This window comes from Massilia sp. W12, assembly GCF_037300705.1.
In the GTDB taxonomy this organism is placed as follows: Bacteria; Pseudomonadota; Gammaproteobacteria; order Burkholderiales; family Burkholderiaceae_D; genus JACPVY01.
Genome location: NZ_CP147776.1, coordinates 3,858,629 through 3,916,299 on the forward strand (window position 1 = coordinate 3,858,629; position 57,671 = coordinate 3,916,299).

Genomic DNA, 57,671 nt, shown 5'->3' on the forward strand with positions numbered 1-57,671 from the left:
GCCGGCTGCGGCGATTTCCTGGTAAGTCGCACCGTGCAGGCGCATTTCAAATTCATTGCTGCGCCGCCCGGCGTGCACGATATGCGTGTGGCAGTCGATCAAACCGGGCGTGAGCCAGCCGCCCTGTGCGTCGATTTCGCTATGCGCGCGCGCTTGCGCCGGCAATTCCTCTTCTGTCCCCAGCCAGGCGATTTTGCCATCTTGCAGCGCAATTGCGGCCTGCTGCAATTCATCATAGCCGCTGCCTTGCGGCAGCAGGCGCGCCAGGTTTGCATTGCGGATCAAGACATCCCATTCGCTTGCCGGCTGGCTCATGCGCGCTCCCATAATTCAACAATAAACAGACAGGCTTCGCCCATCAGCTGACAGCGCGCATCGTCGCCGGCTTGCAGCATGAGGCTGTCGAATTCGCGCAAACGCTGGCTGCTTTGTCCCCAGGCGCATTGCACTTGCCCGCTTTGCACAAAGATCAGGGTGTCGGGCGCATTGCGGCGCCATTCCATTGCGCCATGCAGTTGCCAGATCTGACAGCTGTGATGTGCGCGCACATCGCGCGTCATGACATTGAAATCGCGCGTTACGCCGTCGGCCAGGGTGGCGTGCACGCTGTCCGCACCATCAAAACTGATTAAACGCTCGCCATCCGGGCGCAAGCAAACCCGGCGCGTACTGAAATGCAAATCGACGCCGGCCCCGGCCACCAGGGCCAGGCTGCGCGCGATGCCGGGGAAGCTGGAAAACGGCCCGTCTTCGGCGATGGTGGCTAAGCTGATGCGCCAGATGAAATCGTCGATGCCGGCGTCTTTCGGATGAATCAGGATTTGCGCCGTGCTGCCGCCGCCGTTTTTCCAGGGCATGTCCTGATAATCGGCGGCCATATAGAGATGGGCCATCTTCACACTCCTTGCCGGCGCAAGGCTTGCAGCTCGCGCATGGTTTCGGCGAAACGCGCCGCAATCGCATCCTGCTCCAAATGGCGGCCATCGCGCACGCGCCAGACCCCGCCGACCATCACATCGCGCACCAGATTGTCATTGCCGCAGAAAATCAGGGTGTTGAGCACGTCTTGCAGCGGGGTGTGGGCCAGATTCGGATGCCGTTCGTCTAACACCAGCAAGTCAGCGCGGCAGCCGGGTGTGAGCTGGCCGACTGCGCGCGCGCTGGCTTGCGCGCCGCCGGCCAGGCTTTGCGCCCACAGATAATCGCCGACATAGCGCTGCGCGCTGCTGGCGGCGATGTTGCGTCCCTGTGCGCGCAGGCGCTGGCCATATTCAAGCCAGCGCAATTCTTCCACCGCGCTTTGCGAGACGTGGCTGTCGCTGCCGATGCCGATGCGGCCGCCCTGGCGCAGATAGTCAGCCAGCGGAAATAAGCCATCGCCCAGATTCGCCTCGGTGCTGGGACAGAGTCCCGCCACCGCGCCGCTGGCGGCGATGGCGCTGGTTTCGTCTGCGCTCAAATGGGTGGCGTGCACCAGCGTCCAGCGCGCATCGAGTCCGACTTCGCGCGTCAAATATTCGACCGGGCGCTGGCCGCAAAAAGCCATGCAGTCATCCACTTCTTTTTGCTGTTCGGCGATATGGATGTGCAGGGGGCGTCCGGGCGGCAGGGCATCGCGCAAGGCGCGGATTTGCGCCACATTCGCCGCGCGCAGGGAGTGCGGGGCGGCGCCGATTTCAAATTGCGCATCGCGCTCAGCTTCCATCGCATGCACGATGCTCAGAATGTCGTCAACCGAGGTTTTAAAACGGCGCTGGTCTGGCCGCAAGGGCAAGTCGCCAAAGCCGGCATGGCTGTACAGCACCGGCAAGAGGGTCAGACCGATGCCGCAATCGCGCGCCGCCTGCAGCACGCGGCGCGCCATTTCGGCCTGATCGGGATACCACTCGCCATCAGCGGCCCGCTGCACGTAGTGAAATTCGCATACCGAGGTGTAGCCGTAGCGCAGACATTCGGCGTACAGCTGGGCCGCAATCGCGCTCACATGCTGCGGCGTGATGTTCAAGGCAAAGCGGTACATCAAATCGCGCCAGCTCCAAAAACTGTCCGGCGTGTCGCCGGCGAATTCGGTCATGCCGGCCATGGCGCGCTGGAAGGCGTGTGAATGCAAATTCACCATGCCGGGCAGCACATGGCGCACTTGCGCCTGTCCCGCTTGCGGGGCCACGCCGGGACTGACTTCGGTCAAGGCGCCCTGCGCATCCCAGCGCAACAGCACGTCTTTGCGCCAGCCTTGCGGCAGCAGCGCGTATTTGGCGAATAACTCTCCCATGCGCCCTCCAGGTTCAAGCATGCGCGCGCGCCCAGTTCAGGGCGCTTTGCAATAATTGTTGTAACAGCGGCTGTAATTGCGCCACGCGCTCAGGGCGCAGGGCGAACGGCGGCTGCTCGTCCATATAAATAATTTGCGCCATTTCCAATTGCAGCGCATGCACGCGTTGCGCCGGCTGGCCATAGTGACGCGTGATATAGCCGCCTTTGAAGCGGCCATTGCTGACCTGGCTGTATTGGCTGGCGGCGGCGGCTTGCTGCACGGCTTGCAACATGCCTTCGGCGCATGCGCTGCCGGCGCCGTTGCCAAAATTCAGATCCGGCAGGCGGCCGGCAAAAAAGCGCGGCACTTCGGAGGCGATGGAGTGCGCATCCCACAACAGGGCGTAACCATGTTTGGCTTGCAGCCGCGCCAATTCTGCTTGCAGGGCGGCATGATAGGGGCGCCAATAACGTTCGCGCCGCGCTTCCACTTCCGCGCTGTCCGGGGCCTGATCAGGCAGGTACAGGGCTTCTTTGTGGAAGGTGTCGAGCGGGCATAAGCCGGTGGTGTCTTGTCCCGGATAGAGATTGCTGTCTTCCGGCGGGCGATTCAGATCAACCACGTAGCGCGACCAGTGCGCTTGCAGGCAGGACACGCCTAGCGCCTGCAAATCGCCATACGCTTGCGGCAAATGCCAGTCGGTGTCGGCCAATTGCAATGCGGCGGGCGTCATGCGCGCCTTGATTGCATCCGGTATGGCTGTGCCGATATGCGGCATCGAGACCAAGAGCGGCAAGTCGCCCTGTTGCAATGTGAAATCTTGCATGTGTGCTCCCGGGGGTAAGGTGGGGCCGGCGGCGCGCGCTGCCGCCGGCGCGATGTGGCTTGCTCAGTTGAGCAATTCCGCCGCCAGTTTTTGCGAACACTGGCTTAACACGCCTTGCAGTACGATGCGTTTGGCTGCTTCGATGTCCGGCGCGAAGAAGCGGTCGGCGTCATAGAACGCCACTTGTTCGCGCAGGGCGCGCAGGGCGACTTCGAGCTGGGCCGAACTTTTCAAGGGGCGATGGAAGTCGATGCCTTGCGCAGCGGCCAGCAATTCAATGCCGACGATGCCGGCGGTATTGTCCGCCATATCCTGCAGGCGGCGGCCGGCAAAGGTCGCCATGCTGACATGATCTTCCTGGTTGGCTGAGGTCGGCAAGCTGTCAACGCTGGCAGGATGGGCCAGCGATTTGTTTTCCGAAGCCAGCGCGGCGGCGGTGACGTGCGCGATCATGAAGCCGGAATTCAAGCCCGGCTCTTTCACCAGGAACGGCGGCAGGCCGGATAAGGTGGCGTCGATCAAGAGCGCGATGCGGCGTTCCGACAGGGCGCCGATTTCTGCAATCGCCAGCGCAATCGTGTCGGCGGCGAAAGCCACCGGTTCAGCGTGGAAATTGCCGCCGGAAATAATGCTGGCTTGTTTTGTCCCGGATTCATCGCTGAAAATCAGCGGGTTGTCTGTCACTGCATTGGCTTCGATCAGGAGTGTGCGCGCGGCGTTTTCCAGCACGTCGTGGCAGGCCCCCATCACTTGCGGCTGACAGCGCAGGCTGTAGGGATCTTGCACGCGGTCATCGCCAACCAGATGCGATTGGCGGATGGCGCTGCCGGCCAGCAAGTCGCGGTACAGGGCGGCGACTGCAATCTGTCCCGGCTGCCCGCGCACCAGATGCACGCGCTCGTCAAACGGCGCGTCGCTGCCTTTCGCGGCATCCACCGCCAGCGCGCCGGTGACTACCGCAGCGTGCCACAGGCGCTCGGCCAGGAACAGTCCGTGCAAGGCCAGCGCGGTGGAAGTTTGCGTGCCATTGATCAGGGCCAGACCTTCTTTGGCCGCCAGCGTGACCGGGGCGATGCCGGCGTTTTGCAATGCTTGTTGCGCCGGCAGCAGCTGGCCATTTACGCGCACGTCGCCCACCCCCAGCATGGCCAGCGTCATATGCGAGAGCGGGGCCAGATCGCCGGAGGCGCCGACCGAGCCTTTGGCCGGAATCGCCGGCATAATGCCGGCGTTCAGCATCGCGATCAAGGTGTCAATCACCAGCGGGCGCACGCCGGAAAAACCGCGCGCCAGGCTGCCGATTTTCATCAACATAATCAAGCGCACCACTTGATCATTCAGCAATTCGCCGGTGCCCACTGAGTGCGACAAGATGAGGTTGCGCTGCAATTCTTCCAGTTTGTCATCTGGAATGCGGGTCTTGGCCAGCAAGCCGAAACCGGTGTTGATGCCGTAGGCGGCATTGCCGCGCTGTACGATTTCCTGCACCGCAGCGGCGGAGGCGGCAATCGCCTGTTGCGCTTGCGGCGCCAGTTGGATGGCGCAAGCTTTTTCCCAGACTTGACGCAGATTGGCCAGGGTCAGTTGGCCGGGATGTAAGGTTAAGCTCATTGTATGTTCCATGTGTTCAGTTCTGTGCATGTAATCATTTGACGCCGGGTATGCAGCGCTCGATTCGCGGCTAAAGCATGCTGCCTGAGCTGCTTATGGAAGCATCGGCAATTGCAGGCCGTTGCGTTTGGCGCAGGCGACTGCGCTGTCATAGCCGGCGTCGGCATGGCGCATCACGCCGGAGCCGCAGTCGTTGACCAGCACGCGGCCTAAGCGGCGCGCGGCGGCTTCGGTGCCGTCGGCCACAATCACCACCCCGGAATGCTGGGAGTAACCCATGCCAACCCCGCCGCCATGGTGCAACGAGACCCAGGAAGCGCCGCCGGCGGTATTCAACAGCGCATTCAACAGCGCCCAGTCGGAAACGGCGTCGCTGCCGTCTTTCATGGCTTCGGTTTCGCGGTTCGGGCTGGCCACCGAGCCGGTGTCCAGATGGTCGCGCCCGATCACAATCGGCGCTTTGAGTTCGCCGTTTTTCACCATCTCATTGAAGGCCAGGCCGGCAATATGACGCTCGCCCAAACCGAGCCAGCAGATGCGCGCCGGCAAGCCCTGGAAGGCGATGCGCTCACGCGCCATGTCCAGCCAGCGATGCACTTGCTTGTGCTGCGGGAACAATTCTTTGATTTTGGCGTCGGTTTTATAGATGTCTTCCGGGTCGCCGGACAGCGCCACCCAGCGGAACGGGCCGCGTCCCTCACAAAATTGGGGACGGATGTACGCCGGCACAAAGCCGGGGAAGCCGAAGGCGTTTTGCACGCCGTGATCAAGCGCCACCTGGCGGATGTTATTGCCATAATCCACCACCGGAATCCCCATTTCTTTGAATTCGAGCATGGCGCGCACATGTTGCGCGCAAGAGGCGGCGGCGGCGGCTTTCAAGGCCGGATGCTGGCTGGAATCACGCTGCGCGGTTTTCCATTGCTCAATTGTCCAGCCGGACGGCAGATAACCGTTGATCAGGTCATGCGCAGAGGTTTGGTCTGTCACCAGATCCGGTTTAATGCCGCCGGCTTTGGCGCGCGCCACCAATTGCGGCAGCAGATCGGCGGCGTTGCCGAGCAGGCCGATGGAAATCGCCTCTTTGCGCGCACAGTGTTCGGCCACCAGTTGCAAGGCGTGGTCGAGATTGTCGGCTTGTTTGTCGAGGTAGCGGGTGCGCAGGCGGAAATCAATCGAGGATTGCTGGCATTCGATATTCAGGGACACAGCGCCGGCCATAGTGGCGGCCAGCGGTTGCGCGCCGCCCATGCCGCCTAAGCCTGCGGTCAAAATCCAGCGTCCGCCCCAGTCGCCGTTGTAGTGCTGGCGGCCGGCTTCGGCGAAGGTTTCAAAGGTGCCTTGCACAATGCCCTGGGTGCCGATGTAAATCCAGGAGCCTGCGGTCATCTGGCCGTACATCATCAAACCTTTGCGGTCGAGTTCATTGAAGTGTTCCCAATTGCCCCACTTCGGCACCAGGTTGGAATTGGCCAGCAAGACGCGCGGCGCATCGGGATGGGTGCGGAATACGCCGACCGGTTTGCCGGATTGAATCAAGAGCGTGTGCTCTTCGTCCAACTCGCGCAGGGTGGCCAGAATCGTGTCAAAGCATTTCCAGTCGCGCGCGGCGCGCCCGATGCCGCCATACACCACTAAATGCTTGGGATTTTCCGCCACTTCGGGGTCAAGATTGTTTTGCAGCATGCGGTAAGCCGCTTCGGTAATCCAGTTTTTGCAATGCAGCTCGCTGCCGCGCGGGGCGCGGATTTCGCGGCTGGCGTCATAACGGGGGTCTTGCGACAAATCAATGGTCATGGCGGCTTCCCTTTAATTGAAGTGGATGATGCGCAGCATGTGAGGATACTGCAACTTGGGGCAAAGTTTAGGTTGTCTAGACAAGTTCGTCAAGCCTTGTTCTGGTCAGATGCAATTTGGGTAAAAAATTTCTTGTGGGAAATTTAAAATATGGAATATAATTGCGGTACCAGATATTTCAGCCACCATATATCAATATTGCATGCTTCAGCGTGCGCAATTGCGGCGGCCCTGGCCCCGGCAGCATACCCCGGTTTACCGGCTGCGAAATGTTTTACTGCGCAACGCAATAAGCTGCGCCACACTTTTTACACAAGGAAAAAAATGATCCGCTCTCTCGTTATCGCTGCAGCTGCATTCTCGCTGGTTGGTTGCGCCTCTATCATGAATGACACCAATCAAGCGATGAAGTTGGAAACCAAGACCAAAGATGGCCAACTGGTAGCCGGCGCCGACTGTACAATTACAAACGACTATGGCAACAATAGCGTCAAGTCCGGCGCCACCATCAGCGTGCGCCGCTCCAGCAAAGATTTGGACATCAGCTGCAAACATCCGCAAAACCCGGACGCCACCGCACGCGCCATTTCGCGCGCAAACGCCGGCCTGGCCGGCAATATCCTGATCGGCGGCGGCATTGGCGCCATTATTGATCACAACAAGGGCACGGCTTACACCTACCCGACCTGGGTGCAATTGATTTTTGGCGAAACTCTGGTGTTTGACCGCAAAGAAGAAAAAGAAGGTCAAGCCGTACCGGCCAGCAAGCCTGAAGAAAAGAAATAATCCCGCACTGCTGTCTTGCGCCGCCGCATTGGCGGCGCGGTTTTCCTCCCCTCCCCATCGATTGCAAGCTTTATCAGCTTGTGACGCCGCATATCTTTTCCTAGACTGAGCCGGCTGCCTGTCTGGCCGCTGATGTTTGCTTTTGCTTTCGTGTTGTGTCTCCCATTCACTTGACCATGAGGCTTACGATGCGCACTTGCTTACGCTTGCTCTTACTCCCCTTATTATTATTTTGCCAATTAAGCTTGGCGCAAACCAAAGAATTGAATGTCGCGCTCTACCCCTGGGTGCCGCGTGTGGCCCAGTTTGAACAGGCGATCAGCAATCATTGGAAAAAGATACACCCCGATGTGAAATTAAATTTCATCAAAGACTTCAGCAAATGGGATGGCGGCTATGGCCCCGATCCTGCCGACGATCTGGATGTGTTTGTGTTTGATGCGATTTATTTTGATCATTATTTGATGAAGAACTATCTGGAGCCGATGGCCCCCTCCTCCGTCGGCAATCCGGATGATTTCATCGATTACGCCAAAACCGGGGTCATGATCGGGGACAAGTATTACGCGGTGCCGCAGCTTGGCTGCGCCAATTTGCTGTTTTACCGCAAGGGCGACGCCGCGCTGGCGGCGGTGAAAACCCTGAGCGAGCTGGATCACTATATGGGCCAGTGCAAGTACGCCAGCCGGATTCCGCCGGGCAAAGACGGTTTATTGATCGACATGGCCGGCAGCACCACCACCGCTCTGCTGTATCTGGACGCGCTGCATCGCGGCAATGGCATTTATCCGCCGCGCACGCCCAAGGATGAATACTATCTTGTGCCGGGCGTGATTGATTTTTTACGCAACTATATTTCCCTGGCCAGCTATGAAAATGCGACCAAGGATGTGAGCGCGGCGTATCAGCGCGCGCGCTGGTTTTCGGATGGCTATGGGCGCGCCCTGATGGCGTATTCGGAAGCGTTGTCGGTGATGAGTGCGCAAACCCGGCGTGAAACGGCGGTCAAATTATTTCCGCTGGCCAATCGCAGCGGTCGCCCGCTGTTTTATTCGGATGTGATCGGGGTCAACCGCAAAACCCATCAGCGCGGGGTGCGCGATCTGGCGGTGCGGCTGGCGGCCTTGATGGCGTCCAGCGAGGTGATGCAGGAAGCTATCGGGCCGGATGCGGAAAACCCGGAGCCGCAGTATCTGCTGGCGGCGCGCCACAGTGTGTTCAAGCAGCTGGGGGCGCAGTTTCCCTTGTACCGCGATTTATATCAATTGGTGCAGGAAAGCAATCCGCAAATGTTCAAACTCGGGCCGGATGCACGCGCCTGGTTGAGCAATTGGAAAAAGCCGATTGTGCAGCAGGTGCGCGCCAATCCGGCTTGCGGTTGCGATCAGCTGGCGGCGACCTATATCAGCACAGCGGAAATGGCGAAAGAAGTCTGCCCCAACACCTGCAACGCGCTGGGCGGCTGGGCTGGCGGCTGGAGCAATCAGTATCCGGCCGCGCCGTTCGGGCGCGCTGTCTGCGCTTGCAAAGCTTGCTCTTTGTAAATCCGATCAAGCCACTGCTGCGCCAGTTGCAGAATTGCTGTGCGGCTTGCCGCACAGCAATTCTGCACTGCATTTTCCTTCATGCCGAGCCTGTCGAAGCCCCTTGCGCAGTCAAAATGCCGCAACGCAACATGCCCGTTTTTGCATCAGCTCTTGTATAATCCAAGGTTTCCCTTCATCAATACTGAGAAAAATCATGGAAGCTGAACGCATCAATTCCCTGTCGGCGCTGCTGGCAGACCTCTCCTCCCGAGAGGACCAACTCCGGGGGTATCTTTGACTACGATCGTAAGTCAGATAAGTTAGAACAAGTCAATCAAGAGTTGGAAGATCCCACCGTGTGGGACAACCCAAAGCATGCGCAAGACCTCGGGCGTGAAAAGAAATCGCTCGAAGCTGTCGTCCTTTCCCTGCAAAAAATCCGCGCCGAATTGAATGATGCGAACGACCTGTTCGCCATGGCGCGCGAAGAAGACGATGTGAGCACGATGGAAGCCATCGAAGCCGATGCCGATGGCATCCGGCAGGAAGTGGAAGCGATGGAATTCCGCCGCATGTTCAATAATCCGATGGACGCAAATAATTGCTTCATCGATATCCAGGCCGGCGCCGGCGGCACCGAAGCGCAAGACTGGGCCTCAATGTTGCTGCGTCAATATCTGCGCTATTGCGAGCGCAAAGGCTTCAAGGTCGAAATTCTGGAACAGTCCGATGGCGACGTGGCCGGCATCAAAACCGCCTCCCTCAAGGTCGAAGGCGATTATGCGTATGGCCATCTGCGCACCGAAACCGGGGTGCACCGCCTGGTGCGCAAGTCGCCATTTGATTCGTCAAATGGCCGCCATACTTCCTTCGCCAGTCTGTTTGTCTATCCGGAAGTGGATGACTCGATTGAAATCGACATCAATCCGGCGGATATCCGCATCGACACCTACCGCGCTTCCGGCGCCGGCGGTCAGCACATCAATAAAACCGACTCCGCAGTGCGGATGACGCATATGCCGTCCGGCATTGTGGTGCAGTGCCAAAACGACCGCAGCCAGCACAGAAACCGCGCCGAAGCGATGGAAATGCTGAAGTCGCGTCTGTACGAAGTCGAATTGCGCAAGCGCTTGAGCGAACAGCAAAAGCTGGAAGACTCCAAGACCGATGTGGGCTGGGGCCACCAAATCCGCTCCTATGTGTTGGATCAGTCGCGCATCAAAGATTTGCGCACCAATCATGAAACAGGCAATACCAAGGCCGTGCTGGATGGCGACCTGGATGATTTCATTGCCGCTTCTCTTAAACAGGGCGTGTAAGCCTGCCCTCGCGGCGGGCTGCGGCCCGCGTCCCGCCGCCCGCCATCTACCGCCAAGACGCCAAACGCCATAGACAGGAAACACCATGAGCAACGAAGCTGAACATAGCCAGGACGAAAACCATATCATCGCCGAGCGCCGCGCTAAACTCGCCGCTCTGCGTGAAAAAGGCGTCGCCTTCCCGAATGATTTCCGGCCCACGCATAAAGCCGCCGCCCTGCACGCCGCGCATGACGCGAGTGAGGCCGAAGCGCTGGAAGCGCAAGCGGTGGAAGTCGCCGTCGGTGGCCGCATGATGCTCAAACGGGTGATGGGCAAGGCTTCGTTCGCTACGGTGCAAGACGCTTCCGGCCATGCCGAAGCGGGTCAGATTCAGCTCTTCATCACGCGTGAAAACGTGGGCGAAGAAGTGTATGACGCCTTCAAACATTATGATCTGGGCGACATCCTGGGCGCGCGCGGCAAGCTGTTTAAAACCAAGACCGGCGAGTTGTCGGTGAAAGTGACAGAACTGCGTCTGGTGACGAAAGCAATCCGCCCGCTGCCGGATAAATTCCACGGCCTGTCCGACCAGGAAACCAAATACCGCCAGCGCTATGTGGATTTGATCATGAACGCCGATACGCGCGCCACCTTTGTCGCGCGCAGCAAGGCCATGGCTTCGATCCGCCGCTTTATGCAAGAGCACGATTTCATGGAAGTCGAAACGCCGATGCTGCATGTGATTCCGGGCGGGGCCGCAGCCAAACCTTTCATCACGCATCACAATGCGCTGGACATGGAAATGTTTTTGCGCATCGCGCCGGAATTGTATTTGAAGCGCCTGGTGGTGGGCGGCTTTGAGCGCGTGTTTGAAGTCAACCGCAACTTCCGCAATGAAGGCGTGTCGCCGCGCCACAATCCTGAATTCACCATGATGGAATTCTATGCGGCGTGGGTGGATTACAAATGGCTGATGGATTTCACCGAACAGGTGATCCGCCAGGCCGCGATTGATGCGCACGGTACGGCTGTGCTGTCGTATGGCGGACGCGAGCTGGATTTGAGCAAGCCCTTCCACCGCCTGACGATTGTGCAAGCGATCAAGCAATACGCGCCGCAATACAGCGATGCGCAATTGCACGACGCCGCCTTCCTGCGTGAAGAATTGCTGAAATTCGATGTCAAAGCGCTCTCCACCTGGGGCCTGGGCGCGCTGCAATTGGCGCTGTTTGAAGAAACTGCTGAAAGCCAGTTGTGGGAACCGACTTACATCATCGACTACCCGGTCGAAGTCTCGCCGCTGGCGCGCGCTTCCGACACGGTGGATGGCATCACCGAGCGTTTCGAGCTGTTCATTGTGGGCCGCGAAATCGCGAATGGTTTCTCGGAATTGAACGACGCCGAAGACCAGGCCGCGCGTTTCCGCGCCCAGGTGGAAGCGAAAGACGCCGGCGATGAAGAAGCCATGTTCTATGACGCAGACTATATCCGCGCCCTGGAATACGGCATGCCGCCGACCGGCGGCTGCGGCATCGGCATCGACCGCCTGATGATGCTGATCACCGATCAGCCGAATATCCGCGACGTGATTTTGTTCCCGCATTTGCGCCGCGAGGAATAAACCGGCGGCAATTGTAATGTTGTATGGCCCGTCCCTTTGGGACGGGCTTTTTTTTGCGTTTGCTTGATTTCCGCTGACATCCGGCTGGCCCGAGTTCGACAGTTCCCGCCATTTTTGCCTCAGTCACTCCCTTTAAAAATCAATGACTTAACTCTTTGAAATCCGCATTTTCTCAGAATTCCTGTAGTGGCGCGTTTTGGATATTAAGATGAATTTTACATAGGCAATCATGATGTATAAAGTAGCGGCATGTACATCAAAGTCACAGCTTCCGGCAAGCGTCGCTATGTTCAGTTGGTCGAAGCGTATCGCGACGAAGAAGGCCGCCCAAAGCAACGCACTGTTGCAACGCTTGGGCATCTTGATACGCTCGACCAAAGCCTGGAGTCTGTCATTGCCGGCTTGATGCGCCTCACTGGCAAGGAGGCTCCAAAAGCGGCGTCGTCTCCCGAAATCAGCTTTGAGTCCAGTCACGCTTACGGCGATCTCTGGACCCTGACGTCGCTTTGGAATGAACTTGGCTTTGATGAACTCAAAAAATTTTCCGCCGCACCCGTCACTCTATCGATGTCGAAGCCTTGCTCAGAATCATGGTTTTCAACCGGCTTTGTGATCCAGAATCCAAATTGGGGACGCTACGCTGGCTGGAAACGGTTGCACTGCCTGGCGTCGCGCTCAAGCAGGCAGATCATCAACATCTGTTGCGCGCAGTGGATGCCTTGCTTGAGCATCGGGAAGAAGTCGATTTGACCATTTCGCATCTGCTGCGTCCCTTAATTGATCAAGAATTGGCAATCGTCTTTTATGATCTGACCTCCATCACCACCGAAGGGGGCGCCAGACAAGAGGAAGAAATACGTCAATTTGGACTATCAAAGGAAGGTGGCATTGCGCGCCAGGTGATGCTGGGAGTAGTGCAGACTGCCGACGGCATTCCGCTCTGGCATGAAGTGTTTGAAGGCAAAACCTAAGAGACTGTTTAATAACTTCCATGCAATAATTTAGCCTAATTCAGTATCGTAAATTACAAAAAAGTGAGGACTCCAGAGCAAAGAAAGCGGCATAAAGCGCCACCAAAGACCGAAAAGAAAGGCTATCCGACAGATCTGAAAGAGCATGAATGGAAGTTGATAGAGTCGTTGCTTCCCAAAACGGCCAAAACAGGGAGACCGCGCAAGGTCAACTTTCGTGAAATCATCAATGTCCTGCGCTATATGGTGCGATCTGGCTGTGAATGGCGCATGTTGCCCAATGACTTTCCCCCGTATCAGACGGTTTCACTGGTTCAGACGCTTTCTGCGCAGCTTCCTTTTTCACACAATTCATGATCTGGCGCTGATGATTGATCGCATGTGCGCACAACGCGAGCCTTTGCCCAGCGCGGGGATTGTTGATAGCCAGTCCGTGAAAGCGCCGGGCGCAAGTGAACGTGGGTATGACGCAAATAAGAAGATAAATGGCCGAAAACGGCATATTGCCGTAGATAGCGATGGCCGTCTGTTGGCGGTCAATTTGACGACTGCAGATATTGCTGACTCAACAGGTGCACAGCTCGTGCTTGATGCTTTTGTAAAGCGCTGGCCATGGGTCAAGCATTTGTTCGGCGATGCTGCGTACGACCGGAAAAAGTTGATGGAGCGCGCAGAATTCCTCAGCTTCGCTGTTGAAATCGTACGTGGCTTGATGGAACAAGTCGGCTTTGAAGTACAACCTCGGCGCTGGGTCGTAGAGCGCACCATCGCGTGGCTGATGCGCTATCGCCGCCTGGCGCGTGACTATGAGCGCCGGATTGATGTTTCTGAAGGGATGATTTACCTCGCCATGGGGTCGACTCTCTTGAGGAGAGTGTTGCCGTAGAGTTATTAAACAGTTTCTTAGTGAATTTCTTGCCGCCGCCTCATTAATTTATCCTTTTCACAAAAATTTCTATTCAGCCCCTACGCAACCGTGAAATCACCCTTTAAAATCAAAGAGTTGCAAAATCGCCGATGTTTTGCAAGAAAATTTAAGAAATCCATATAAATCAATGGGTTACGATTTTTTCCGCGAAATATCAAGCCTTTCTCCATTAAAAAAATGACTTCACCTGGAAATATCGCCAACGTAACTCATTGATTTGCATAGAAATTTTCACGCCGAACAGTCACTCACAAAAATTAATTATTTTCACGGTTTTTCTAGAGGAAAGTGAGTAATTCTTCAATTCAAGAAATGCGACATTGCAACCATTTGGTGAAGCACCGATAAAGACAACATTATCGTCCCGATCATATACCCGGATTACATCATTTCCTGCAAGTAGAAATAGGCCGCTATAGTGTGATGATTTAACACGCCCACCAGAGCTATCAATAAGAATCCCTTTGCGAGTGAAAAATGCTTTTCGGATTAATCCAATTTCTTCCATATAATATTCTGGCAGCTTAATCTTTTCCACATCTCCTTCCTTATCAACAAGATAGAGCATAGATTTTTTCATTGGAGCTGAACTGGTATTATACGATGAGACCGCCAACCAATATTTATTGACGTAGCGATCATAAGTTGGATACTCAACATAATTAGCCGGCATATCCATTTCTTTGCGCCAACCATTTTCATTAACAACAAATGCATTTCCCCGATAGGCTCCAGAAATATTGCTTACGCCAAACTCGATATACGATTTGTGGTAAGGGAGCCTGTAGCCTCTTTTTTCTTTAGGAACTTCAAAAAAATCTACGCATTGATTTTTTTTCCACTCTGATTTAACAATCTCATCTAAACTCAAATCTTGCACATTGATAGCATATAACTTAGAAACCGAGTCCGATTCAATTTTTACATGCCCCGCCAATTCATTGACGCATTGCATATAAGCATTTTCCATCAATGTGTGGACTTCTCTTTTTTCATGATTCCAAATGACAACCTTTTTCTTCCATTTCCACTTTGGCTGTTCTGAGGGAATGATATTATTCAAAATTAGCGTATTATCATCCAACCAGGCGCCCAAAAAAATGTCTGCCGGCTCGCCTAGCTCACCCGGTACTGTCACCGTCGGCATAATATTCTGTTTGAATCTTTTCTCAGCAAACAACTCATTTAGCAAAGATGCAGCATGCGCTTGAACGAGAAAAATAAAAACAAATGTTGACAAAATATATTTCATCACACAACCCCCTTTAACATCATACTGTAATTTCCTCCGGTAATTTGAAACCCTAAACGCTTCAAAAACCTACCCATCTTCGCCAGCTCAAAGGTAAGCGCCCAACGCCCCCACATCCGAATTAAATTTGAGATTGCTTAGCCAGCAGCAATAACTCATCCAAACTGCTGGCTGGCCAAGTGGGCAGTTTGTTGAGCGTATCAAGCAGCCAGGCGTAAGGATCAAGGCCGTTGAGTTTTGCTGTATTGAGTAAAGACATCATGCAGGAGGCGCGATGGCCCACGCGCTCAGTGCCATAAAACAGCCAATTCTTGCGCCCGATCGCCACCAGACGCCGTGCGTTTTCTGCCGCATTATTGTCAATCGGCAAATCGCCGCTGTATGCATAGCGCACCCATGATGCCCAGCGGCTCAGGGTGTGCTTCACGGTCTTTTGCAAACCCGATGACGGCGAGGCGCGGACGCCGATTTCTGTCAGCCAAGCCTCGAACTCCGCCAATAATGGAATGCTCTTTCGTCGTCGCAATTGCGCACGCTCTTCAGTGCTCATGTCTTTTGTTTCGCGCTCAACATCGTACAGCTGCTCAAAGCGGCGCAAAGCTTCGGTGGTAATTGGCGTCGCTTGCGCTGCGTGCAAATCAAAGAATTTGCGCCGCGCATGCGCCATGCTGCCCAATTCCACCACACAACCCAAGTACAGCGCCTCATAACCGGAATACGCATCCGCCATCAGAAGCCGCTCCAGCGGATGATGAATGCTGAAGGCACGGGTTTTTAAAAGGTGGGAAGATGGGGCTGTTGGGCGTTTACCTTCCAACGCCTTCACCGGGAGTAAATTTACATTGCAAGTCATTTCAAATCCCCATCACAAATATTAATTATTTTTACAGTTTCACGTGCTGTAATCCAGTAATTACTTGACTCAACAAATGCCACCGAGCACCCATCTGGAGAAACCTTAAGCACATCTATATTTTTGTCATTATTGTAAATCCGTGTAAGTTCCTTTTCATTAAGCAAAAAAAGTCCACTGAAAAGTACCCCATTCATCCTGGCTCCTGCGCCATTAATCAGAAAGCCCTTCCGTGTAGCCGCAGCCCCATAAGTTACGCCTATATCTTTCATGTAATAATCAGGCAGCTTAATTTTTTCCAACACTCCATTGTTATCGATCAGATAAAGCATCGAAACTTTTTTTTCTGCAGAATTCGAACTAAGGGAAGTTCGCGTTAGCCAATATTTATTCGCATAGCGATCATAAGTTGGCTGCTTCACATAACTTGCAGGCATATCAATTTCTTTCCTCCCCCCATTTTCATTGACAAAAAATGCATTGCCACGATAGGCTCCAGATGCGGACATCACGCCATATTCTATATATGCTCTGTGATAGTCAAGCCCATAGCTCAGCTTATCCATTGGCAGCGGAAAATATTCCATACATTGGTTCTTCTCCCATCCAAGCTGTGGAATTTCCTTCAATTCCAATCCAGGAATACTGATCTCATAAAGCTTTATGTCCGAATTTGACTGTATTTTCACATGTCCAGTCAACTCGTTAACACAAAGCAAATGTGCATCATCCATTAATGTCTGAAGCTCTTTCCTGCTTTGATTCCAAACAACAATCTTTTTCTTCCATTTCCGCTTCCCCCCTTCAGATGGAACAATATTGTTCAGGATCAAAGTATTTTTATCTAACCACGCTCCAAAAAAATTATCTGTAGCTGGTCCTTGTTCGCCAGGCACTTCTATCACCGACAAAATTTTTTGGGAAAATTTTTTCTCTCCAAATATCTCCTGAAACCAGGATGCCGCCTGAGCTTGGAATGTGCATAAAAATACTGTTACTAACAATATCCCTTTCTTCACGTCTCTCCGTTCAAAATCAACCTGTAGTTTCCACCGGTAATTTGAAATCCTAACCTTTTCAAAAACCTATCCATCTTCGCAAGCTCCAGACCGCTACTAATGCCGACATTTAGCTCCACTGCCTGCCGGCTTTCTGCCCATTTGCGAAAAGCAAGCAATAAGCGATTGCGGCCCCGCTCATGCGAGCGGCGCGCTCCACTTCGTAAAATACCAAGGTCGCCACTGGTAAATCACAGAACACATGCGCTTCTAACACCCCGACCAGACCGCCAGCCAAACTGCCGTCTTTACGCTGAGCCACCAGAAATGCGTAATTCCCCTGATTTTTTCTCAAAATGCCGCGCAAGGTTGCCGCCCCCCGTTCCGGCTGATATGGAAAGACTCGTTTATACCGAGCATATCAGGCTTTTAAAGCATCAATCCGGTACTGTTCATTAACCCAGTGTTGCAGTTGGTGCTTGAATTCGCCCATCATATTGTAATTTGCATTAGGACTTGTTGATGTTTTTGCCGCACATCTTATCTCAAACAAGTCATTAAACATTCTTTCTGTGTATTTAATTTCGCCATTTGCATCAAACTCAATGGAATCTCTGAATTTATATGAAGACTCTGTTGACACAACAAATTTTCCTAAAAAACCACCCATCGCAAGGTTATATGCAAGTCGATCTTTTCGAACACTCGCACCTTCTGTCTCATACGTTTTCCGAATTAAATAATTAACCGAATCAATGTCAGCCATTACTTCATCTCGAATATCTAGTCGCCTCACCCCGTATATATAACCATCAAGTTGGAAAATCCCGCCCGGAAATACATTCAAATCTCGCCTCAAATTACCAAGAATGTCTTGTTTCCTCTCCTCAAAAGAAAATTTCACCTGATTTACAGGGTGGGCAATTTCGTGCACAATAGCCACTTCAAGATCGTGCTTAAGATTTTCTTTAAGACTCTCCAGGAAATTCTGGCTTATGTATATTTTTTTATCAATCAATGAATAGTAAACCCCCTTCTCAGTTTTATCCGCCAACGCAAATCCTGAAAATGCTTTTTCCACATTTGCAAAGTTGGCTTTATCAACAGTTGCTTTATCATTCTGTAATAAATTCGACAAAACACTCCCTGCAGATCTAATTAATGGGATATCGGAACTTAAAAACACATTAATTGATCTACCAATTTCTGAATTTACCACGTAAGCCATAGATCCTCCTCAATCGGATTAGTTACTTAAATAAGTAATATTTAAAATACAATTTAAAGCAGCAGAAACCACTATTGCTTTATTACCTTTTGCGAAGTATCCCCCCATATCAGGCAAACTATCGCTCCAAGATAAAACATTCCATCCCAATCGAGATAGATCATCTACAAATACCTTCTTGCTTAAACAGTTTTTCCGACCTTTCTGATTGATTTTTATAGGGCTAATATCAAACTCTATTGCAATTCCTTTCCCGCCTTTGTGGTTTAAAATTAATGGAAGATAATTTACATCTGCACTATCAACTTGTATAAAAACTATAGGATTATTCCCACTTCCTTTTATGGAACGAATGCCAGAAAATTTGAAGTCCTGATATAGATACCCCCCGTTCACATGCTTTCTCGAATGAAACACCCCTAGAAAGGAAGATTCCATGTTTCTATAATCAAACACAAACTCCTCTTCAGCGAGAAATTTATAAATTCTTCGCCAAAATACCATATTCCACCCTTCCCCCCCGTCTTCATATTCTTTACTTTCATCTAAATAACCTTTTCTCTCACATGGCATTCTTATATCAATATTTCGCATCACATTCCATGCATCAGAACACTCCGAAGAAAAAGATTTTTGGGTCATCGCGAGCAAAAAAATCATTATAAAAATCTTTATCGAATTCATGCTCACCATCCCTCTCCTTTGATATTAAATATGCAATTGTTATCAGATTTTACGTGAATCTGCCTAACCCAAAATGGAGGATATTTTTCTGGCAGTTGAATTGAGTCAGGAGTGCGCACCTCTATACCCTCCTTAAAATAATCATTTCTATATTTCAATTTTCCATCTTCATCAAATATTTTCCATGCATAAATTCTTTGATATTCTCCAAACAAATGGAAGTCTGATACAAAACTCCACCCTCGTGTTTTTATTATTTTTTCTGCTTTCGCAAGCGAAATGCATTTTCCTTCTCTCTCAAAACTAAGCATCCACCATGAATATTTCTCTTTCACACCTAAGGTGATTGCTCTGAGAGGGCTCAACAAGTGCTTTTCCTTAGATTGATCCGAATACCACCCCTCCCACCCATCTCCGAAATAGCGCAAAGCTTTGGCTCCATTTTTAATCAATTCTTTCGAGGATTTCGCGTCTCCGAGTACAATGCCAGCCTCTTCTTGAGTAATATAGCCATCATCTCGGCCTAGCAATTTTTGTAAAACATACTCTAAATTTTCAGAGTTTATTTTCTTGCCTTCTTCTGCATACCCAACCCCCCCTGACAGCCATATAAATAAAGCCCAAAAAAATTTATTAATCATATCTCCCCCCCCCGAGCTCTTGTAAAGCCCACCGAATTGAATGATTTATTGCCAGAAAAGACAGAAAGACTAGACTCAGTCCATACCCTTATGCACAAGTTCTGAATTGCTCAGCAGACAATGCAAGGCTTTGAGAATGTGAGTACTGCAAGGGAACAAAATAATTAAATATCTTGCATTATTTTGCTCCTGCAAACCTTATCTCTTGCATATTTAAGCATCCCGCTATCTACCCAAGAAACGCCCCCTTTTTCATCGCAAGTACATGATTTAAAAGCATTAAAAATATGTGCATATGACTACGGATCTAAATACAATACAAATTGCGGTGATTTTTATCTACCAAAAACAACCGACACTTTCCACTTTTTCCTATTTTACATTTTTATCCCATCAAAAGAAATCACGATTGGAGACTCGATGCTTCTCAGGAATTTTAGGTTACGCCCATCTTTCTCATATCTAATCTCTTTCAAACTACTCACTTTTTTCCATTTCTTAATGGATAATTTTTCCTCAAGTAATTCACTGTCTTGCAATTAGCCTTCAGTATTGAATTTGACAACGATCTATTTTACCCATGTGAACTCAATGAGTGAGGCGCATGATTTCTCAAAGGCATATCGAACCTGTCTTTTTTTGTCATTTTTAGGTTTTTTTATAATATATATTCCATTCGGAAAATGTATAAGACTCTCTTGCTCCCATTTTTCAGAAGATTGCGCCTCTGGATTTTGAAGGAACCACGACCTATTAAGACAATCTCGCCTCTCATATTCAGAGTTTTCAAACAAATATATTCGCAACATCTTTACTGGTTTATTGGAATAATTTGGGAAAAATCTATCTGTCTTATTTAAGAAACCATCTCTTGAGTCAAAAAATTCAATCACTTCATAACAAGAGATTTCGCCTCGTAGTTTATACATAATCAATTCTGCACCAAACTTCATTTGTGAGAAGCTCTTCAGCTCAGGGAAGGTATTTTTCACAAAATCAATTTCAACTTCATCGTATGATTTCATGGAAATACTATGTAAAATTCGATGCAAATTACCCCGCTCTATAACTCCACCTACCGGCATTATGCATTTGGATACACTTAATGCGTCACCTTTATTAGCCAAATTTGATTGATTGGCCAAACATACGATGGGCGCCAGTAATGTTGCAGCAAAGAGTACAATTCTTCTCATTGTTATCCCCTGTAATTTATTTTTTGGTTGGTGCATCAACCAAGGTAATGCTGATGAGCTTATAATCATCCGATTCTAGACGAACTGAAATGAGAGCCCCCCCCTTTTTTGATGTGCACCACCCAGGAAATTACACCATCCTCATCCCATACACTTGCCGAAATTTTATCAGCACGATCTTTCAATAAAGAAAATAGTTTATTGTGCTCTCGCAAAGGGAAATGTGGGTCATCTATATACCCACCCCCTTTTTCAACAACTGCGTTTATTTTCAAAATTTTTCTGATATCTTTTATTTCCCTATTTGTTAGATACCCAGCCAAAGACAATTCCTTTATTTCCATTACATGAATTTCCGCGGCTCCATTCTTATAAAATATGGACTGCGTTATTACTCCATTTTTTTCTGATGAAATCCAGTTAGATTGTCCTCCTAGAAACTTACTAATCCATGATTTATTAACTTCAATATCGGCAGTAGGTTCATTTTCCAGAAATTTCAGTAAAAAAGCGCGCCCATCAAAGCTTTCCTTAGCATGTATTTTTTTGATGTTTTTATTATTTTTTACGCTCATTTCATTATTCTTCAATGTTGAAGAATCAATTGTCTCGGACATTGCGCAAAAAGGTAATCCGCAAAACATAATGGTTAAAAAATATAATACATGCATCTCAATAGTTTTTTATGAAAAATAATATTCATTACGACCCCAAAAATAGCTTCAAAAAAATAACCGATAAATCATTTCGCTCAAAAGAATCTGCTTTAGCGCAAGAAAATTTACTAAAAACAAAATAACTAGAATCTTCAACATTGCTCCCCTCCAATCGTAAGTGAATAATTCCCCCCCGTAATCCGAAACCCCAGCTTCTTCAAAAACCTGTCCATCTTCTGCAACTCCACGCCGCTGCTGATGCCGACATTTAATTCCACCGCCTGCTTGCTTTCGGCCCATTTGCGGAAAGCCAACAACAGGCGATAGCCAACGCCGCTCATGCGCGCAGCGCTTTGCACTTCGTATAGCACCAGGGTGGCGACCGGCTGGTCGCTGAAAATATGGGTTTCGATTACGCCGACCAAACCGCCTGCCACGCTGCCGTCTTTGCGTTCGGCGACAAAGAAGCCGTATTGACCTTGATTGTATTGCAGGATCTGCAGCAAGGCCTTTTCCACTTTTTCAGGCTGATACGTGAAATTGCTGAAACGGGTTTGCGCATGCACCTGACGTCCCATCTCGGCCAGTGGTTTGACATCTGCAGCGGTGGCGTAGCGGATTTCCATTGCTCTTATCCAATCAATTGGCCGCTGTCGCAGGCCAGATTTGCACGGCGGCTTTTTCCTGTGGCGCCAAAGCATGCACTTTATCTCCGGCCAAATTGCTGGCGCGCAAATCCGCCAGGCATTCATCCAAGCCGCCAAACGGTGCAATGCTGTCAATGATCCAGACATGCGGGCCGCTGTTCCATTCATGCGGCGCCAGCTTGTTCACGCCGGAGCAGAGGCGCGCATGCACGTCATCGCTAACCTTGGCCCAGGTGAAAAAAGCCCAGGGAATACTTTGCTTTTGGTACAGCTTGCATTGATCCAGCACCAACGGCGGCAATAACAGACTTTGCAAATCGGCAAAGAAACGGAAGCGGCAAGTTTCGTCCAGTCAATACAGCCAACTGGCCGGCCCCAGCAAGGGCAGCTTGCCCAGTAATTCTGCGGTTTCCTGTCACTGTGCCGGCAGACCGTCTGCTGTGTTGTGTGTGTCCATGATTTTCCTTGATATCCAGCTGTCTGCGATGTCCTCAACGCTCACGCGCTGCTTCCGCCACAGTCTTTTGTACCGGCGACAGCAAGTATTGCCATACCGTGCGCTGGCCTTGATTGATTTCCGCCACCACTTGCATGCCCTGGGTGAGTTGCAATACCTGTCCCTGGGGCGCATGCAATTGCTGGGCGTCGAGTTTGATGCGCGCTTTATAGGTGGCGATGCCGGCGGCCATGCTGGCCGGGTCTTGCGGATTGGCGCTGGCGGGCGGCTTCGGGGTTTCGCTGGCGTCAGCGCTGATGTATTCCACCTTGCCCAGCAACATGCCATAACGCTGGAAAGGATAGGCGCTGAGTTTGATTTGGGCGCGCTGGCCCGGCTGCACAAAGCCCACATCTTCATTTTTCAAGGCCACATCCGCATACAACGCTTCGCCCTGCGGCGCCAGGCTCATTAACACTGCGCCCGGCTGCAATACTGCGCCCACCGTGGTGGTGGCCAATTCTTTCACCACGCCGTCTTGCGGCGCGCGCAGCTCCAGCAAGCCCTCTTTGTATGCGCTCTTGTCCAGATTCGGCGCCAGTTGCGCGATTTTATTGCGCACGTCGGCTAATTCGCGTTCCAGATCAGCGCGCGAATTACTGTGCAATTGGGCGATTTTCTTTTGCTGCGCGGCGATGCTGGCTTGCAAGGCGGCCACATTGGCGCGTTGCGCTTCCAGATCTTTGGCTTTTTCCTGCGCTTCGCGCTGCTTTTCAGCCGCCGCCAGGCTGCCCATGAATCCTTCTTTTTCCAGCTTGTCATACGATTCCGCCGCTTTGCGATAGCTGGGCAGGCTTTGTTCGAGTTTTTGCTGCACCTGACGCGCCGCGGCCAGGTCGCTTTCCGCTTTTTGCAATAAAGCCTGCTCTTGCGCTAACGCATCTGAGAAGGCGCGGCGTTGCGCCAGATCCTGACTTTGCACTTGCAGATACAGTTTTTTATCGTCGCCCGGCTGCAGGGTGAAACTTTGATCCGCCAGTTGCGCTTGCAGGCGACGCAATTGCAGGCGTTGCTCATTGAGGACATTGCCCACGCTGTCACGTTCGGCGCGCGCGACAGTCGGATCGAGCCGCGCCAGCACTTGGCCGGCTTTCACCGCCTGACCTTCTTTCACCAGGATTTCCCGCAGTACGCCAGCTTCTGCCGGCTGCACCACCTTGACCAGGGTTTGCGCCGCCAATTTGCCTTCAGCGCTGGCAATGATGTCGAGTTTGCCGAATGCGGCCCAGATGCATAACAGCAGCACCAAGACGGCCAGCGTCCACAGCACGATACGGAAAATTTTTGGCGGCGCTTTGTCTTGCATCAATTGCAGCGGATCATGCCAGCGCGCCGGCGGACGCAGCTGGATCACATTCGAGGCGGCAGGTGCGGCTTGCACTGCTGGCGGCGCAGTTTGCGGAGTGGTTTGGGCTTGGCTCATATCAGGCATTCTGTGCTTGGTTGCTGGCGTTCATCAATTGCTGTGCGCCCTGTTCGCCGATACGGTACAGGGTGTCCACTTTCAAGCCCTTGGGCAAGCCGTGGGTGATGAACAGCATGCTGACCTTGCCGCGCAAGGCGTTGATGGTGTGTGCAAAGTGTTCGGCGGTGGCGGCGTCGAGCGCGCTGGTGGCTTCGTCGAAAATCAAAATTTTGGGGCGTTTGAGCAAGGCGCGCGCAATCGCGATGCGCTGCTTTTGCCCGCCCGACAGACCGGCGCCGCGCTCGCCGATTTCGGTTTGGTAACCTTGCGGCAGGGCTTCGATCACATCATGAATTTCCGCCATTTTGCAGGCGATGGTGATTTGCTCAAAGCTGGCATGCGGGTTGGCCATCAGCAGATTGTCATACACAGTGCCGGAAAACAGCACGGTCTCTTGCGGCACCACGCCAAAGTAGCTGCGCAATTCATTCGCCGACAAATAGCGGATGTCGATGCCATCGAGCATGATGCGACCGCTTTCGGGCTGATAGAACCCTTGCAGTAATTTCGCCAGCGTGCTCTTGCCACAGCCGGACGGCCCCATAATGGCGATCGTCTGTCCCGGCTTGATGCTCAGGCTCAAGTTTTGATACAAGAGCGGCAGTTCGGGGGCGTATTTGAAAGCCAGGTTTTCGACTTGCACCAGGCCTTGCGCTTGGTTATCGCGCGCCGGCAGCAGGGAATACGGCTCTTCCGGCGCATTCATGATGTCGCCCAGGCGTTTGACCGAAAGACTGGCTTGCTGGAATTGCTGCCACAAACCGACTAAGCGCAACATCGGCTGCGCCAGGCGGCCGGAAAACATTTGAAAGGCGACCAGCATACCAATCGTAAATTCTGTGCTGTGCATCACCGTCCAGGCGCCAACCGCCAGAATGAGCAAACTCATCAGCTGTTCCAGCAGATTGGACAGGGTGTTATAGGAATTCGCCAGTTGTTTGGTATCGAAGCTGGCTTGCAGATAGGAGGCCAGATAACTGCCATAGCGGCCATTCAATTGCGCTTCCATTTGCAAAGACTTGACCGTTTCCAGGCCGACCAGATATTCCGTCAGGAATGCCTGATTGCGGGCGCCCAGCTGAAATTGGGTTTGCAATTTTTCTTGAAACAGCGGGGCCACCAACAGCGAGAGCGCGACAATCACGCCCAACACGGCCAGCACAATACAGGTCAGCGTGACGCTGTAATAAAACATGATGGCGACAAAAATCAGTAAAAACGGCAGATCCAGCACCAGCGTAACCGCTGCGCTGGAGATGAATTCGCGTATGGTTTCCACCCCATGCATGCGGGCGGCAATCACCCCGGTGGGGCGTTGTGTGAAATACATGGGCGGCAGGCGGAACAGGCGCTGAAACACCGAAGCCCCCAAGACTGCATCGACACGGTTGCCGGTATGCAGCACCAGATATTGCCGCAACCAACCCAGCACTGCGGAAAACAGCATGAATATCGCCATGCCGACCGCCAGCACCACCAGTGTGCTCTGGGTGCGGTGCACTACCACTTTATCGATAATCGCCTGGGTGAACAGCGGGGTGGCCAAGGCGATTAATTGGATCACGAGTGAGGCCAGCAGCACTTCTTGCCAGATTTTTTTGTGCTTGAGCAATTCCGGCACAAACCAGCGAAAACCAAAGGGGCGCTGCTTGGGCTCGGCGGCGTCAGGGTCTTTGATTGCAGCTTCCTGCGGCGTCACGCTGCAGGCATAGCCGCTATACAGTTGATTGAATTGCGCCAGGCTGAGCGTTTGCGGTTGCTCATCCTGCATGCGCGCCAACAAGACTTGCCCCTGTTCGACCTGCAACACCAAACCGGGATAGTGCGCCTCATCGCCTTGCTGTTCTGCTTTTAACCAAACCAGCAGGGGCAGGCCGCGCCCGCCCAGGTCAGCCGCCGCCAACGCCATGCGTTCACAACTGAAGCCATACTGCTGCAGCGCTTGTTGCAGACTGTCAGCATCATAGGGATCAGGCAACTGCTGTAGCGCCAAGTCAATTGAAAATGGCTTGCGATGCAAGGCGCACAAACCTTGTAAGGCCCAAAAAAATGATTTTTTATCTGTATATATGCTATTCATTGATCGATTGCTCGTAAGTTCATTCTGCGGTGCAATGGCGCCCCCTCCCAGCAGATGCGAACGATATCGCCCAGTGCGCTTCAGGCACCGTCTTGAATTAACTTCTGGCGTTTGATATTGGCAGTAAATGCCATTAGAAATGTATTGCTTGCTGGACAGGGAAAATTATATATATAAATTTAATTTCCTAAAAGAAATTTTCCTGGTTTATACAGATTATTTACTCCTGCAGCCTGATGTACCGGATGCAAAGCCTGCGACCTTGTGATATGCCTGGGAGCCTGTCGGGGTTAGAGAATCGTAGTGAAAGATCAGCAGGGCGAGGATAGATTTTGCCGGCTTTGCAGCGTCAATAGTGTTGCTATTGATCAAAAAGACGGTGAAATATGGCCCGGCCTGCTGGTTTTGCAGTAGATTTTGTCTAAGTCCGACAGGCTCCGCTGGCAATGAAACGCAAGCAACTGTGCAGCCGTATGCAAAGACTTGCCGCCGCACATCCTGTACAATGCCGGCTTTGTACCTTTGCGCAGGCCGCGCGGCCTGCTTTGTTTCCCGGAGAAGCTATGAGTCAAAGCAACAGCCAGAATGCCGTCGAACTGGGCGCCAAGGATTTGCCGGCGTATTGCCCGAATCCCGCCATGCCAATCTGGTCGTCCCACCCACGCGTTTTCCTTGACCTCGCCCATGGCGACGCCAAATGCCCCTACTGCGGCACGGAATACCGCTTGGCTCCGGGTGTGACGCTCAAAGGCCATTGATCCGATGCACGCGATGAACAGCCCGTTTTATGACAGCCCGGCGCAAGCCGAAGCTGCTTTCTACGCCGCAATTGAGCGGCGCGATCTGGATGCCTTGATGCAGGTCTGGGAGGACAGCGACATCATTCTGTGCATCCATCCCGGCGATGGCCGCCTGCTCGGCCGCGCTGAGATCCGCGACTCGTTTGGCGCGATTTTCGCGTATGGCAGAAGACATCTGGTGCCGCGCGAGGCGCATGTGCAAAACCTGGGCGATGTGGTGATCCACAACCTGACCGAGGATTTTTCCGGCGCCACGATTGAAGATGCGGAAATGGCGATGCGCGCCACCAATGTGTACCGCCGCAGCGAACACGGCTGGCGTATGGTGTTGCGCCAGGTTTCTTTGCAAGCGCTGGATTTGCTGGATGACGCCGACCCGCACTGGTCTGTGCCGTTCGCCCCCGGCATTCATTAAACCATGACGCAGGAAAGTCGCTATCGCGCGCCCTGGTGGCAGCCCGGTGGTCACTTACAAACCATCTTGCCGGCGCTGTTTGGCGCCAAACCGGATGTGACTTATCGCCGGGAACGCTGGACGACGCCGGATCAGGATTTTATCGACGTGGATTTTGTCGATGGCAGCGCACCCGGCAGTCCCCTGCTGGTGTTGTTTCACGGCCTGGAAGGCAGTTCCAACAGCCATTACGCGCGCGCCCTGATGCATGCGGCGGCGCAAGCCGGCTGGCATGGCGCGGTGCCGCACTTTCGCGCCTGTTCCGGCGAAATGAACCACGCCCCGCGCTTTTACCATTCCGGCGACGCCCAGGAAATCAATTGGATTTTGCAGCGCATGCGCACGCGCCACAGCGGCCCTTTGCTGGCTTGCGGCGTTTCGCTGGGCGGGAATGCCTTATTACGCTGGCTGGGCGAGTCGCAGCACAGCGCCACTTTTGTCAGTGCCGCATGCGCTGTCTCCGCCCCGCTGGATTTGGCGCGCGGCGGCGCAGCCCTGTCGCGCGGCGTGAATCTGATTTACACCAAAACTTTTTTACGCACCCTCAAGCCGAAATGCCTGCGCAAGCTGGAACAATTCCCCGGCCTGTTCGCGCGCGAGCAATTATTGGCGGCGAAAAATCTATATGAATTCGATAATGTGGTGACCGCACCCTTGCATGGCTATCGCGACACCGATGATTATTGGCATCGCGCCAGCGCGCGTCATATTTTGGGCGATATCACTGTCCCCACCCTGGTGTTAAACGCACGCAATGATCCTTTCCTGCCCGGCTGTTTTTTGCCGACGCAAGCCGCCGCCAGCGTGTTGCTGGAATATCCCGCGCAAGGCGGGCATGTCGGTTTTGCCTGCGGCGCGCCGCCCGGGCGTCTGGACTGGCTGCCACAACGCGTATTGGCTTTTTTAAAGGGACATGTGAATGGATGAGATTGTGCTGCAGGCAATGGCCAAATGGCCGAATGTGCCGCACTGCTATGGCTGGCTGTTACTGGATGCGCGCGGCCAATGGCGTATGCGCGACGCCGCCGCCCAAGCTGCCGGCAGCGCAGGCGATGTGATCCGTCACCCGTCTTTACAAGCATTCATTAATCGCAATTATTTAAGCGATGCGCAGGGGCGCTGGTATTTTCAAAACGGCCCGCAACGGGTGTATGTGAATCTGCCTGCCGCACCATATATTTTGCATTGCACGCCGCAAGGATGGCATGACCATACGGGACAGGCATGGGGCGCAGCCGAAACGATTTGGCTGACCCCGGAAGGCAATCTGCTGGTGCAATCCGCTGGCCGCCTGGCTTGGTGCGACGACCGTGATTTGCCGCAATTATTCGCCGCCTGCCGTTTGCATGGGCATGAAGTGGATGAGGCAGACTGGCTCGCCCTGCTGACAGCCGAACACCCTGCTCTGCCGGTATTGGATATGTCGCTTCTGTGGGAAGGAGGAAGCGGCGCGTGCCGCTTGCAGCGCCTGCCGCAAGCGGATATTGCGGCGCACTTTGGCTTTTGCCGTACGCCGCAAGCGGATCAATGTTGATGCCGGCGCGCCTGCTCCAGCGCTGATGGCTGCGCCTGCGCGCCTTTTTCCCCGCGCAAGCTGCGTTCTTTATTCTGCTCTCTCAAATCCGCCTGAAATTGGCGCAGACGCGCATCAATCAGCGCATGATCATAGAAATTGCCATCGCCGGCGCGGCGCGCCAATTCCATTTGCTCAATCGCCGCCTGCAGACTGCCGCGTAAGGCGTATGACTCGCCCAGGGACATATGCTGCAAAGCAAGCTTGCCCTGGCGCGCATAGGTCGCCGCCAATTGCTCGTGCAGCACCGGCTCTTGCCGATACAATTGGATCTGATCGCGCAAAAACAGCACGGCCGTATCCAGCTTGCCGGCATGCCGCAACGCTTGCGCGTATTGCAGCGCCAAGCCGCGTGAAAAGGGAAATTGCTGATGTGCTGTCTGCGTCAGAATAATCGCTTGCCGCAAGCCGGCTTCATCCTGCGCCTGCGCCATTGCCAATTCGTTCGCCAGATGCGCCAGCACAGGATGTTGATACTGTCCCAGCTTACGTCCCAAAGCAGCTTCTTCCGCCGCTTGCGAAGCCTGCTGGGCCAGACGCAGCGCTTTGCCAGCCTGCACATACTGTCCCTGTCGCAGCGCAATCAAGGCTAAACCATAATGCCCTGCGGCGCTCTGCTGACGGCTTTGGGTTTCCAACTGGGATTGAAAAACGATGCGCGCCTGATCCCAACCGCTATTGGTATCGTCTTGCAGTATGCGCGCACGCGCGCGGATCAGATGAAATTCCAGACTGTCGGCTCTTTGCCGGTAGCGCAACTCGCGGTTGCGCGCTTCAATATCTGCGATCCGCTCGGTGGTCAGCGGATGGCTGCGCATATACGCCGGCGTGTTATCGGTATAGGCGCGGGTGGCGTTTTGCATGCGCTTGAAAAAAGCCACCATGCCGGAGGTGTCAAAACCGGCTTCCTGCAATAGCTGAAAACCGAGGCGGTCGGCTTCGCGTTCGGCATCGCGCGAAAAACTCATTTGCCGTTGCAAAGCCAGGGTCTCGCCACCAGCCATAATGCCAAGCGACGCATCCGGATTGCTGCGCGCCGCCAACACCGCCAACACCATCGCCGCCAGAGGAATCAAGGCATCCTGTTTTTGTTGTCCCAGCATACGCGCAATATGGCGTTGCGCCACATGCCCGATTTCATGTGACAGAACGGAGGCCAATTCCGATTCATTTTGCGCAGCCAGCAAGAGGCCGGAATGCACGCCGATAAAACCGCCCGGCAAAGCAAACGCATTCAACATCGGATCGCGCACGCCAAAGAAGAAGAAATCAAACCCGGCTTCCCCGCGCGCATCAGGCCGCACTGTCAGCAAATCATTGCCGAAGCGATTCAGATATTCCAGCAAGGGCGCATCTTCCAGATAGTCGCGGTCACGCCGGATATCGCGCATCACTTCCTCGCCCAAGCGCCGCTCCGCCTGTGGCGATAAATCCTGCCTGCCGGATACGCCCAATTCAGGCAGATTGGCGCCGCTGCCTGCCTGCGCCAGAATAGCGGGCGCGGTGATTCCGGCTGACAATAAGAAACCCGCGCAGATTTTTTTCACAGCATTGGCCATCATCACAGTCCATTTTCAGTATGCAGACGATGTTATGATAACCCCCTGCCCGATTTTTCCTCAGGTTTACATTTGCAACAGGATTTTACGATGAGCGAGCCGACCTCTCCGCTGACCCATTTTGATGCCGCAGGACAAGCCCATATGGTGGATATTGGCGCCAAATCAGATTCCCGCCGCATCGCCCTGGCTGCCGGCGAGATCAGGATGCAGGCTGAAACGCTGCAATTGGTGGCGCAAGGCAATGCCGCGAAAGGGGACGTGCTCGGAATTGCACGCATCGCCGGGATTATGGCCGCTAAACGCACAGCGGACTTGATCCCGCTCTGCCACCCCTTGGCCTTAACCCGCGTAGCGCTGGAATTCAGCCTGGATCATACACAGTCGCTGATCCGCTGTGAGGCGCGCGCCGAAACCACAGGCAAAACCGGGGTTGAGATGGAAGCATTGACCGCCGTGCAAATCGCCCTGTTGACAATCTACGATATGTGCAAAGCGGCTGATAAAAAAATGGTGATGGGAAATATACGTGTCTTGGAAAAACAGGGTGGAAAATCTGGCGATTGGAAATTTGAATGATGCAAAACCACATTCGATTTAAAAGAATTTTGCAAAGGTAAATCCCTCATCTCAGCGATAGCGCATCAAAATTCAATAAACCCCACTGGATCTGGAGCAACAGACTCAAACAAGCTGAGCGGCGTTAACTTCTCTCAAGCCAAGCCCGATCAGTTTGAACATTACCACAAATTATCCAGCCAAAACTCTTAATTGTTGTTTTTCGTGATTTGCAAATACACTGCAGGGTTTTCGCTCTCGACTATATCTGTCGTATTGCGCCAAATCATTGCTGTACTGTTATCACTTACTGTAGGCATCATTGTTATTTTTTTACCGCCGATGTGCAAGCCAATATCGGCAGCTAATGTCAGCTCAATCACACCATTTTTAATAGTTGCAGCACTGGCTTCCCTGGTAGGTGTGAATACGCCAATACCATTAGTCCCAGCATCACATCCTGTTAAAATATTGCCATGTTCATGAGAGCAAAGTGCGATTGCGTTTTTAAGAGATGCTACAGAACTGATAGCATTTGCAACTTTTGCCTTCATGACATAGTCCTGATAGGCCGGAATGGCAACTGCCGCTAAGACCCCGATGATCGCGACCACAATCATTAACTCAATGAGGGTAAAGCCTGATGCAGCTTGATATCGTTTGACCATGATCCACTCCCTGCCAATACCACTACTTGCCGCTCTTCCTACAAAAAAGACCGCCGAAGCGGTCTTTTTTGTCATTCACAACATCATCCATCAGGATTATTTGTTGTTCTTGGTCAGCATAGCGATTGCAGCAGCGTTGTCAGCAATAGTAGTGGTGGTCTTCCAGTCGATCGAGCTGCCGCCATCAGCCGGCAGAGTCGGGGCCAATGTGATTTCCTTGCCATCCACGCCCTTACCGATACCAGTGCCCAAAGTCATAACAATCTTGCCATCAGTGGTGGTTGCGCTGGCCACTTCTTTAGTTGCGGTAAAGGTCGGAACACCGCTAGAGCCACCGTCACAGTTGTCTAAGACGTTCCCATTTTCTTGGGCGCACACACCGACTGCAGTTTTAATGGCTGCAACCGAGCCCAGCGCATTACCCAGCTTAGCTTTGATGGTGTAGTCTTGATATGCAGGCAGAGCAACTGCAGCCAGGATACCGATAATGGCAACCACGATCATCAATTCGATCAGGGTGAAGCCTTTTTGGGATGCGCGTTGGATAGCTTTGATGGATTTCATTTTTTTCTCCTTGGGTTAGGTGTGAAACAGTATTTGTCACACCTTAGCTATAGCAAATGGCGTGCCAGCTCTTTTTCCAGGATTTTGATGAGGATTTTTTCAGGACAAGGCATTTTTCTGCCGTTTTTTGTCGCCAAGATCCGGCTTGATTGACATTTTTTGTCAGAAAGGCCAAAAATTGGCAAAAATCAGGCTAAAAATTGCATTGAGGGAACATTTAATGCACATAAAATATGCAAATATGCAAATATGCAATCCTAACGCCATCAGGAAAACTCATGCCCAAATAAAAGCCATTTCAGTTCCGGCAAACATGATCAGATCGCCATTTTGCAGCGGCTTGGCCTCACGACCAACATGATTTCCGTTAAGAAATAAATTTTTATCACCTTCAATGTGCGCCAACAAGTATTGATGCGCGGATCTGGTGATCGCCGCCACTTGACCTGGACGCCCCAATGTTGTCAATTGCTTATTCAGAATCAGCACCCGGCCTGCGTTGGCGCCATTGAGCACCTTCACCATCGCAGCTTGGGCCAAAGGCTTGGCTTGCGGCTTGCTTTCAGAAAAATACTCAATTCTGTATTTGGCCAACTCAATCACATCACGATCTTGCAGAAAATGGCGCTTGATAGGCTGCCCATTAACCAGTGTGCCATTGGTGCTGTTCAAATCTTCCAGGATCACATCTTTGGGGCCGCTGAGAATCTGCGCATGCTCTGCGCTGATGGCGCGGTTATCAATCACCACGTCATTTTTCGGATGCCGGCCGATCTTCAATTTTTCTTTGTTGATCGTCACTTCCTGCAACACTGCACCATTATGTGAAATGATGATTTTGGCCATGCTAACCCCTATCAAGCCTTTACTCAGCATACCCAGCGCTCGACATGCCCATTGCCTGGATCCTGCACCGCGCCTTCCGCCTGGCAAACCAGCGCCACCGAGATATTATCCCGCCCGCCGGTCGCATTTGCATGATCGACCAACATCTGGCACAACGCTTGCGGATCATCTGCGTTTTGCAGTAAATCATCCCTGATTTCAAGCGGCAGCAACATATCAGACAATCCGTCGGAACATAATAAATACACATCGCCAACCACACTCGCCGTCTCATACACATCCACCAGCACATCCGGCTCCACGCCCAAGGCGCGTGTGATGACGTTTTTATTCATCGAAAAATGCGCCTCTTCCGCAGAGATCACGCCTGCATCGATCTGCTCTTGCAGAACTGAGTGATCGCTCGTCAGCTGCTGCAAACTTCCCGTCCGCAAGCGATAAGCGCGCGAATCGCCGACATGCACGATAGTCACCATATTATGATGGAACAAGGCAAGGGTCAGCGTGGTGCCCATGCCATAGCATTCCGGCCGCTCACTGGCGGCGCTGAAAATTGCCAGATTGGCCAGCCGAACGCCATCAACCAGGCGCTGCCGCAATAGCGGCGCCGCATCCGGCCAGGGAATCGACAATAGCTGTCCCAGTTGATTGCCAACCGCTTCCATCAACACAGAAACTGCAATCGCACTGGCGACCTCGCCGGCATTATGTCCGCCCATGCCATCGGCCAAAATCACCAGCCCAGCGCTGCCATCCGGCAGATATTGCACGGCAATATTATCTTCATTGTGCGAACGCACCATGCCGGGGTCGGTGATTGCATAAAATTCAAGCTTACTCATCTGGGTGCGCCTTCGCGTTCAGTTCAGCCGGAAATAGCTGTTGCCGCATCTTTATCAGCTTGATCATCCACTTCCATTACACGTCATTACATATGGGCAAATACAAAATAAATGGGGGAGCTTGCGCTCCCCCATCATAAACAAAAGCTGCCTGCAGCGGCAGTTTTTTGTGCAAAATTGCTGGCTGGACGTGACAGAACTGGTGCAATGTCACCAGTCTGCCAAGCAGATGATCAACCCAGCGCAGCTTTCAACAGGCGTCCCATTTCAGACGGATTGCGGGTAACCGTGATGCCGCATGCTTCCATAATTTCCAATTTGGCTTGCGCTGTGTCAGCGCCGCCGGAAATCAAGGCGCCGGCATGCCCCATGCGCTTACCAGGAGGCGCGGTGACGCCGGCGATAAAGCCAACCACCGGTTTTTTCATATTATCGCGGATCCAGTAGGATGCATTGGCTTCATCCGGGCCGCCAATTTCACCAATCATGATCACAGCATCGGTATCCGGATCTTCATTGAACATGCGCATCACGTCGATGTGCTTCAAACCATTGATCGGATCGCCGCCAATCCCGACTGCGCTGGACTGCCCCAAGCCCAAAGCGGTCAGCTGCGCCACCGCCTCATAGGTCAGCGTGCCGGAACGCGACACCACGCCAATGCGGCCCTTTTTGTGGATATGGCCAGGCATGATGCCAATCTTGATTTCATCCGGAGTAATCAAACCCGGACAATTCGGCCCGAGCAGCAAGGTTTTGCTGCCGGCCTTGGCCATTTTGTCTTTGACCATCATCATATCGCGCACAGGAATGCCTTCGGTGATGCAAACCACCAGATCCAGCTCAGCCTGCACAGCTTCCCAAATCGCATCCGCAGCGCCAGCCGGCGGCACATAGATCACGGAAACATTGGCGCCGGTCGCTTCTTTGGCTTGCTGCACATTGGCGTAAATCGGAATGCCTTCAAAATCCTCGCCGGCTTTTTTCGGATTCACACCGGCTACGAAACAATTTTTCCCGTTCGCATAGTCGCGGCACATACGGGTGTGGAATTGCCCGGTCTTGCCGGTAATGCCCTGGGTAATGACTTTGGTATCTTTATTGATCAGGATAGACATGGTATTTCCTTATTCCGTTCTCAGGCCTGGCCGTTAGCGGCAGCCACCACTTTTTGCGCAGCTTCTTCCATGGTGTCAGCGGCGATGATGGGCAGACCGGAGTCAGCCAACATCTTCTTGCCCAGATCTTCATTGGTGCCCTTCATGCGCACTACCAGCGGCACATTCAGAGAAACGGCGCGGGATGCGGCTATCACGCCCTCCGCAATCACATCGCAACGCATAATGCCGCCGAAAATATTCACCAGAATCGCCTTCAAGCCCGGATTCTTCAGCATGATCTTGAACGCTTCCGTCACTTTCTCGGTGGTGGCGCCGCCGCCCACATCGAGGAAGTTGGCCGGTTCGCCGCCAAACAGCTTGATAGTATCCATGGTCGCCATGGCCAGCCCGGCGCCGTTCACCAGACAGCCGATATTGCCATCCAGCGAAATGTAAGCCAGATCAAAACGGGAAGCTTCAATTTCCGCAGGGTCTTCTTCATCCAAGTCGCGATAAGCAACGATTTCAGGATGACGGAACAGCGCATTGGAATCAAAATTGAATTTGGCGTCCAGAGCAATCACTTGGCCTGCGCCGGTCAAAATCATCGGGTTGATTTCCGCCAGTGATGCGTCAGTTTCCATGAAAGCCTGGTACAGACCTTTGAACTGTTGCACCGCATCCGCCACGGAGGCGTCAGGCACACCGATTTTGCGCGCGATATCCGCCGCATCCGCGTCTTGCAAGCCCTGGCCTGGATCAATCGCCAGTTTGTGAATCAGTTCAGGATGCTTTTCCGCCACTTCTTCAATGTCCATCCCGCCTTCGCTGGACGCCATCAAAACCACGCGCTGGCTGACACGATCGGTGACCATGCTGACATACAGTTCTTTCTTAATGTCTGCGCCTTCTTCGATCAACAGGCGGCGCACTTTTTGCCCCTGCGCTCCGGTTTGATGGGTAATCAGTTGCATCCCCATGATCTGCTGCGCGTACTCTTGCACTTGCTCCAGAGATTTGGCCACTTTCACGCCACCGCCCTTGCCACGGCCACCGGCGTGAATCTGGGCCTTGACCACCCAGACCGGGCCGCCAAGTTGCTGCGCAGCTGCGGCCACTTCGTCCAGCGACAAACAGGCAATGCCGCGCGGCACAGTCACCCCGAATTTGCGCAAGATTTCTTTGCCTTGATACTCATGGATCTTCATGCGATCTTTCCTTCACTTTTTGAAATTGAACATTGCTTCTTGCTGCGTTCCTTATCGCCCGTTTATCAGCCAATAGCCAAGTGAGGCGCCAAACTGAGCCTCTCCTCTGCTGACATAACGCTTCTCACTTACGCCGATTTCCCCCGATGCTGTCAAAACAGCACGCCCCCGTGCACAGGCCAAACAGATTTCCACGCACTTCTCTTAAGAGCACGGATTGCATCATCAGAATGCATTCCAACATGTGCGCATCAGTGCGCAAGCGTGCAGTAAAGGCGTTAATCGCGTATATGAAATGATGGAAAAAGGCGCGAACTGTGACAGTTCGGCAACGTATGCGTGCCGAAACTGAAGGCAAAGCCGACAGCTGCAAAGCAGCCATCTGCCTGAATATTGTTGCTGTAAATGGCTTCATGTCCGCTTTTTGTCGGCCACTGTGCGCCCTGATCTTAGTCTGCAGTTCCAAAACAGATTCCCGGATTCTGCGCGCCATCGTCAGGGCGGCGCGCAATAAAGCTGTTGCACTGGTTTGCCATTTTAGCACATGCGACTGCAGACCGCGATTCCGGGAGGATCAAGGTTGACAATTGGGTGGAGGAAATCAAAGGGAAATATTTTCAAAAAAACCATGCACATGAATACAACACTGAACGCAGTTCCCTCTTTCCTGGATGCTACACTGCACAGCTCACGCCCTACTGGCGACCATCCATCATTCTTAGTGAGCGACGCAATGAGCCACAGCCCGAATTCAGTTGATTCTCCTCCCGCCCCGCCATTGGAGACAGACAACCCGAAGTATTGGCGTACTGTCCTGTTCGCACTATTCGCGCTTTCCGGTTTTTCGGGCTTGATTTACGAATCAGTTTGGAGCAACTACCTCAAGTTGTTCTTAGGACATGCCGCCTACGCTCAAACCTTGGTGCTTGCTCTTTTTATGGGCGGAATGGCGCTCGGCGCCTGGCTGAGCGGGTACGCTTTAAAACGAATCAAAAATCCATTGATGACCTATGTGTTTATCGAGCTTATCATTGGATGTTTCGGCCTGTCATTCCATTTCATGTTTCAAACCACGAGTAATTTTCTGCTTAACAGCGTTTTACCTGGAATTGAATCACCTTGGCTGATTGAAACATTGCGCTGGCTCTTGGCGTCTTGTTTGATTTTGCCACAAACACTTTTACTGGGCGCAACCTTTCCATTGATATCTGCAGGTATCCTGCGCGCCTACCCAAACACCCCTGGCGCATCAATTTCCATGCTTTATTTCAGTAACAGTATTGGTGCAGTTGCAGGGGTTTTGGTGGCTGGCTTTGTACTCGTAAAGCTGGTGGGTTTACCTGGAACCACCTTGACTGCAGGCTTAATCAACTTCCTCCTGGCTTTCCTGGTGTTTGCAATCAATAAGCAATTACAGCTAAGACAGGCCGTAAAGGAGCAAAGCGCAAGCAGCAAGATCCAACATCTGCGCCCTATGCTGATCATTGCATTAATCACCGGTTTATCTTCATTTATTTATGAAATCAGCTGGATTCGCATGCTTTCCATGGTGTTAGGTTCAACCACACACTCTTTCGAGCTGATGCTATCCAGTTTCATCCTCGGCTTGGCTTTGGGCGGATTGTGGCTGAATAAACGAATTGACCGATTCCAAAATCCCATTTTTACCTTGGGACTTGTACAACTTTGGATGGGCTTATTAGCTTTACTGACTCTGCTTTGGTACAACACCAGTTTTGAGTTCTCACACTTCTTTCTGAACACAATTAAATTCAATAACAACGGGTATTTGCTCTACAACCTCTTCTCCTATCTGCAGGCATCATTACTCATGCTGCCTGTGACATTTCTTGCCGGCATGACCTTGCCTTTAATCAGCTATGTGCTTTATAAAAATGGCGGTGGAGAAACCGCGATCAGTAAAGTCTATGCGTTCAACACACTTGGTGCGATCCTGGGCGTTGCTTTGGCTGCATTTGTTCTGCTCCCCTACCTTGGCTTGAAATTGAGTGTAATAACCGGCGCCTGCCTTGATCTGCTGCTGGCGCTTTTCCTGCTGTCGCAAACTGAGTATAAAAAATGGCGCAATGCGGCCGTTGGTTTGAGTGTGGCAGGTGTACTGATGCTGACCTTGGCTCCGCCTTTTGACACTTCCTATATGGCTTCGGGTGTATTCCGTCGTGGCGTGCTTGATTTCGAGCATACGCGAAAGAGCTTGATGCACCAAGATGGCAAAACTGCAAGCGTAACCGTCTTTTCTGTTGGTACACAACTGTTAATCGCGACAAACGGTAAAGTTGATGCCAGCATCTCCTTAGACCCCAAAGCGTCTCCTACTGGAGATGAAGATACGATGACGATGCTCGGTGGACTTCCCCTGGTTGCACACCCTGATGCTAAGACTGCCGCCGTGATAGGCATAGGTGCAGGCGCCAGCGCGAATATTTTATTGCACTCCAAGCGGTTGCAAAATCTTGATGTGATTGAAATCGAATCCGCCATGGTCAAAGGGGCTAAATTCTTTGGAGAGACATCGCGATTACTGTTTACTGATCCTCGCAGCAAAATTCACATTGATGACGCGAAGAGTTTTTTCTCTTCACACCAAAAAAAGTATGACATCATCGTTTCAGAACCATCTGACTCATGGGTGAGCGGTGTAGCCAATTTATTTACAGATGAATTCTACCAAAGAATAACAAAACACCTGCAACCACGCGGCTTACTCGTGCAATGGCTGCACTTGTATGAGGTTTCTCCAGCTGCAGTTTCATCGATTTTCACTGCACTGGGCAAACATTTTCAGGACTATCGGGTATATGCATCCAATTCAGGCAACCTGATTATATTGGCCCAAGCGGATGGCAAAATCCCCTCACTCAGCGAATTTAATTTGCTTGATGACGGTTTAAAGCAAGCTTTTGCAAGAGTAGGCATACAGAGCAGCGCAGACTTGCATTTGCAGGAACTTGGCGGCAAATCATTATTACACCCTTACTTCCTGCTGGAGAATGTGCCAGCAAATTCAGACTTTTTTCCATACGTGGATCAACAAGCCAGCCGTGCACGCTTTACAAAAAGCAATTCCACAATCACCCAATTAAAAACAGCTATGCTGCCAATGCCAGGAGCCAATTTCCATGGTCAAGTGAAGTCCTCGAATGGACAAATGCCGCAACCATTGATGAGCCGACTCAACGCACAAAGCGCGCATACGATGATGCAATTTCTGGCCAGCCAAGGCGAAACAACTCCGCCTACGCACACACCCGAGATGCATAGATTACGCATAGACTTAATTCAAAAGCAACGCTGCCAGGACTCTATTGCACGAGAATTCTGGACCAAGCAACTCACCATTTTTGCTGCAAATTTTCTGCCATTCAGCACCAAGGATGAGGCGGCTCCCGCGCTCCACACCCTGCAAGGCCTTGCATGCACAAATGCCGCTAACACGCAAGCAATGCTGCGTCTGATGGCCGCTGTCTCTGCGCGCAATCCTCAGGAAATTGAAAAAAATGCACTTCCTTTGCTGAAAGATGAAAACGCTCAGGCAGCAGAATACGCCCGCCTCAGCTGGCAATATGCTTTGTTCTTGCAGGGAAGAAAACAGGAGTTGGCTGCGGCACTGTATAAATATCCACATGACGGGCAATTGTGGCGCTTGATGCTTGGCCATGCTCAAGTGGGAAGGCAGTAGCCCCCCCACCGTGCCAAGGGGCTTGTATGAGTGCAGCAGACATGCGGCCCGGCCAAGGCCGCCAGGGTACATTGCAGATGGCCGAACGGCGTGAAGCCGCCTGTACCCTATGGATATCCATTGATGAAGGCTGGAGGAAAGTGGCAAGGTCTGCCGTGCACTGCGGACCTTGCCGGAAAAAGCAGGAAATCCCGAAAAAACCTGCTTTTAAACTGGTGCATGAAAAGCTGCGCGAAGTCTGCAATGCGCGCAGTTTTTCAACATACTGCGAATTAAATAATTTCTCTTCTTGCACTGCGTGATACAGCTGGAAGCAGGTTTTCAACTGTGCTTGCCGATTACGGCAGCAAGCACACAAACGCATCCCCTCTGCTCGACTGACACAAATGAAGCTGGATCAATCCTGATCATCATCCGGCGCGCCTTTCAAGACTTGGCGCACCACTGCTGCAGAAAAACCACGCTGCGTGAAAAAGCGGAATTGCTTTGCTTTTTCCTGCGCATCAGCGGCCACCTGGCCAAACTTTCTGCGCCACAATTGCTGCGCCCGGTCCAGCTCATCTTGCGCCAGATTGCTTTTCATTTCCTGCAAATCTTCGCCTTGCACGCCATGGCTTTGCAGCTCTGCCAGAATCCGGCTGTTGCCATAACGGGCCGAACGGCGCTTGACCAAGGACTCGGAAAAACGGCTGTTCGATAGATACTGCGCTTGTTCCAAGGCATCCAGCAAAGCAGACAAATCATCATCCGGGCCGACATGCTGCTCCAGCTTGCGCGCCAATTCCACGCGGCTGTGTTCGCGCATCGAGAGAAGCCGCAAGGCGCGTGCTTTCAAGCTGAGTCCTGGCCGCTTGCGCTTTGCTTGCGGCGCCGGAGGAAAGTCATCGTCTGTCATCATTCTTTTTTACGGCAGAAGGAAGCGCTGCGCGGCTGGGCGTGGCAGTCAAACCAGGTGCGTATGCCGGCTCAAACCCGGCCCGCAATACAAAGCCTGCGGGCCGCTCATACGCTTATTCGACCGCTTTTAATTTTGCATCGCCCTTGCCTTCTTTGCCTTCTTTGGCGGGCGGAGCGACTGGAGTGGCCGGTTCCACATATGGCGGCAACTCGCGCACACCCAAGGCATTGCGCACCTTGTTTTCAATTTCATGCGCCAGTTGCGGACGGTCTTTCAAATACATGCGGGCGTTGTCCTTACCCTGGCCGATGCGCTCACCGTTATAGCTGTACCAGGAGCCGGATTTTTCAATAATCTTGGCGTCGGCGCCCAGATCCAGAATCTCGCCTTCGCGCGAAGTGCCTTCTCCGTACAGAATGTCGAAGTGGGCTTCTTTGAAGGGCGGCGCCACTTTGTTTTTCACAACTTTGATCTTGGTTTCGCTGCCGATGACTTCGTCGCCGGACTTGATGGAGCCGGTGCGGCGGATATCCAGTCGCACGGAAGCATAGAATTTAAGCGCATTGCCGCCGGTGGTGGTTTCGGGGCTGCCGAACATCACGCCGATCTTCATGCGGATCTGATTAATAAAGATCACCAGGGTATTGGTGCGGTTGATGCTGCTGGTGAGTTTGCGCAGCGCTTGCGACATCAGGCGGGCTTGCAAACCGGGCAGGGAGTCGCCCATATCGCCTTCAATTTCGGCTTTCGGCGTCAGCGCCGCCACCGAGTCAATCACCACCAGATCGACGCTGCCGGAGCGCACCAGGGAGTCGGTGATTTCCAGCGCTTGTTCGCCGGTATCGGGTTGCGCCACCAGCAAATCAGACAGGTTCACGCCCAATTTTTGCGCATACTGCACATCCAATGCGTGCTCGGCGTCGATAAAGGCGCAGGTGCCGCCCAGTTTTTGCATTTGCGCAATCGCTTGCAGCGTCAGCGTGGTTTTACCGGATGATTCCGGGCCATAGATTTCCACCACGCGGCCACGCGGCAAACCGCCTACGCCCAATGCGATATCCAGGCCGAGCGAACCGGTCGAGACCACCTGGATTTCGTCTTCCACGGCGCCGGAATCCATGCGCATGATGGCGCCTTTGCCGAATTGCTTTTCAATTTGCGCCAGGGCGGCGGCGAGCGCCTTGCTTTTTTCTGAAGCGATGCTGGCCAAAGCAGCGGATTTCTTATCTTCCATGATCGTCCTTTTCTGGCGCCGGAGGGCGCACGGGTTGAGCGGGGAAACCTGCGCCAGGGCAGTATTTCCAGCCTGGGTTCGCAGGCAAAACCGGCATTGTAGCCAAGCGCGGGGGCTTATGTGTTTTGCTGTGCGAACTTGCTGTATGCGACTACTGTATAAAAATACAGCCTCATTGGCAAGCGTTTTCGCATCTTTTTCGCCCGCCGTCGCGCCGCATGCGACTGTGCGCGCCCTATAATGCAACTTCCTTCCCTTGCCGCCAAATGTGATGCGTATCCTGCTTGCTGAAGATGACAGTGTGCTGGCTGATGGCTTGACGCGCGCCTTGCGCCACTCTGGCCACGCGACAGACTGCGTGACTGATGGCGCACAGGCGGATCTGGCGTTAAGCACCGGCGAATTTGATCTGCTGATCCTGGATCTTGGCTTGCCGAAAATGAGCGGGCAGGAAGTTTTGCGCCGTCTGCGCGCGCGCAATTCGCGCCTGCCGGTCTTGATTTTGACGGCTGCCGATTCGGTTGAGCAAAGGGTGCAGGGCCTGGATCTGGGGGCCGATGACTACATGGCCAAACCGTTTGCGTTGTCTGAACTGGAGGCGCGCGTGCGGGCGCTCTCGCGTCGTGGCGGCGGCGGCCCGGTGTTATTGCGCCATGGCCGGCTCAGTTGGGATAAAGTCAGCCGCCAAGCCTGTATTGATGATATTCCGCTGGAGCTTTCGGCGCGCGAACTGGGCGTGCTGGAAATTCTCTTGCAACGCAGTCCGCGCCTGGTCTCGAAAGAACAGCTGGTCGAGCACTTGTGTTCCTGGGATGAGGAAGTCAGCCACAATGCAATCGAAGTCTATGTGCATCGCCTGCGTAAAAAGCTGGAGGCGGGCGGCTTGCGCATCGCCACCGTGCGCGGTCTCGGTTACTGTCTGGAAAAAGCCGGAACGCCATCATGAGTCCTAGCCGGCGCGAAGCGCATGCCCATCCTTCGCTGTTTGGCGAAATTCTGGATTGGATGTTGGCGCCCTTGCTGGTGTTATGGCCTTTGTCGATTGCGCTGACCTGGCTGGCGGCGCGCGCCATCGCCAATCAAAGTTTTGATCAGGCTCAGGAATTGCAATTGCGCACTCTGGCGCAGCAATTGCAGACAGATGCCGCCGGTTATCATGCCGCGCCTGATTTATTGCGGCGGCAAAATCTGGCGGATGAGCATGATCAACGTTATCTGCAATTGGTGCTGCCAGGGCGCCAACAGCAGCAAGGCGACGCCGGTTTGCCGCTGCCCGGCGCCGAGGCCAAGGACAGCGCGCGCGTGAGCTGGCGTAATGCGCGCTATCAGGGACAGAGTGTACGCATCGCCAGCCTCTGGTTAAACGATGGCGCCGGCCAGGCTGCTTTGCTGCAAGTGGCGGAAACCTTGAATAAGCGCGCACTGCTGGCGAATCAAATTGTGCGCGGAGTGATTTTGCCGCAATTCCTGGTCTTGCCGCTGCTCTTGTTTCTGGTCTGGTTTGCCCTGGCGCGCGGCCTGGCCCCGCTCACCGCTTTGCAGCAACGCATGCGTGCGCGCGCCGCCGGCGATCTGCGCCCCTTGCGCGAATCGCATGTGCCGGAAGAAATATCGCCATTGATGCAGGCCATGAATGACATGCTGCTGCGTCTCGACGCTGCCGTGCAACAGCAAAAACGCTTTATCGCGGATGCCGCCCATCAAATGAAAACTCCGCTGGCCGGCATGCGTATGCAAGTCGAATTGGCGCTGGCCGATGATGCGCGCGACAGGCCGGAGGAGGTGCGGCGCTCTCTGCTGCAGCTGGCCAAAAGCTCAGAACAGGCGGCGCATCTGGTGAATCAATTACTGGCGCTGGCGCGTCTGGAGTCGCCTCTGCCGGCCACGCCGCAGCGCGTCGATCTGCGCGCGCTGGCGGCGCAGGTCATGCAAGACTTGCTGCCGGGCGCACTGGCGCGTCATATCAACTGCGCATTCGAGGCTGACGCGACAAGCGATTGGCGGATGCAGGGACATGCCCTGCTGCTGCGCGAAATGATCAGCAATCTGCTGGATAACGCGATCCGCTACACCCCTTGCGGCGGGCAGGTGACGCTGCGCATGCAACACTTGCCCGGCTGCCTGCAATTGGCGGTGGAGGACAATGGCCCCGGCATTCCGGAGGCGGAGCGGGAGCGGGTGTTTGAGCGTTTTTACCGTATTTTGGGCAATAGCAGCAGCGGTAGCGGCCTGGGGCTGGCGATTGTGCGCGAAATTGCGCGCCAGCATCACGCGCATATTGAGATTGACGACGCCAAGCCCGGTTGCCTGATCCGTTTGCGTTTTCCATTGCATGAGGCCAGCGATGCGTATTGAATCAGGCAGCGGCTGGCGCCGCACGCTGCGTATCAGCAGCTTCCTGCTGTTGCTGTGGCTGGCGCTGAATCTGGGGCTGATGGCCGCTGCGCTGCAATGGCCGGCGCTGTTGGAATGGGATCTTGGCGGTTATCCCCTGCCCTTTCTGATTTGTGCGCAAGCGCTGCCGCTGGCGTATTTGCTGCTGTGCGCGCTGACCCGCAGCCTGCTCGCGCCAGGCGCATCTACTGAGGCGCGGCGGGAGCGTGAGCCATGAGTGTGCGTTATCAGCAGGCTTTGCGCCGCTACAGTCTGCGCTTTGGCGTGATCTTGGCCGGCTTTCTCGGCGTGCTCAGCTTACTCGAAGCCGAAGGCTTGCCGCGCCAGTGGAGCGGTTACTTTTTCCTGTTCGGGGCCACCCTGGCGTATGCCGGCATCGGGCTGTCGCACCGCACCTCCAGCCTGGAACAGTTTTATGTCGCCGGGCATCGCATTCCGCCGCTGTATAACGGCATGGCCAGCGCGGCGGACTGGATTTCCGCCGCCAGTTTTATCACGATTGTCGGCGCCTTGTATGTGCAAGGGTTCAGCGGTTTTGCCTGGTTGCTGGGCTGGAGCGGCGGTTTTTGTCTGTTGGCGATATTGATCGCTCCTTTTTTACGCAAATTGCCGGCTTACACCCTGGCGGATTTTTTAGCGCAACGCTACGCCCCGGACCAGGCCGAAAAGCGCGATGCGCTGCGCCTTGCCGTGGCGGCGGCCACTATTGTGATCAGCTTTATTTATGTGATTGCGCAAATTTATGCGGTCGGCTTGATCACTTCGCGCTTGATCGGCGTTGATTTCAGCAGCGGCATTTTTCTCGGTCTGGCCAGCATGCTGGTGTGCTCGTTTTTAGGCGGCATGCGCTCCCTGTCCTGGACCCAGATTGTGCAATATCTGATTTTGTTGCTCGCCTTTGCCCTGCCCACCCTCTACCTCGGCTTGCGGCATCACAGCCTGCCGCCCTTGGCGTATGGCGCGGCGGCGCAAGAATTGCGTCAGGTCGAGCGCGTGCAAGCACAGGATGCAGCAGAGCAAGCGGTGCGGCAACGTCATTTGCAAGCGGCGCAAGCGCTGCAGGCGCAAATTGCCGCCTTGCCGGAATCCTGGCGCCAGGGACGCGAGCAGCGCCGCGCCGCCCTGGCCAGTTTGCGCACCCGCAACGCCAGTCTGGATCACATCAGAAAACTGGAACAGGAATTGGCGCGTTACCCGGCTTCGCCGCAAGACGCGGCGCGCCTCTGGAAAAAAGAAGCGGCCCAATTGCAAGAGCGCGCACAAGCCCCGCCCAGCCTGCTCACGCCGCAGCAAAACGGGCAGGCGCAAACACGCAATTTCATCGCCCTGGCGTTTTGTCTGATGGCGGGCACCGCCGCCCTGCCTCATCTGTTGATGCGCAGCATGAGCACATATCACAGCCATGCAGCGCGCGAGTCTATTTTCTGGGCCTTGTTTTTCATTCTTTTGCTCTATCTTTGCATTCCCGCGCTGGCGCTTTTGCTCAAACTGGAAGTCTGGCAACAATTGCATGGCGTCAGCTATCAGCAGCTGCCCGCCTGGATTGATCATTGGCGCAACCTGGAACAATGGCCGGCCCTGCTCAGTCTGGAGGATTGGAATGGCGATGGTCTGGTGCAATTGAGTGAATTGAATCTGGATCCGGATATTCTGGTGCTGGCGGCGGCGGATATCGCGCATATGCCGCATCTGTTCGCCGGCTTGCTGGCCGCCGGCGCGCTGGCGGCGGCGCTATCCACCGCGGATGGTTTATTGCTGACCATAGGGAATACCCTGACGCATGATATTTATCACAAAACCCTGGCCCCGGAAGCTTCCGCGCAAAGGCGGGTGGTGTTGAGTAAATTGGTGTTATTGGCGCTGGCTTTTCTGGCCGCCTATGTGGCTTCGCAAAAGCCTGCCGATATCGTGTCCCTGGTAAGTGCGGCATTTTCACTGGCGGCGTCTTGCTTATTGCCGGTGCTGGCGGCGGCAGTGTTTTTCCCGCGCGTAGGGCGGCGCGCCGTGCTGGGCGGCATGGCGGCAGGCGCCGGCGTTTGTATCTGGTATTTACTGCGCTGCCATCCCGCACTCGGCGGACACGCCGGCAATGCGATATGGCAATTACAAGCGCATGCCGCCGGCGTATTCGGTTTGCCGGCGGCCTTGCTCTGCATGTTTATCCTGTCACGCTGGGAACAACCATCGCAAATGGCTTTGCTGCATTGGCGCCGTCTGCATGAACGCCAATAAAGCGCTGTGCAGGATGCAACGCCATTCTCAGGCGCGGCCCAGCGCAGCTTTGGCGCGCGTCTTGGCAGCCAGCGTTTGGGGCATAGTTGACGGCAAACGCAATTGCGGAGCTTGCTGCGTCAGCGCACTGACGCCGGCTGCGGTTTTATGCAATTTGAATGTGCCAAGCAACTGCGCTTGCTGCCGCGCCTGTTCCTGCAAAGCTTCAGCGGATGCGGCAGCCTGCTCCACCAAGGCGGCGTTTTGCTGTGTCACATGATCCATTTCAGAAATCGCCTGATTGATTTGCTCAATCCCGGCGATCTGCTCATTGCTGGCGTTGCTGATTTCGTTGATGATGCCGGAGACTTTTTGCACGCTCTGCACCACATTTTCCATTGTGTCCCCGGCTTGCGCCACCAGCCGGCTGCCGTCTTCGACTTTTTGCACAGAGTCGCTGATCAGGCCTTTGATTTCCTTGGCCGCGCTGGCCGAGCGCTGCGCCAGACTGCGCACTTCCGCCGCCACCACGGCAAAACCGCGTCCCTGCTCGCCGGCGCGCGCCGCCTCGACTGCGGCATTCAAGGCCAGGATATTGGTTTGGAATGCGATGCCGTCAATCACGCCGATGATGTCAACAATTTTGCGCGATGAGGAATTGATCGAATCCATGGTTTGCACCACCTGTCCCACCACTTGACCGCCTTGCAGCGCAACCGCCGATGCGTCATGCGCCAGACGATTGGCGTCGCGCGCATGTTCAGCATTTTGCCGCACGGTGGATGTCAGCTGCTCCATCGATGAAGCGGTTTCTTCCAGTGAGCTGGCCTGATGTTCGGTGCGGCTGGATAAATCCTGGTTGCCGGCGGCAATTTCAGTGGAAGCCTGGGCCATGGTTTCTGCGCCGTTTTTAATCTGTCCCACTACCTGGCCCAATTTATCGCGCATGGTGCGGATGGAATATAAGAGACTGTGCTCATCGCCGGCGCTGGTCTCAATCTGCACCGCCAGATCGCCATGCGCGATGCGCTCGGTGATTTCAGCAGCATAGTGCGGCTCGCCGCCCAGCTGCCGCAAAATCGAACGGCGGATGAAAAACGCCAACAAGCCGCCAGCCAGAAAAGCCGCCGAACTCAAGAGCACCACCAGCTCCATATTCAGTTGCGACTGCTGCTGCACATTGCGCCCGGCCAGGTCGATGATCTGGCGCTGCCGCGCAATCACCCGGTGCATGCTTTCCAGATACGCATTCAGCGCCGGGTACATATCCTGCTCAAAAAACCGGTTGGCAACCTCAATATTGCCGCTGTCTTTTTCTTTGAAGGCCTGCGCGCGCGCTTTTTGATAAGCGCTGCGCTTTTCCTGCGCCTGCTGCAGCAAGTCTTTCAAACCGGGATCGCTGATGCGTTGCTTGATCTTTTCGCGGATATCGTTGACCACGCCATTGGTTTTGGCAATCCCGTCAAGGAAATATTTTTGCTGCGTGCTGTCCGGGCTTTTCGCGGCAGCGATGGTGCGCACCATACTTGCTTCGATATACCCATACCATTGCGCAATCAGGCGCTCGTTTTGCAATTCCTCGCTCAATAATTTTTCCATGGTCAGATTGGTTTGCTGCATGCGCCAGCAACTCAATCCGGCCACCACAGCCAACAACATCAAAACCACGCCAAAGCCGATTGACAAACGGGCTCCCACTTTCATGTTTGAAATTTTCATGTGAACTCTCCAGACAAGGAAGGCGGCGCTGAAAACAGGGACGGACAGCCGGACATGCGCCACAGACTGGACAGCATGCCCGTCTGCAGCTGCTGTGCACAGCTGAATTTCTGCGGAGAATCACAGCATGAGGCTTGCGCCGCCAGCCGCAGCACTGCGTGAACGGAAAGACAAGTCAATTCATGCAGTGCGCTGGCGCAGGATTACGCAGGATCGCTACGTCTTTGCCGCCATTACAGACAACCGGAATCACCGGCACGCCACAGGGACGCCAGCATTGCGCTAGCTGTTGGAGCCGGAAGTGGCATCGCCGGCGCCAAGATCGGGCCAGACCGGAGGGTTATCCTCCAGCCAGGTAATGGGTTTTTTGCGCGAGCGGTCCACCCGCACATCAAAAATATCAAACCGGTTGTAATAACCAACCACATCATGCAATTGCTTAGGCTCAACGCACTGTTGCAAATCCATGGTGCAATATGCAATGCCCTCTTCTTTTTGCAGGCAATCGCCAATCTGCGCGCCGGTCGGATCGACAAACATCGAAGCCGCCTGCGGCGTATGGTCTAAAATCGCCGCCACGGCCGGGTCGCGCTGCACCAGAAAATCGCGCATCGCCTTGTCCATAAAACCGGCGCAACTGATGCCGAACAACTTGCCTTCAAACGCATGCGCCGCCAGGCGGATGCGGTTGGCCGCCAGATTGTCATAATTGCCGTTTTCGCCCGGCGTCTTGGTCGGCCATACGCTGGGCCAGGTGGCGATATGAATTTGCTCCCCCTGCGCCAGCAAAGCATAACGCGCCAGCGGATTGGTGTTTTCACCGCATATCAGCATGCCTATCCGTCCCAAACGGGTGGCGGCGACTTGCAAGCCGGCCCCATCGCCGGGAGCCCAGACCAGTTTTTCATAAAAGGTCGGCATTAATTTGCGATGGTGCGAGAGCAAGCGGCCTTCGTCGCTGATCAAAAGATTGCTATTCCAGATGCCGCCGGAGGAAACCGGATTTTTTTCGCTGATGCCGATTGAAATAAAGACTTGATAACGGCGCGCGGCGGCCGCGATCAAGGCGATTTCCGGGCCTGGCGTCTCCAGACTGTGCGCCACCATGCGGGCAAATAAATCGTGATTGTGGATCGGCGCCCACAAGCCGGCCCAGACCGGGAAGGCGGGAATGAAAGATTCGGGAAAAGCGATTAATTGCGCGCCGTTGCGGGCCGCCTCTTCGATCAAAGCCAGCGCTTTCTGGGTAGTGGCGTTCTTATCGAGAAACACCGGCGCCACATGCATCGCGGCAACTTTGCAAACTGGCATATGATCTGGATTCATCAGTGCAACTCCCACAGAGGTCGGTGACAAGACTGCCTGAACTTCTGCCAGTGTACTCTTTGCCGGATAAAAGAAAAGGGGCGTTGCAAGTCCGGCCCGTCTTTTTTTATTATTCAGCGTAATTACTGACTTTTTGCCAATTTTATACAGACGGAAGGGTGCAGATTGCTATGGCGCAGTAATCTGTGACGGAAGAAAAAAGGGTGACATCACCCCAGCATCTGTGTGTCACCCTGAGCGCATTGTGACAGCGAAAGCGCCATCAGAAAGCGGGAAAGCAGGATCGATTATATTTGCAGAAATGCTTCAAGGCCAAGCCTTTTCTCAATGATACAATCCTGCCCACACAGGGCCGGCACACCAAATACCGCACATAGCAACGTCCGGCGCGTCTGCGCACTGTCACGATACGCAGGCATATGGGGAGAGATTCAAATGAGCGCAAATCAGGCGCAAAGCCAAGTCAGCAGCAGCGCAATGCGCAATCTGCGCAGCATCATGCGCGCCAACGCCGCCTGGTCCGCCTGGGTTGAAAAGCGCTGCGGCGTCACCGGCGCGCAACTCAACGTCTTGCAGGAACTGCAACAGGAACCGGGCATGCGGGTCGGCGATTTGGCGCAAAAACTGGCGATACACCAATCCACCGCCAGCAATTTGATCGACGGCCTGGAAAAGCGTGGTCTGATCAATAAAATGCGTGAAGAAAGCGATCAGCGCGTGGTTCGCCTGCAACTATCCGAAAGCGCGCAAACCTTGCTGCAAAACTCACCGCTGCAAGCGCGCGGCTTGTTGAGTCAGGCTTTGCTGCAAATGGATGATGACAGCCTGGAGCAGCTCAATAATGGTTTGGTCAGTTTAATGTCGGCAATGGAAAGCCTGAGCAAACTGCTCGGCTGATTGCAATCCACACGCAAACTGTACTGCACGCCAGCCCCTAGGGATTTCACTCTACAACATTGATTGACAGAAAAATCCCTGCTTCTGCAGATTACGTTTTGTCACGCTTAAAAACAACCATCAGCATTAAATTCAGAGTACCCAAAAGGCATTTCTCAGTTACAAAATTGCCTGATGGAAAGCCGTCAAATCGCCCTCTTTCCCTTGTCACGCCGATTTTCAAGGTATTTTGTTTTTTTCGCAATCCGGTTATCATATATTCATATCTTTATGACAGGAATATTTTTGCGCTTAGATCAGTTCCAGCATTTTCGCCGGGATTGTAAGAAATTGATGCCAAAAAAGTCTTTTTTTTGACATATTTCCGCACTATAATTGCGCCCGGTCTTGTCAGACTGATAAAAATTGCCGTGCAGCATCAGAAGTAACAAAAATACAGGCAACCCTTCCCGGTTCCAATCTCCTGACATTGACAGCAATCGCTTGCCCGGTTTGCAAGCAAGACTCCCGCTTACTTTTTAAAACAGGAAACACTCGATGAATAGCCCCGTAGCATCTGTCCCGACGCGCGCCCAAGGCCAGCGCGTGCGCGGCCACCAAGCCCCAGGCCGTATGACTTTGCTCGCAGCCAGCTTTGCTGTCCTGTCAGCTTTCGCCACCCCTGGCTTTGCAGCGTCTGATGTGGTGATCAGCCAGATCTATGGCGGCGGCGGCAACACCGGCGCCACCTACAAAAACGATTTCATCGAACTGTTCAACCGCAGCGCAAGCGCGGTTTCCCTGAACGGCTGGAGCGTGCAATACGCCTCCGCCACCGGCACTTCCTGGCAAGTCACGACTCTGCCGAATGTCACCCTGCAACCAGGCCAATACCTGCTGGTGCAACAAGCTGCCGGCGCCGGCGGCACGCAAAATCTGCCGACCCCGGACAAAGTGGGCAGCATCGCCATGTCCGCCACCTCCGGCAAAGTGGTGTTGGCCAATATCAGCACCGCTGTGAGCGGCCCGACTGCCGCCGCCGTGATGGATCTGGTCGGCTTCGGTACGGCAACTTCGTTTGAAACTGCGGTCGCTGCTTCTCCGTCAAGCACGCAATCGATTGCGCGCGCGAATGATGGTTGTAATGACAGCGACAATAATGGCGCAGACTTCATCGTCGGCGCACCGAATCCGCGCAATACCGCGAGCGCTTTCAAGCAGTGCCAGGCGACGCCGGCGAATCAGCCTATCGTGCCGCAATGCCCGTCCAGCCTGGACGTGGCGAATAACGCCGGCGGCAGCGTAGCTTTGTCCGCCAGCGACGCTGACGGCATGGTCAATCAAGCCGCACTGGGCAATCCCCAATCCGGCATCAGCTTGAGCGGCTTCAGCCCGGCCGCCGCGAATGGCGCCGCCGCGAATGTGACGCTGAATGTGGCCGCAGGTCTGGCCACTGGCGCCTATCCGGTGCAAGTCACCTTCAACAACGATCAAAACCAAAGCGCCAGCTGCACCATCACGGTAAATGTGCAAAGCCCGTCCGCAGTGACGCGCAGCATTCCGCAAATCCAGGGCAATGGCGCGACCAGCCCGCTGGTGGGCACGGTGCAAACCACTGAAGGCGTGGTGACCCTGAAGCTGGCCACCGGCTTCTACATGCAAGACGCCCAGGGCGATGGCGACCCCACCACTTCGGACGGCATTTTTGTGTACACCGGCAGCACCGCCAACACCATCGCCGCCGGGCAAAAAGTGCGCGTCACCGGCACGGTGGCGGAATTCACCGCCGGCGACGCCGCCCGCCCCATCACCCAGCTCGCCAGCGTGACCAAGCTGGAAACCCTGGGCAATGGCTTTAACGTGACGCCGGCCAATCTCAGCCTGCCGCTGTCGCACGCCAATGAGATGGAACGTTACGAAGGCATGCTGGTGCGCTTTGCCAACCGCCTGACCGTGGCGCAAAACTATTTCCTGGGCCGCTATGGTCAGCTGACGCTGTCCGCTGGCCGCCTGGAAATCCCGACCAACCGTTACCCCGCCGGCTCGCCGGAAGCGCAAGCCATGGCCACGCAAAACGCCGCCAGCTGGATTGTGCTGGATGACGGTCTGTCCACCCAAAACCCGAACCCGATTCCCTTCATCGGCCAGGACAACACCGTGCGCGCTGGCGACACCGTGAGCGATCTGACCGGCGTGGTTGACTTCGGCCTGATCACCTCCAGCGCCACCGGCCCGACCGGCTACAAGCTGCAGCCGGTTGTGACCCCGGTGTTTTCGCGTGACAATCCGCGCAGCAACGCGCCGGAATCTGTTGGCGGCAATATCAAAGTGGCCAGCTTCAATGTGCTGAACTACTTCACCACCTTCGCTGACGGCACGACGTTTGACGGCAAGACCGGCCAAGGCTGCAGCATGGGCGGCGTGGTGAATAAGAGCAATTGCCGTGGCGCCAGCAACTTGAATGAATTCAACCGTCAGCGCGCCAAGATCGTGCAAGCGATCAAAGCCGTTGACGCTGACGCAGCCGGTCTGATGGAAATGCAAAACAATGGCGATGTCGCCATCGCCACCCTGGTGGATGCATTGAACGCCGCCACCGCACCGGGCACTTACGCCTATGTGCCGGCGCCGGCGCAAACCGGTGACGACGCGATTCGCGTGGCGATGATCTATAAACCGGCCAAGCTGTCGCTGGCCGGCGCATCGCTGTCCGATACTGATGCGATCAACAACCGTCCGACCCTGGCGCAAACCTTCCGCGCCAGCAATGGCAAGAAATTCTCGCTGGTGGTCAACCATCTGAAATCGAAGAGTTCCTGCCCGGGCGACGGCAGCGCGAATGATGATCAGCGCGACGGTCAAGGTTGCTGGAATGCGCTGCGCGTACAACAAGCGCAACGTCTGGTCAACAGCTTCATTCCGCAAGTGCAGGCGGCCGCCGGCGACAACGATGTGCTGGTGATTGGCGACATGAACGCGTATGGCATGGAAGACCCGATCCGCACCATGATGAACGCCGGCCTGGTGTCGGAAATCGAACGTCATGTGCGTCCGCACGGCGCGCCTTACTCCTTCGTGTTCGATGGTTACAGCGGCTATCTGGATCACGCCCTGTCCACCGCCTCGCTCTCGCCGAAAGTCACCGGCGTGACCGAATGGCACATCAATGCCGACGAGCCGACCGTGATCGACTACAACACCGAGTTCCGCAACCAGGACTTCTACAGCGCCACGCCGTACCGCGCGGCTGACCATGATCCGGTGGTGATCGGTTTGAATCTGCAAGCGCCGTATGTGGACGCCAGCGCCAGCTTCACCACTTTCGCCAGCGGTCTGGTGTTCAATCGCAGCACGCAAACCTTTAACGGTTCGCTGACGCTGCGCGCGAATGCGGCTGTCAACGGCCCGCTGCAAGTGGAACTGAGCGGCCTGCCGGCCGGCGTCACCCTGAAAAACGCCACCGGTCTGCGCAATGGCGTGCCCTACATCACCTTGAATCAAGCGATCAGCGCAGGTCAGGCTGTGAGCGTGCCGCTGTCCTTCAGCAACCCGAACAAGGTTGCGATCAACTACAGCGTGAAGATCTACTCCGGCAGCTTCAACTGATGCGAATGGCGCGGCTGGCTCACGCCGCCGCGCCGGTGACTGAACAATGTATTGAAAGGAATCATGATGTTGCGTAAAACTTTATTGGGTCTTTCCCTGTTGGCGGCTTTTGGCGCGGCGCAAGCCGAAACCTGGCATGTTGAAGTCGATACCAGCGCCCTCTCCGGCCTGGGCTTTTTCGATTTCCAATTCAATCCGGGCGCATTGGATGCCGCCAGCGGCACAGCGCGCGTGAGCCGCTTCCAGGGCGTGCTGGATGCCATCGGCGCGCAAAACAGCGGCGATGTGTCGGGCGCTTTGCCGGCTTCCTTGAATTTCGCCAACAGCCAGTCTTACAACGACGTGTTCCAGGCAGTGCAGCTGGGTGGCCGTTTCAGCTTCAACCTGGATTTTGACGGCGACATGCTGCGCAATCCGAATGGCATTGGCAGCGCATTTGCGTTCTCGATCTATGGCGCGGATGGCGCCAGCGTGCTGGGTCAGGCTGACGCCGCATCCGGCAGCCTGCTGACCTTCAACCTGGGCCAACCGGGCATGGCGGTATCGCATGTGGTGTTTGACAACCAAATCATCGCCGTTTCCAGCGTACCGGAAGCCAGCGAATGGGCCATGCTGGCCGGCGGTCTGGTGGCGATGGCGGCATTTGTGCGCCGCCGCCGTCAACAAGCGGCTTGATGCTGTAAAAAAAGCCGGCTGCGCAAGCCGGCTTTTTTATTTCCGCCATGGCGCCGCCCTGCGCTACAGCTTCGATTGCTGTTGCATTCGCCTGACAACAGCCTGCACCAGGCTATCCGGCGCGCTCACATCATCTTGCATCAGCCAATCCGGGCTTAACAGCTGTTCGCTAAAACCGCCTTGTGGCCGCGCCACCCAAAACCTTGGTATGACGATGAATAACTTGCTGTGCGGCAGCGTCACATACTGAATCCCCCCGGTAGAACGCGAACGCACATAAGCCGCTTCCCCCGCCAGCGTGGCAAAGCCAAAATCCTGCATCACATTCGCAAATTGCACCGCCGATGAATAGGTGCGGCGGCCAATCAACAGCACGACTTTCCCCTTGAAACGGAGCGGGTTTGCCAGCTGTGGCTGATGCCATGTGTTGATTTGCCCGTCAATCACCTGACCTGCCGGCTCGGCGGGCGTGGCGCGGCTGGCGATCACTTTCTTTTTCGAGTGAGACCCCGCCCGGAATGGCTGGTCTGCCAGGTAGGGCATGACATGCTCAAGCCAGACTGAATCATTCCCGCCACGGTTTTCCCGCACGTCAATAATCAGCCTGGTCGCGCCAGAGGCTTTCATCTGTGTGAAGGCTTGTTTGGTAAACACCCCCACCGCCGGCTCATCCGGCAGGCTGAACGAGCCCAGTTTCAAATAGGCAGTCTGCGCATCCAGCGCCTGATAGCTGAAAAAGTCAGCGATCTCTTTACCCGTATCCCGGCCAAGCCGCGCAGCCTGTTTGCTGGCCGGCAAAGTCAACTCAGTCAACTTATCGTTTTGCTTTAAGCGCAGCGTAAATTCAGCCGGCGAGCCAAATAAGCTGGCGTAATACAGTTGGAAAGACGGCCCCAGCAAATTGGCTCTGTTCATTGGGGTGTCGCCGTGGCGCAAGGCCAGCAATTGACGGCTGAGCAATGGCGCAACCACGCCATTAATCGCTTCAATGCGTGCGCCACGCCATGCAGTCGCGCCCCCGCCAGCCAGCGCCAGCACAGTCAGCTCGCCATCGGGTTTGACATGCACTTCAAATGGAAAACCACCGCCAATATTGTCGATGAACTTTTGCAGATCGTGTTCCGTTTCCGGCAAATTCACCGACCAATGTCCATCATTGAACAGGGGATTGAGCCTGGCCATCCTGAGCCAGAACTCCTTGGCAGTCAGCGCTTCAGTCAGACTGGCAGCAATTTCAGCGTAAGCCTGTTCCAATTGGGCCGGGGAGGCCGAGTGGCTGATGTCCGGATGAATGGCATCGATATGCGCGCGCAGGCTTTGGAGGTCAGCTTTGAGCTGCGCAGGCGTGAACTTAAGCGCCTGCACAGCAGATTGGCTATCGCGCTCAGGCTGCACATCGTTCGCTGTGCTGCTCAATGGCAGCAGGCAAACACAGCATAGCAGGGACGATGCAAACAGATTTTTAGCAGGCATATTTTCCTTGGTGACATATTCGACAGATGAGCCTGAACAGCTGCTTAGCCCCGCAGCATGACAGAAAATTCGGCAGGCCGCCCGCCTTCTTTGCAGCCTTCCTTGGCAGCTGATGGCGCATATTGTAATGGGGGACAGAAAGCCTGGCAGATTTTTGCGGGCTGCGCCCTTGATCCAAAAGAGGAGAAAAGCGGAGTGAATCCGCCATTGTTTGCAGATCATGTTGCGCCCAGCTGCTGCACAATTTCCAGCCCGCAATCACGCGCATCTTAGCGGGAAGGTGCGTTTTTCTGACTGGCTTCATATATACAAATCAGTATGATTGGTACAATCCTGCACGAATATAAATTTCAGAATAGTGGATGAAATCACAATGAATTAATCGCAAAAAAGTCTTTTTTGGCATATTTCCGCGCTATACTTTCGCCCGGTCTTGTCAGACTGATCAAATTGCCGCGCAAGCTCAAACAACAAGAACACCGGCAAACACCCCCGCTTCCAATCTCCTGACCTTGACATCAATCGCTTGCCTGGTTTGCAAGCAAAACCCCCGCTTATTCTTAAAAAAACAGGAAACACGCAATGAAAAACCTATCAACCTCTATTTCAATGCCCGCCCACGCCCTGCGTGTGCGCCCACAACAACCCTCCAGTCATCTGACTCTGCTGAGCGTCAGCTTTGCTGTTTTATCCGCATTCTGCACGCCCGGCTTGGCCGCGTCTGATGAAGCGCTCAAGCAGGTCTTGGCTGATCACAGCGGCGCCGTGAAGCTGCTCACGCGCAGCGCGAGTCCGGCTTCGCTGAATCTGCAAAGCGTCGCCGCAATCACGAGCAAGATCCCGCAAATCCAGGGCAGCGGCGCCACCAGCCCGTTGCTGGGCACGGTGCAAACCACCGAAGGCGTGGTGACGCTGAAGCTGGCCAATGGTTTTTACATGCAAGACACCCTGGGCGATGGCAACGCCGCCACTTCGGACGGCATTTTTGTGTACACCGGCAGCACCGCCAACACTATCGCCGCAGGGCAAAAAGTGCGCGTCACCGGCACTGTGGCGGAATTCGTCGCCGGCGACAGCGCCCGCCCCATCACCCAGCTCTCCAGCGTAAGCAAGCTGGAAACCCTGGGCAGTGGTTTTAGCGTGACCCCGGCCAGTATCAGCCTGCCCTTGTCAAACCCGAATGATATGGAGCGTTACGAAGGCATGCTGGTGCGCTTTGCCAACCGCCTCACCGTGGCGCAAAACTATTTCCTGGGGCGCTATGGTCAACTGACCTTGTCGGCAGGCCGGCTGGAAGTTCCGACCAACCGTTATGCTCCCGGCTCATCGAGCGCGCTGGCGATGGCCGCCAAAAACGCCGCCAGTTCGATTGTGTTGGATGACGGTCTGTCCACGCAAAATCCGAATCCGATTCCCTTCATCGGGCAAGACAACACGGTGCGCGCCGGCGATACCGTGAGCAGCCTGACCGGGGTGGTCGATTTCGGTCTGCTTTCCTCCAGCTCGCCCGGCCCGAGCGGCTACAAATTGCAAGCGGTGATCAAGCCGGTGTTTTCGCGCGCCAATCCGC

50 protein-coding genes and 2 pseudogenes (2 of these 52 running past the window's edge) are annotated in these 57,671 nt (G+C 54.1%); 21 read left to right on the forward strand and 31 right to left on the reverse strand.

The window, feature by feature from the left end:
- The 6 genes from hutI to hutU all read right to left on the reverse strand — a co-directional run.
- Nucleotides 1–315 carry the start of an imidazolonepropionase gene (hutI, locus tag V8J88_RS15490; protein WP_338845094.1) on the reverse strand. The gene continues 927 nt to the left of window position 1, outside the view, so the window shows 315 of its 1,242 coding nt (coding positions 1–315); the start codon lies at nt 313–315; its stop codon lies off the left edge, out of view.
- Nucleotides 312–893, reverse strand: a complete 582-nt coding sequence (locus tag V8J88_RS15495; protein ID WP_338845095.1) for a HutD family protein — start codon at nt 891–893, stop codon at nt 312–314. The genes hutI and V8J88_RS15495 overlap by 4 nt, the downstream gene beginning before the upstream one ends.
- Before the next feature lie 2 nt (nt 894–895).
- Complete coding sequence (locus V8J88_RS15500) at nt 896–2,272, reverse strand: formimidoylglutamate deiminase (RefSeq protein ID WP_338845096.1); 1,377 nt, start codon at nt 2,270–2,272, stop codon at nt 896–898.
- Nucleotides 2,273–2,285: 13 nt separating this feature from the next.
- Nucleotides 2,286–3,080 carry an N-formylglutamate deformylase gene (gene hutG, locus V8J88_RS15505; RefSeq protein WP_338845097.1) on the reverse strand — a complete coding sequence of 265 codons (795 nt, stop codon included), beginning with the start codon at nt 3,078–3,080 and terminating at the stop codon, nt 2,286–2,288.
- A 63-nt stretch (nt 3,081–3,143) separates the two neighbouring features.
- Nucleotides 3,144–4,703, reverse strand: coding sequence for a histidine ammonia-lyase (hutH, locus tag V8J88_RS15510; protein WP_338845098.1), 1,560 nt, complete (start codon nt 4,701–4,703; stop codon nt 3,144–3,146).
- 81 nt (nt 4,704–4,784) lie between these two features.
- A complete protein-coding gene (gene hutU / locus V8J88_RS15515) occupies nt 4,785–6,488 on the reverse strand; it encodes a urocanate hydratase (protein ID WP_338845099.1) in 1,704 nt (567 codons plus the stop codon).
- A 384-nt stretch (nt 6,489–6,872) separates the two neighbouring features.
- On the opposite strand from hutU, the gene V8J88_RS15520 reads away from it, so the two are divergent.
- The 6 genes and pseudogenes from V8J88_RS15520 (at nt 6,873) to V8J88_RS15545 (ending at nt 13,579) form a co-directional block, all read left to right on the forward strand.
- Entirely contained in the window at nt 6,873–7,274 is a 402-nt protein-coding gene (locus V8J88_RS15520) for a hypothetical protein (RefSeq protein WP_338845100.1), read from the forward strand.
- Between the two features lie 188 nt (nt 7,275–7,462).
- The gene (gene bcmE, locus V8J88_RS15525; protein WP_338845101.1) at nt 7,463–8,818 is read left to right on the forward strand and encodes a thiamine pyridinylase; all 1,356 of its coding nucleotides are present in this window, start codon (nt 7,463–7,465) and stop codon (nt 8,816–8,818) included.
- Nucleotides 8,819–9,014: 196 nt separating this feature from the next.
- Nucleotides 9,015–10,119 (forward strand): peptide chain release factor 2 gene (prfB, locus tag V8J88_RS15530; protein ID WP_338845102.1). Its coding sequence is split into 2 segments (ribosomal slippage): nt 9,015–9,095 and nt 9,097–10,119, totalling 1,104 coding nucleotides; the frame shifts between segments, so codons are not numbered across the junction.
- 85 nt (nt 10,120–10,204) lie between these two features.
- Nucleotides 10,205–11,722: a lysine--tRNA ligase gene (gene lysS, locus V8J88_RS15535; RefSeq protein ID WP_338845103.1), complete on the forward strand. Its 1,518-nt coding sequence runs from the start codon at nt 10,205–10,207 to the stop codon at nt 11,720–11,722.
- A 249-nt stretch (nt 11,723–11,971) separates the two neighbouring features.
- Nucleotides 11,972–12,690, forward strand: a pseudogene (locus V8J88_RS15540) (IS1634 family transposase); the annotation flags it as partial.
- 66 nt (nt 12,691–12,756) lie between these two features.
- Nucleotides 12,757–13,579 (forward strand): annotated as a pseudogene (locus V8J88_RS15545) (IS5 family transposase).
- A 286-nt stretch (nt 13,580–13,865) separates the two neighbouring features.
- Here the strand turns inward: V8J88_RS15545 and V8J88_RS15550 are convergent.
- The 13 genes from V8J88_RS15550 to V8J88_RS15610 all read right to left on the reverse strand — a co-directional run bounded on the left by V8J88_RS15550 (nt 13,866) and on the right by V8J88_RS15610 (nt 25,817).
- On the reverse strand, nt 13,866–14,873 hold the full coding sequence (locus V8J88_RS15550; protein ID WP_338845104.1) for a hypothetical protein: 1,008 nt from the start codon (nt 14,871–14,873) through the stop codon (nt 13,866–13,868).
- Nucleotides 14,874–14,994: 121 nt separating this feature from the next.
- Complete coding sequence (locus V8J88_RS15555; RefSeq protein WP_338845105.1) at nt 14,995–15,603, reverse strand: IS66 family transposase; 609 nt, start codon at nt 15,601–15,603, stop codon at nt 14,995–14,997.
- A gap of 119 nt (nt 15,604–15,722) precedes the next feature.
- A complete protein-coding gene (locus tag V8J88_RS15560; protein ID WP_338845106.1) occupies nt 15,723–16,745 on the reverse strand; it encodes a hypothetical protein in 1,023 nt (340 codons plus the stop codon).
- A gap of 109 nt (nt 16,746–16,854) precedes the next feature.
- Complete coding sequence (locus V8J88_RS15565; RefSeq protein WP_338845107.1) at nt 16,855–17,091, reverse strand: hypothetical protein; 237 nt, start codon at nt 17,089–17,091, stop codon at nt 16,855–16,857.
- Between the two features lie 54 nt (nt 17,092–17,145).
- Entirely contained in the window at nt 17,146–17,952 is an 807-nt protein-coding gene (locus tag V8J88_RS15570; protein ID WP_338845108.1) for a hypothetical protein, read from the reverse strand.
- 18 nt (nt 17,953–17,970) lie between these two features.
- The gene (locus tag V8J88_RS15575) at nt 17,971–18,546 is read right to left on the reverse strand and encodes a hypothetical protein (RefSeq protein WP_338845109.1); all 576 of its coding nucleotides are present in this window, start codon (nt 18,544–18,546) and stop codon (nt 17,971–17,973) included.
- 92 nt (nt 18,547–18,638) lie between these two features.
- A complete protein-coding gene (locus V8J88_RS15580) occupies nt 18,639–19,277 on the reverse strand; it encodes a hypothetical protein (protein WP_338845111.1) in 639 nt (212 codons plus the stop codon).
- Nucleotides 19,278–19,846: 569 nt separating this feature from the next.
- Nucleotides 19,847–20,473: a hypothetical protein gene (locus tag V8J88_RS15585; protein WP_338845112.1), complete on the reverse strand. Its 627-nt coding sequence runs from the start codon at nt 20,471–20,473 to the stop codon at nt 19,847–19,849.
- A 65-nt stretch (nt 20,474–20,538) separates the two neighbouring features.
- Nucleotides 20,539–21,048: a hypothetical protein gene (locus V8J88_RS15590; RefSeq protein ID WP_338845113.1), complete on the reverse strand. Its 510-nt coding sequence runs from the start codon at nt 21,046–21,048 to the stop codon at nt 20,539–20,541.
- Between the two features lie 233 nt (nt 21,049–21,281).
- Nucleotides 21,282–21,755 (reverse strand): GNAT family N-acetyltransferase, encoded by a 474-nt coding sequence (locus V8J88_RS15595; protein ID WP_338845114.1) that lies wholly within the window; start codon nt 21,753–21,755, stop codon nt 21,282–21,284.
- Nucleotides 21,756–21,768: 13 nt separating this feature from the next.
- The gene (locus V8J88_RS15600) at nt 21,769–22,128 is read right to left on the reverse strand and encodes a toxin-activating lysine-acyltransferase (protein ID WP_338849900.1); all 360 of its coding nucleotides are present in this window, start codon (nt 22,126–22,128) and stop codon (nt 21,769–21,771) included.
- Between the two features lie 139 nt (nt 22,129–22,267).
- Entirely contained in the window at nt 22,268–23,695 is a 1,428-nt protein-coding gene (locus V8J88_RS15605; RefSeq protein WP_338845115.1) for an HlyD family type I secretion periplasmic adaptor subunit, read from the reverse strand.
- 1 nt (nt 23,696) lies between these two features.
- Nucleotides 23,697–25,817 (reverse strand): peptidase domain-containing ABC transporter, encoded by a 2,121-nt coding sequence (locus V8J88_RS15610; RefSeq protein ID WP_338845116.1) that lies wholly within the window; start codon nt 25,815–25,817, stop codon nt 23,697–23,699.
- Between the two features lie 563 nt (nt 25,818–26,380).
- Between V8J88_RS15610 and V8J88_RS15615 the strand changes: the two genes are divergently transcribed.
- Genes V8J88_RS15615 through V8J88_RS15630 form a run of 4 tightly spaced genes read left to right on the forward strand, consistent with a single transcriptional unit; the run spans nt 26,381 to nt 28,605 of the window.
- The gene (locus tag V8J88_RS15615; RefSeq protein ID WP_338845117.1) at nt 26,381–26,575 is read left to right on the forward strand and encodes a zinc-finger domain-containing protein; all 195 of its coding nucleotides are present in this window, start codon (nt 26,381–26,383) and stop codon (nt 26,573–26,575) included.
- A 4-nt stretch (nt 26,576–26,579) separates the two neighbouring features.
- Complete coding sequence (locus V8J88_RS15620; protein ID WP_338845118.1) at nt 26,580–27,032, forward strand: nuclear transport factor 2 family protein; 453 nt, start codon at nt 26,580–26,582, stop codon at nt 27,030–27,032.
- Between the two features lie 3 nt (nt 27,033–27,035).
- Nucleotides 27,036–27,998, forward strand: coding sequence for an alpha/beta fold hydrolase (locus tag V8J88_RS15625; protein ID WP_338845119.1), 963 nt, complete (start codon nt 27,036–27,038; stop codon nt 27,996–27,998).
- On the forward strand, nt 27,991–28,605 hold the full coding sequence (locus V8J88_RS15630; RefSeq protein ID WP_338845121.1) for a DUF2946 family protein: 615 nt from the start codon (nt 27,991–27,993) through the stop codon (nt 28,603–28,605). The genes V8J88_RS15625 and V8J88_RS15630 overlap by 8 nt, the downstream gene beginning before the upstream one ends.
- On the opposite strand, the gene V8J88_RS15635 is transcribed toward V8J88_RS15630, so the two are convergent.
- A complete protein-coding gene (locus V8J88_RS15635) occupies nt 28,596–30,206 on the reverse strand; it encodes a M48 family metalloprotease (RefSeq protein WP_338845122.1) in 1,611 nt (536 codons plus the stop codon). The two genes, V8J88_RS15630 and V8J88_RS15635, sit on opposite strands and share 10 nt — an antisense overlap.
- 87 nt (nt 30,207–30,293) lie before the next feature.
- Here V8J88_RS15635 and moaC point away from each other — a divergent pair, with 87 nt between their 5' ends.
- Entirely contained in the window at nt 30,294–30,782 is a 489-nt protein-coding gene (gene moaC, locus V8J88_RS15640) for a cyclic pyranopterin monophosphate synthase MoaC (protein WP_338845123.1), read from the forward strand.
- Between the two features lie 188 nt (nt 30,783–30,970).
- On the opposite strand, the gene V8J88_RS15645 is transcribed toward moaC, so the two are convergent.
- From V8J88_RS15645 to sucC, 6 genes are all read right to left on the reverse strand, one after another.
- Nucleotides 30,971–31,504 (reverse strand): pilin, encoded by a 534-nt coding sequence (locus V8J88_RS15645; RefSeq protein WP_338845124.1) that lies wholly within the window; start codon nt 31,502–31,504, stop codon nt 30,971–30,973.
- A 21-nt stretch (nt 31,505–31,525) separates the two neighbouring features.
- Nucleotides 31,526–31,993: a pilin gene (locus tag V8J88_RS15650; protein ID WP_338845125.1), complete on the reverse strand. Its 468-nt coding sequence runs from the start codon at nt 31,991–31,993 to the stop codon at nt 31,526–31,528.
- A gap of 276 nt (nt 31,994–32,269) precedes the next feature.
- Nucleotides 32,270–32,839 (reverse strand): FHA domain-containing protein, encoded by a 570-nt coding sequence (locus V8J88_RS15655; protein ID WP_338845126.1) that lies wholly within the window; start codon nt 32,837–32,839, stop codon nt 32,270–32,272.
- Nucleotides 32,840–32,862: 23 nt separating this feature from the next.
- Nucleotides 32,863–33,681 (reverse strand): Stp1/IreP family PP2C-type Ser/Thr phosphatase, encoded by an 819-nt coding sequence (locus V8J88_RS15660; RefSeq protein WP_338845127.1) that lies wholly within the window; start codon nt 33,679–33,681, stop codon nt 32,863–32,865.
- A gap of 233 nt (nt 33,682–33,914) precedes the next feature.
- A complete protein-coding gene (gene sucD, locus V8J88_RS15665) occupies nt 33,915–34,799 on the reverse strand; it encodes a succinate--CoA ligase subunit alpha (protein ID WP_338845128.1) in 885 nt (294 codons plus the stop codon).
- Nucleotides 34,800–34,819: 20 nt separating this feature from the next.
- Nucleotides 34,820–35,989 (reverse strand): ADP-forming succinate--CoA ligase subunit beta, encoded by a 1,170-nt coding sequence (sucC, locus tag V8J88_RS15670; RefSeq protein ID WP_338845129.1) that lies wholly within the window; start codon nt 35,987–35,989, stop codon nt 34,820–34,822.
- Between the two features lie 634 nt (nt 35,990–36,623).
- On the opposite strand from sucC, the gene V8J88_RS15675 reads away from it, so the two are divergent.
- Both V8J88_RS15675 and V8J88_RS15680 read left to right on the forward strand, forming a co-directional pair.
- A complete protein-coding gene (locus tag V8J88_RS15675) occupies nt 36,624–39,689 on the forward strand; it encodes a fused MFS/spermidine synthase (protein WP_338845130.1) in 3,066 nt (1,021 codons plus the stop codon).
- Between the two features lie 26 nt (nt 39,690–39,715).
- Entirely contained in the window at nt 39,716–39,991 is a 276-nt protein-coding gene (locus V8J88_RS15680) for a hypothetical protein (protein WP_338845132.1), read from the forward strand.
- Between the two features lie 95 nt (nt 39,992–40,086).
- On the opposite strand, the gene recX is transcribed toward V8J88_RS15680, so the two are convergent.
- Together recX and recA are read right to left on the reverse strand one after the other, a co-directional pair.
- Nucleotides 40,087–40,584, reverse strand: a complete 498-nt coding sequence (recX, locus tag V8J88_RS15685) for a recombination regulator RecX (protein WP_338849901.1) — start codon at nt 40,582–40,584, stop codon at nt 40,087–40,089.
- A 115-nt stretch (nt 40,585–40,699) separates the two neighbouring features.
- Nucleotides 40,700–41,821 (reverse strand): recombinase RecA, encoded by a 1,122-nt coding sequence (recA, locus tag V8J88_RS15690; protein ID WP_338845133.1) that lies wholly within the window; start codon nt 41,819–41,821, stop codon nt 40,700–40,702.
- Nucleotides 41,822–42,092: 271 nt separating this feature from the next.
- Here recA and V8J88_RS15695 point away from each other — a divergent pair, with 271 nt between their 5' ends.
- From V8J88_RS15695 to V8J88_RS15710, 4 genes are read left to right on the forward strand one after another with little or no spacing between them, the layout of a single operon-like run.
- On the forward strand, nt 42,093–42,767 hold the full coding sequence (locus V8J88_RS15695; protein WP_338845134.1) for a response regulator transcription factor: 675 nt from the start codon (nt 42,093–42,095) through the stop codon (nt 42,765–42,767).
- Nucleotides 42,764–44,176: an ATP-binding protein gene (locus V8J88_RS15700; protein WP_338845135.1), complete on the forward strand. Its 1,413-nt coding sequence runs from the start codon at nt 42,764–42,766 to the stop codon at nt 44,174–44,176. The genes V8J88_RS15695 and V8J88_RS15700 overlap by 4 nt, the downstream gene beginning before the upstream one ends.
- Nucleotides 44,166–44,432 carry a sodium/substrate symporter small subunit gene (locus tag V8J88_RS15705; RefSeq protein WP_338845136.1) on the forward strand — a complete coding sequence of 89 codons (267 nt, stop codon included), beginning with the start codon at nt 44,166–44,168 and terminating at the stop codon, nt 44,430–44,432. Before V8J88_RS15700 ends, V8J88_RS15705 begins: the two co-directional genes overlap by 11 nt.
- On the forward strand, nt 44,429–46,447 hold the full coding sequence (locus V8J88_RS15710) for a VC_2705 family sodium/solute symporter (RefSeq protein WP_338845138.1): 2,019 nt from the start codon (nt 44,429–44,431) through the stop codon (nt 46,445–46,447). Before V8J88_RS15705 ends, V8J88_RS15710 begins: the two co-directional genes overlap by 4 nt.
- 27 nt (nt 46,448–46,474) lie before the next feature.
- Here the strand turns inward: V8J88_RS15710 and V8J88_RS15715 are convergent, their stop codons facing one another.
- Together V8J88_RS15715 and V8J88_RS15720 are read right to left on the reverse strand one after the other, a co-directional pair.
- Nucleotides 46,475–48,145 (reverse strand): methyl-accepting chemotaxis protein, encoded by a 1,671-nt coding sequence (locus V8J88_RS15715; protein WP_338845139.1) that lies wholly within the window; start codon nt 48,143–48,145, stop codon nt 46,475–46,477.
- A gap of 282 nt (nt 48,146–48,427) precedes the next feature.
- Nucleotides 48,428–49,471: a carbon-nitrogen hydrolase family protein gene (locus V8J88_RS15720; RefSeq protein WP_338845140.1), complete on the reverse strand. Its 1,044-nt coding sequence runs from the start codon at nt 49,469–49,471 to the stop codon at nt 48,428–48,430.
- Nucleotides 49,472–49,906: 435 nt separating this feature from the next.
- On the opposite strand from V8J88_RS15720, the gene V8J88_RS15725 reads away from it, so the two are divergent.
- The 3 genes from V8J88_RS15725 to V8J88_RS15735 all read left to right on the forward strand — a co-directional run bounded on the left by V8J88_RS15725 (nt 49,907) and on the right by V8J88_RS15735 (nt 54,628).
- Nucleotides 49,907–50,368: a MarR family transcriptional regulator gene (locus tag V8J88_RS15725; RefSeq protein ID WP_338845141.1), complete on the forward strand. Its 462-nt coding sequence runs from the start codon at nt 49,907–49,909 to the stop codon at nt 50,366–50,368.
- A 537-nt stretch (nt 50,369–50,905) separates the two neighbouring features.
- Nucleotides 50,906–53,953, forward strand: a complete 3,048-nt coding sequence (locus tag V8J88_RS15730; RefSeq protein WP_338845142.1) for an ExeM/NucH family extracellular endonuclease — start codon at nt 50,906–50,908, stop codon at nt 53,951–53,953.
- 63 nt (nt 53,954–54,016) lie between these two features.
- Entirely contained in the window at nt 54,017–54,628 is a 612-nt protein-coding gene (locus tag V8J88_RS15735; protein ID WP_338845143.1) for an NF038129 family PEP-CTERM protein, read from the forward strand.
- 63 nt (nt 54,629–54,691) lie between these two features.
- Here the strand turns inward: V8J88_RS15735 and V8J88_RS15740 are convergent, their stop codons facing one another.
- Complete coding sequence (locus tag V8J88_RS15740; protein ID WP_338845144.1) at nt 54,692–56,101, reverse strand: S41 family peptidase; 1,410 nt, start codon at nt 56,099–56,101, stop codon at nt 54,692–54,694.
- Nucleotides 56,102–56,683: 582 nt separating this feature from the next.
- On the opposite strand from V8J88_RS15740, the gene V8J88_RS15745 reads away from it, so the two are divergent.
- On the forward strand, nt 56,684–57,671 hold the start of the coding sequence (locus V8J88_RS15745; RefSeq protein ID WP_338845145.1) for an ExeM/NucH family extracellular endonuclease. The gene runs 995 nt beyond the window's last position; 988 of the gene's 1,983 nt are visible here — the first part of the coding sequence; the start codon lies at nt 56,684–56,686; the stop codon falls past the right edge of the window.

What these genes read in the sequence shown, in the direction of transcription:
- V8J88_RS15495 (WP_338845095.1), bottom strand. Translation starts at nt 893, where the DNA reads ATGGCCCATCTCTATATGGCCGCCGATTATCAGGACATGCCCTGGAAA.
- V8J88_RS15500 (WP_338845096.1), bottom strand. Translation starts at nt 2,272, where the DNA reads ATGGGAGAGTTATTCGCCAAATACGCGCTGCTGCCGCAAGGCTGGCGC.
- hutG (WP_338845097.1), bottom strand. Translation starts at nt 3,080, where the DNA reads ATGCAAGATTTCACATTGCAACAGGGCGACTTGCCGCTCTTGGTCTCG.
- hutH (WP_338845098.1), bottom strand. Translation starts at nt 4,703, where the DNA reads ATGGAACATACAATGAGCTTAACCTTACATCCCGGCCAACTGACCCTG.
- hutU (WP_338845099.1), bottom strand. Translation starts at nt 6,488, where the DNA reads ATGACCATTGATTTGTCGCAAGACCCCCGTTATGACGCCAGCCGCGAA.
- V8J88_RS15520 (WP_338845100.1), top strand. Translation starts at nt 6,873, where the DNA reads ATGAATGACACCAATCAAGCGATGAAGTTGGAAACCAAGACCAAAGAT.
- bcmE (WP_338845101.1), top strand. Translation starts at nt 7,463, where the DNA reads ATGCGCACTTGCTTACGCTTGCTCTTACTCCCCTTATTATTATTTTGC.
- lysS (WP_338845103.1), top strand. Translation starts at nt 10,205, where the DNA reads ATGAGCAACGAAGCTGAACATAGCCAGGACGAAAACCATATCATCGCC.
- V8J88_RS15550 (WP_338845104.1), bottom strand. Translation starts at nt 14,873, where the DNA reads ATGAAATATATTTTGTCAACATTTGTTTTTATTTTTCTCGTTCAAGCG.
- V8J88_RS15555 (WP_338845105.1), bottom strand. Translation starts at nt 15,603, where the DNA reads ATGGCGGATGCGTATTCCGGTTATGAGGCGCTGTACTTGGGTTGTGTG.
- V8J88_RS15570 (WP_338845108.1), bottom strand. Translation starts at nt 17,952, where the DNA reads ATGGCTTACGTGGTAAATTCAGAAATTGGTAGATCAATTAATGTGTTT.
- V8J88_RS15575 (WP_338845109.1), bottom strand. Translation starts at nt 18,546, where the DNA reads ATGCGAAATATTGATATAAGAATGCCATGTGAGAGAAAAGGTTATTTA.
- V8J88_RS15580 (WP_338845111.1), bottom strand. Translation starts at nt 19,277, where the DNA reads ATGATTAATAAATTTTTTTGGGCTTTATTTATATGGCTGTCAGGGGGG.
- V8J88_RS15585 (WP_338845112.1), bottom strand. Translation starts at nt 20,473, where the DNA reads ATGAGAAGAATTGTACTCTTTGCTGCAACATTACTGGCGCCCATCGTA.
- V8J88_RS15590 (WP_338845113.1), bottom strand. Translation starts at nt 21,048, where the DNA reads ATGAGCGTAAAAAATAATAAAAACATCAAAAAAATACATGCTAAGGAA.
- V8J88_RS15595 (WP_338845114.1), bottom strand. Translation starts at nt 21,755, where the DNA reads ATGGAAATCCGCTACGCCACCGCTGCAGATGTCAAACCACTGGCCGAG.
- V8J88_RS15605 (WP_338845115.1), bottom strand. Translation starts at nt 23,695, where the DNA reads ATGAGCCAAGCCCAAACCACTCCGCAAACTGCGCCGCCAGCAGTGCAA.
- V8J88_RS15610 (WP_338845116.1), bottom strand. Translation starts at nt 25,817, where the DNA reads ATGAATAGCATATATACAGATAAAAAATCATTTTTTTGGGCCTTACAA.
- V8J88_RS15615 (WP_338845117.1), top strand. Translation starts at nt 26,381, where the DNA reads ATGAGTCAAAGCAACAGCCAGAATGCCGTCGAACTGGGCGCCAAGGAT.
- V8J88_RS15620 (WP_338845118.1), top strand. Translation starts at nt 26,580, where the DNA reads ATGCACGCGATGAACAGCCCGTTTTATGACAGCCCGGCGCAAGCCGAA.
- V8J88_RS15625 (WP_338845119.1), top strand. Translation starts at nt 27,036, where the DNA reads ATGACGCAGGAAAGTCGCTATCGCGCGCCCTGGTGGCAGCCCGGTGGT.
- V8J88_RS15630 (WP_338845121.1), top strand. Translation starts at nt 27,991, where the DNA reads ATGGATGAGATTGTGCTGCAGGCAATGGCCAAATGGCCGAATGTGCCG.
- V8J88_RS15635 (WP_338845122.1), bottom strand. Translation starts at nt 30,206, where the DNA reads ATGATGGCCAATGCTGTGAAAAAAATCTGCGCGGGTTTCTTATTGTCA.
- moaC (WP_338845123.1), top strand. Translation starts at nt 30,294, where the DNA reads ATGAGCGAGCCGACCTCTCCGCTGACCCATTTTGATGCCGCAGGACAA.
- V8J88_RS15645 (WP_338845124.1), bottom strand. Translation starts at nt 31,504, where the DNA reads ATGACAAAAAAGACCGCTTCGGCGGTCTTTTTTGTAGGAAGAGCGGCA.
- V8J88_RS15650 (WP_338845125.1), bottom strand. Translation starts at nt 31,993, where the DNA reads ATGAAATCCATCAAAGCTATCCAACGCGCATCCCAAAAAGGCTTCACC.
- V8J88_RS15655 (WP_338845126.1), bottom strand. Translation starts at nt 32,839, where the DNA reads ATGGCCAAAATCATCATTTCACATAATGGTGCAGTGTTGCAGGAAGTG.
- V8J88_RS15660 (WP_338845127.1), bottom strand. Translation starts at nt 33,681, where the DNA reads ATGAGTAAGCTTGAATTTTATGCAATCACCGACCCCGGCATGGTGCGT.
- sucD (WP_338845128.1), bottom strand. Translation starts at nt 34,799, where the DNA reads ATGTCTATCCTGATCAATAAAGATACCAAAGTCATTACCCAGGGCATT.
- sucC (WP_338845129.1), bottom strand. Translation starts at nt 35,989, where the DNA reads ATGAAGATCCATGAGTATCAAGGCAAAGAAATCTTGCGCAAATTCGGG.
- V8J88_RS15675 (WP_338845130.1), top strand. Translation starts at nt 36,624, where the DNA reads ATGAATACAACACTGAACGCAGTTCCCTCTTTCCTGGATGCTACACTG.
- V8J88_RS15680 (WP_338845132.1), top strand. Translation starts at nt 39,716, where the DNA reads ATGAGTGCAGCAGACATGCGGCCCGGCCAAGGCCGCCAGGGTACATTG.
- recX (WP_338849901.1), bottom strand. Translation starts at nt 40,584, where the DNA reads ATGACAGACGATGACTTTCCTCCGGCGCCGCAAGCAAAGCGCAAGCGG.
- recA (WP_338845133.1), bottom strand. Translation starts at nt 41,821, where the DNA reads ATGGAAGATAAGAAATCCGCTGCTTTGGCCAGCATCGCTTCAGAAAAA.
- V8J88_RS15695 (WP_338845134.1), top strand. Translation starts at nt 42,093, where the DNA reads ATGCGTATCCTGCTTGCTGAAGATGACAGTGTGCTGGCTGATGGCTTG.
- V8J88_RS15700 (WP_338845135.1), top strand. Translation starts at nt 42,764, where the DNA reads ATGAGTCCTAGCCGGCGCGAAGCGCATGCCCATCCTTCGCTGTTTGGC.
- V8J88_RS15705 (WP_338845136.1), top strand. Translation starts at nt 44,166, where the DNA reads ATGCGTATTGAATCAGGCAGCGGCTGGCGCCGCACGCTGCGTATCAGC.
- V8J88_RS15710 (WP_338845138.1), top strand. Translation starts at nt 44,429, where the DNA reads ATGAGTGTGCGTTATCAGCAGGCTTTGCGCCGCTACAGTCTGCGCTTT.
- V8J88_RS15715 (WP_338845139.1), bottom strand. Translation starts at nt 48,145, where the DNA reads ATGAAAATTTCAAACATGAAAGTGGGAGCCCGTTTGTCAATCGGCTTT.
- V8J88_RS15720 (WP_338845140.1), bottom strand. Translation starts at nt 49,471, where the DNA reads ATGAATCCAGATCATATGCCAGTTTGCAAAGTTGCCGCGATGCATGTG.
- V8J88_RS15725 (WP_338845141.1), top strand. Translation starts at nt 49,907, where the DNA reads ATGAGCGCAAATCAGGCGCAAAGCCAAGTCAGCAGCAGCGCAATGCGC.
- V8J88_RS15730 (WP_338845142.1), top strand. Translation starts at nt 50,906, where the DNA reads ATGAATAGCCCCGTAGCATCTGTCCCGACGCGCGCCCAAGGCCAGCGC.
- V8J88_RS15735 (WP_338845143.1), top strand. Translation starts at nt 54,017, where the DNA reads ATGATGTTGCGTAAAACTTTATTGGGTCTTTCCCTGTTGGCGGCTTTT.
- V8J88_RS15740 (WP_338845144.1), bottom strand. Translation starts at nt 56,101, where the DNA reads ATGCCTGCTAAAAATCTGTTTGCATCGTCCCTGCTATGCTGTGTTTGC.